The sequence below is a fragment of the Micromonospora sp. ABR4_055 genome, assembly GCF_056160425.1.
Genome location: NZ_JBSWXD010000031.1, coordinates 1 through 46,290 on the forward strand (window position 1 = coordinate 1; position 46,290 = coordinate 46,290).

The 46,290-nt window shown below is 71.5% G+C and carries 41 protein-coding genes and 1 pseudogene; 21 read left to right on the top strand and 21 right to left on the bottom strand.

All coding sequences use genetic code 11. The annotated features are described in order from the left end of the window. From ACXAHD_RS10285 to ACXAHD_RS10300, 4 genes and pseudogenes are all read left to right on the top strand, one after another. Positions 1–188 (top strand): annotated as a pseudogene (locus ACXAHD_RS10285) (4-oxalocrotonate decarboxylase); the annotation flags it as partial. Further along, a complete protein-coding gene (locus ACXAHD_RS10290) occupies positions 185–616 on the top strand; it encodes a RidA family protein (RefSeq protein ID WP_475050021.1) in 432 nt (143 codons plus the stop codon). The pseudogene ACXAHD_RS10285 and the gene ACXAHD_RS10290, both read left to right, overlap by 4 nt. Before the next feature lie 5 nt (positions 617–621). Then, complete coding sequence (locus tag ACXAHD_RS10295) at positions 622–1,146, top strand: 3-hydroxyanthranilate 3,4-dioxygenase (protein WP_421362622.1); 525 nt, start codon at positions 622–624, stop codon at positions 1,144–1,146. Next, entirely contained in the window at positions 1,116–2,162 is a 1,047-nt protein-coding gene (locus ACXAHD_RS10300) for an amidohydrolase family protein (RefSeq protein WP_475050024.1), read from the top strand. The genes ACXAHD_RS10295 and ACXAHD_RS10300 overlap by 31 nt, the downstream gene beginning before the upstream one ends. On the opposite strand, the gene ACXAHD_RS10305 is transcribed toward ACXAHD_RS10300, so the two are convergent. Beyond that, positions 2,141–2,575 carry a MarR family winged helix-turn-helix transcriptional regulator gene (locus ACXAHD_RS10305; RefSeq protein ID WP_421357014.1) on the bottom strand — a complete coding sequence of 145 codons (435 nt, stop codon included), beginning with the start codon at positions 2,573–2,575 and terminating at the stop codon, positions 2,141–2,143. The genes ACXAHD_RS10300 and ACXAHD_RS10305 overlap by 22 nt on opposite strands. A 96-nt stretch (positions 2,576–2,671) precedes the next feature. On the opposite strand from ACXAHD_RS10305, the gene ACXAHD_RS10310 reads away from it, so the two are divergent. Both ACXAHD_RS10310 and ACXAHD_RS10315 read left to right on the top strand, forming a co-directional pair. Continuing rightward, positions 2,672–3,091, top strand: a complete 420-nt coding sequence (locus ACXAHD_RS10310) for a beta/alpha barrel domain-containing protein (RefSeq protein WP_475050027.1) — start codon at positions 2,672–2,674, stop codon at positions 3,089–3,091. After that, positions 3,088–3,930, top strand: a complete 843-nt coding sequence (locus ACXAHD_RS10315; protein WP_475050030.1) for an oxidoreductase — start codon at positions 3,088–3,090, stop codon at positions 3,928–3,930. Before ACXAHD_RS10310 ends, ACXAHD_RS10315 begins: the two co-directional genes overlap by 4 nt. Here ACXAHD_RS10315 and ACXAHD_RS10320 read toward each other — a convergent pair. From ACXAHD_RS10320 to ACXAHD_RS10335, 4 genes are all read right to left on the bottom strand, one after another. Beyond that, positions 3,899–4,099 (bottom strand): DUF397 domain-containing protein, encoded by a 201-nt coding sequence (locus ACXAHD_RS10320; protein ID WP_416598015.1) that lies wholly within the window; start codon positions 4,097–4,099, stop codon positions 3,899–3,901. The two genes, ACXAHD_RS10315 and ACXAHD_RS10320, sit on opposite strands and share 32 nt — an antisense overlap. Beyond that, on the bottom strand, positions 4,090–4,911 hold the full coding sequence (locus tag ACXAHD_RS10325) for a helix-turn-helix domain-containing protein (protein WP_475050033.1): 822 nt from the start codon (positions 4,909–4,911) through the stop codon (positions 4,090–4,092). Before ACXAHD_RS10325 ends, ACXAHD_RS10320 begins: the two co-directional genes overlap by 10 nt. 115 nt (positions 4,912–5,026) lie before the next feature. Then, positions 5,027–5,419, bottom strand: a complete 393-nt coding sequence (locus ACXAHD_RS10330; protein ID WP_289206736.1) for an MmcQ/YjbR family DNA-binding protein — start codon at positions 5,417–5,419, stop codon at positions 5,027–5,029. 40 nt (positions 5,420–5,459) lie between these two features. Beyond that, positions 5,460–6,212: a MerR family transcriptional regulator gene (locus ACXAHD_RS10335; RefSeq protein WP_289206735.1), complete on the bottom strand. Its 753-nt coding sequence runs from the start codon at positions 6,210–6,212 to the stop codon at positions 5,460–5,462. Between the two features lie 63 nt (positions 6,213–6,275). Between ACXAHD_RS10335 and ACXAHD_RS10340 the strand changes: the two genes are divergently transcribed. Continuing rightward, positions 6,276–6,971: a hypothetical protein gene (locus tag ACXAHD_RS10340; RefSeq protein WP_289212659.1), complete on the top strand. Its 696-nt coding sequence runs from the start codon at positions 6,276–6,278 to the stop codon at positions 6,969–6,971. Between the two features lie 20 nt (positions 6,972–6,991). After that, entirely contained in the window at positions 6,992–7,507 is a 516-nt protein-coding gene (locus ACXAHD_RS10345) for an RNA 2'-phosphotransferase (protein WP_475050070.1), read from the top strand. On the opposite strand, the gene ACXAHD_RS10350 is transcribed toward ACXAHD_RS10345, so the two are convergent. Then, positions 7,492–8,460 (bottom strand): aldo/keto reductase, encoded by a 969-nt coding sequence (locus tag ACXAHD_RS10350; RefSeq protein ID WP_475050036.1) that lies wholly within the window; start codon positions 8,458–8,460, stop codon positions 7,492–7,494. The two genes, ACXAHD_RS10345 and ACXAHD_RS10350, sit on opposite strands and share 16 nt — an antisense overlap. Before the next feature lie 254 nt (positions 8,461–8,714). On the opposite strand from ACXAHD_RS10350, the gene ACXAHD_RS10355 reads away from it, so the two are divergent. From ACXAHD_RS10355 to ACXAHD_RS10375, 5 genes are all read left to right on the top strand, one after another. Beyond that, complete coding sequence (locus ACXAHD_RS10355) at positions 8,715–9,281, top strand: hypothetical protein (protein WP_475050039.1); 567 nt, start codon at positions 8,715–8,717, stop codon at positions 9,279–9,281. 193 nt (positions 9,282–9,474) lie between these two features. After that, complete coding sequence (locus tag ACXAHD_RS10360; protein WP_475050042.1) at positions 9,475–10,272, top strand: phosphotransferase; 798 nt, start codon at positions 9,475–9,477, stop codon at positions 10,270–10,272. 49 nt (positions 10,273–10,321) lie between these two features. Beyond that, positions 10,322–10,597 carry a type II toxin-antitoxin system Phd/YefM family antitoxin gene (locus tag ACXAHD_RS10365; protein WP_289212662.1) on the top strand — a complete coding sequence of 92 codons (276 nt, stop codon included), beginning with the start codon at positions 10,322–10,324 and terminating at the stop codon, positions 10,595–10,597. Continuing rightward, positions 10,594–10,848 (top strand): Txe/YoeB family addiction module toxin, encoded by a 255-nt coding sequence (locus ACXAHD_RS10370; RefSeq protein WP_475050045.1) that lies wholly within the window; start codon positions 10,594–10,596, stop codon positions 10,846–10,848. The genes ACXAHD_RS10365 and ACXAHD_RS10370 overlap by 4 nt, the downstream gene beginning before the upstream one ends. A 125-nt stretch (positions 10,849–10,973) precedes the next feature. After that, positions 10,974–12,002, top strand: a complete 1,029-nt coding sequence (locus tag ACXAHD_RS10375) for a hypothetical protein (RefSeq protein WP_475050048.1) — start codon at positions 10,974–10,976, stop codon at positions 12,000–12,002. Positions 12,003–12,110: 108 nt separating this feature from the next. Here the strand turns inward: ACXAHD_RS10375 and ACXAHD_RS10380 are convergent, their stop codons facing one another. Continuing rightward, on the bottom strand, positions 12,111–16,721 hold the full coding sequence (locus ACXAHD_RS10380; RefSeq protein ID WP_281554378.1) for a S8 family serine peptidase: 4,611 nt from the start codon (positions 16,719–16,721) through the stop codon (positions 12,111–12,113). A gap of 336 nt (positions 16,722–17,057) precedes the next feature. After that, entirely contained in the window at positions 17,058–20,015 is a 2,958-nt protein-coding gene (locus tag ACXAHD_RS10385; protein WP_289212665.1) for a helix-turn-helix transcriptional regulator, read from the bottom strand. 137 nt (positions 20,016–20,152) lie between these two features. Here ACXAHD_RS10385 and ACXAHD_RS10390 point away from each other — a divergent pair, with 137 nt between their 5' ends. Beyond that, complete coding sequence (locus ACXAHD_RS10390; RefSeq protein ID WP_281554380.1) at positions 20,153–20,818, top strand: hypothetical protein; 666 nt, start codon at positions 20,153–20,155, stop codon at positions 20,816–20,818. A gap of 161 nt (positions 20,819–20,979) precedes the next feature. On the opposite strand, the gene ACXAHD_RS10395 is transcribed toward ACXAHD_RS10390, so the two are convergent. From ACXAHD_RS10395 to ACXAHD_RS10405, 3 genes are all read right to left on the bottom strand, one after another. After that, positions 20,980–21,531 (bottom strand): hypothetical protein, encoded by a 552-nt coding sequence (locus ACXAHD_RS10395; protein WP_289212666.1) that lies wholly within the window; start codon positions 21,529–21,531, stop codon positions 20,980–20,982. 89 nt (positions 21,532–21,620) lie between these two features. Further along, entirely contained in the window at positions 21,621–23,057 is a 1,437-nt protein-coding gene (locus ACXAHD_RS10400; protein ID WP_289212667.1) for a sensor histidine kinase, read from the bottom strand. Beyond that, positions 23,050–23,745 carry a response regulator transcription factor gene (locus ACXAHD_RS10405; protein WP_281554383.1) on the bottom strand — a complete coding sequence of 232 codons (696 nt, stop codon included), beginning with the start codon at positions 23,743–23,745 and terminating at the stop codon, positions 23,050–23,052. The genes ACXAHD_RS10400 and ACXAHD_RS10405 overlap by 8 nt, the downstream gene beginning before the upstream one ends. A gap of 201 nt (positions 23,746–23,946) precedes the next feature. On the opposite strand from ACXAHD_RS10405, the gene ACXAHD_RS10410 reads away from it, so the two are divergent. Beyond that, the gene (locus tag ACXAHD_RS10410; protein ID WP_289212668.1) at positions 23,947–25,065 is read left to right on the top strand and encodes a hypothetical protein; all 1,119 of its coding nucleotides are present in this window, start codon (positions 23,947–23,949) and stop codon (positions 25,063–25,065) included. Between the two features lie 55 nt (positions 25,066–25,120). Here the strand turns inward: ACXAHD_RS10410 and ACXAHD_RS10415 are convergent, their stop codons facing one another. Beyond that, entirely contained in the window at positions 25,121–27,517 is a 2,397-nt protein-coding gene (locus ACXAHD_RS10415) for a Tex family protein (RefSeq protein WP_281554385.1), read from the bottom strand. A 183-nt stretch (positions 27,518–27,700) separates the two neighbouring features. Continuing rightward, positions 27,701–28,387 carry a GOLPH3/VPS74 family protein gene (locus ACXAHD_RS10420; RefSeq protein ID WP_281554386.1) on the bottom strand — a complete coding sequence of 229 codons (687 nt, stop codon included), beginning with the start codon at positions 28,385–28,387 and terminating at the stop codon, positions 27,701–27,703. A 216-nt stretch (positions 28,388–28,603) separates the two neighbouring features. Between ACXAHD_RS10420 and ACXAHD_RS10425 the strand changes: the two genes are divergently transcribed. Further along, positions 28,604–30,184, top strand: coding sequence for a deoxyguanosinetriphosphate triphosphohydrolase family protein (locus ACXAHD_RS10425; RefSeq protein ID WP_289212669.1), 1,581 nt, complete (start codon positions 28,604–28,606; stop codon positions 30,182–30,184). A gap of 58 nt (positions 30,185–30,242) precedes the next feature. Here ACXAHD_RS10425 and ACXAHD_RS10430 read toward each other — a convergent pair whose 3' ends face one another. From ACXAHD_RS10430 to ACXAHD_RS10440, 3 genes are all read right to left on the bottom strand, one after another. Then, positions 30,243–30,575: a recombinase zinc ribbon domain-containing protein gene (locus ACXAHD_RS10430; RefSeq protein WP_281554388.1), complete on the bottom strand. Its 333-nt coding sequence runs from the start codon at positions 30,573–30,575 to the stop codon at positions 30,243–30,245. 106 nt (positions 30,576–30,681) lie between these two features. Continuing rightward, positions 30,682–31,080, bottom strand: a complete 399-nt coding sequence (locus ACXAHD_RS10435) for a PaaI family thioesterase (RefSeq protein ID WP_281554389.1) — start codon at positions 31,078–31,080, stop codon at positions 30,682–30,684. A gap of 45 nt (positions 31,081–31,125) precedes the next feature. Beyond that, a complete protein-coding gene (locus tag ACXAHD_RS10440; RefSeq protein ID WP_281554390.1) occupies positions 31,126–32,283 on the bottom strand; it encodes an acyltransferase family protein in 1,158 nt (385 codons plus the stop codon). Positions 32,284–32,507: 224 nt separating this feature from the next. On the opposite strand from ACXAHD_RS10440, the gene ACXAHD_RS10445 reads away from it, so the two are divergent. Continuing rightward, a complete protein-coding gene (locus tag ACXAHD_RS10445) occupies positions 32,508–34,868 on the top strand; it encodes a putative bifunctional diguanylate cyclase/phosphodiesterase (RefSeq protein ID WP_475050052.1) in 2,361 nt (786 codons plus the stop codon). Here the strand turns inward: ACXAHD_RS10445 and ACXAHD_RS10450 are convergent. After that, entirely contained in the window at positions 34,844–35,359 is a 516-nt protein-coding gene (locus ACXAHD_RS10450) for a GNAT family N-acetyltransferase (protein WP_281554392.1), read from the bottom strand. The two genes, ACXAHD_RS10445 and ACXAHD_RS10450, sit on opposite strands and share 25 nt — an antisense overlap. Before the next feature lie 241 nt (positions 35,360–35,600). Between ACXAHD_RS10450 and ACXAHD_RS10455 the strand changes: the two genes are divergently transcribed. Continuing rightward, positions 35,601–36,704, top strand: a complete 1,104-nt coding sequence (locus tag ACXAHD_RS10455; RefSeq protein ID WP_475050055.1) for a hypothetical protein — start codon at positions 35,601–35,603, stop codon at positions 36,702–36,704. 54 nt (positions 36,705–36,758) lie between these two features. On the opposite strand, the gene hrpA is transcribed toward ACXAHD_RS10455, so the two are convergent. Together hrpA and ACXAHD_RS10465 are read right to left on the bottom strand one after the other, a co-directional pair. Then, positions 36,759–40,733 (bottom strand): ATP-dependent RNA helicase HrpA, encoded by a 3,975-nt coding sequence (gene hrpA / locus ACXAHD_RS10460; RefSeq protein ID WP_475050058.1) that lies wholly within the window; start codon positions 40,731–40,733, stop codon positions 36,759–36,761. A gap of 66 nt (positions 40,734–40,799) precedes the next feature. Then, on the bottom strand, positions 40,800–41,966 hold the full coding sequence (locus ACXAHD_RS10465) for a phosphotransferase (RefSeq protein ID WP_281567373.1): 1,167 nt from the start codon (positions 41,964–41,966) through the stop codon (positions 40,800–40,802). Between the two features lie 1,114 nt (positions 41,967–43,080). Here ACXAHD_RS10465 and ACXAHD_RS10470 point away from each other — a divergent pair. From ACXAHD_RS10470 to ACXAHD_RS10480, 3 genes are read left to right on the top strand one after another with little or no spacing between them, the layout of a single operon-like run. After that, entirely contained in the window at positions 43,081–43,899 is an 819-nt protein-coding gene (locus tag ACXAHD_RS10470) for a helix-turn-helix domain-containing protein (protein ID WP_475050062.1), read from the top strand. After that, the gene (locus ACXAHD_RS10475; protein WP_281554398.1) at positions 43,859–44,050 is read left to right on the top strand and encodes a DUF397 domain-containing protein; all 192 of its coding nucleotides are present in this window, start codon (positions 43,859–43,861) and stop codon (positions 44,048–44,050) included. The genes ACXAHD_RS10470 and ACXAHD_RS10475 overlap by 41 nt, the downstream gene beginning before the upstream one ends. A gap of 18 nt (positions 44,051–44,068) precedes the next feature. Continuing rightward, a complete protein-coding gene (locus ACXAHD_RS10480) occupies positions 44,069–44,284 on the top strand; it encodes a hypothetical protein (RefSeq protein WP_281554399.1) in 216 nt (71 codons plus the stop codon). Positions 44,285–44,410: 126 nt separating this feature from the next. On the opposite strand, the gene ACXAHD_RS10485 is transcribed toward ACXAHD_RS10480, so the two are convergent. Both ACXAHD_RS10485 and ACXAHD_RS10490 read right to left on the bottom strand, forming a co-directional pair. Next, a complete protein-coding gene (locus tag ACXAHD_RS10485) occupies positions 44,411–45,271 on the bottom strand; it encodes an RluA family pseudouridine synthase (RefSeq protein ID WP_475050064.1) in 861 nt (286 codons plus the stop codon). Positions 45,272–45,353: 82 nt separating this feature from the next. Next, positions 45,354–46,037 carry a hypothetical protein gene (locus tag ACXAHD_RS10490; RefSeq protein ID WP_475050067.1) on the bottom strand — a complete coding sequence of 228 codons (684 nt, stop codon included), beginning with the start codon at positions 46,035–46,037 and terminating at the stop codon, positions 45,354–45,356. Positions 46,038–46,290: the final 253 nt, after the last annotated feature.

Genomic DNA, 46,290 nt, shown 5'->3' on the forward strand with positions numbered 1-46,290 from the left:
GCCGGGCCCTCGCCGCCGGCGTCGCCCTGGCCGACCGGCACGGCCCGGACCTGCGGGCCGGGTGGATCTTCCTGGCCGGCGCGGCCACCGCTGCGGTGCCGCTCGCCCCCGGCGCGCACGTGCGGGCCACCGTCCAGGGGCTCGGCACCGCCGCCTTCAGCACCACCGCAGGAGGTGACCGATCATGACCGCGCACCTGGTCGCCGGCAAAGCCACCCCACGCGGGGCGTTCCCGCACATCAAGGTAGCCGGCGGATTCATCTTCGTCTCCGGAACGTCGAGCCGCCGCCCCGACAACACCATCGCCGGTGCCACGGTGGACGAGTTCGGCACCACGCAACTCGACATCCGGGAGCAGACCCGCGCGGTGATCGCCAACATCGCCGACCTGCTCGCCGCCGCCGGTGCCGGCCTGACCGATCTGGTCTCGGTCACCACGTACCTGGTCAACATGAACGACTTCGGCGGCTACAACCAGGTCTGGGCGCAACACTTCGACCACACCGGACCCACCCGGACCACCGTCGCCGTCCACCAACTACCCCACCCACATTTGCTCATCGAGATCCAGGCCATCGCCGTAGCACCGGCTGACGCCCCCACCCGGAAGGAGTGACACCCGTGAGCGACATCGCCGAACCGGTCAACTTCCCCCACTGGGTCAGTGAGAACGAGCACCTGCTCAAGCCGCCGGTCAACAACAAGCAGCTGTTCCCCACCGGCGACGATTTCATCGTGCAGGTCGTCGGCGGGCCCAACCAGCGCACCGATTTCCACGTCGACCCGTACGAGGAATTCTTCTACCAGGTCAAAGGCAACATGCACGTCAACCTGATGACCGACGACGGGCCGCAGACCGTACACATCCGCGAAGGCCAGATGTGGGTGCTGCCCGGATTCGTACCGCACTCGCCGCAACGCCCGGAGGCCGGCTCGATCGGTGTCGTCATCGAACGGGTCCGCGAGGAGGGCACCCTGGAGAAGTTCCAGTGGTACTGCCTCGACTGCGGAAACCTGGTGCACGAGGTGGAGTTGCAGGTCCGCGACATCGTCGCCGACCTGCCGCCGGTCTTCACCGCCTTCTACGGTGACGAGTCCGCGCGTACCTGCGACAAGTGCGGCGCGCTGCACCCGGGCAAGGGCTGAGCCTCACCGTGACCGACGCCGGGCAGACCATCGACGTCCACACCCACCTGGTGCCCAAGGGCTGGCCGGATCTCGCCGCCGCCTGTGGCGGGACCGGCTGGCCGTGGCTGCGGGTCGACTCCGAACGCGCCGCCATGATCATGGTGGGTCAGACGGAGTTCCGGCCGGTCGGCCCGCAGACCTGGGACCCGGCCACCCGGATGTCCGACATGGATGTCGACGGGGTCGACATGCAGGTGGTCTCCCCGACGCCGGTGTTCTTCGCCTACGACCGGCCGGCAGACCAGGCGGTGAAGGTGGCCCGGATCTTCAACGACCTGACCCTGGAGGTCACCGCCGCCGGTGGCGGTCGGCTGATCCCGTTCTGCCAGGTGCCGTTGCAGGACCCGGACGCCGCCTGCGCCGAGCTGGACCGCTGCCTGGCCGCCGGCCACGCCGGGGTGGAGATCGGCAACCACGTCGGCGACCGTGACCTCGACGACGCCGGCATCGTCGCCTTCCTGCGACACTGCGCCGAAGCCGGCGCGCCGGTGTTCGTCCACCCGTGGGACATGCCGGACGGGCCACGACTGGACCGGTGGATGGCCCGCTGGCTGTCCGGCATGCCCGCCGAGACCCACCTGTCGATCCTGGCGCTGATCCTCGGCGGCGGCTTCGACCAGCTGCCCCGTACGCTGCGGATCTGCTTCGCCCACGGCGGCGGCAGCTTCCCGTTCTGGCTGGGCCGCGCCGACAACGCCTGGCACCGCCGGGGCGCCGTGGTACGCGGCCGGTCGGCGCACCCGCCGAGCCACTACCTGGACCGGTTCTACGTCGATTCGGTGGTGTTCGACCCGGCGGCGCTGCGGCTGCTGGTCGACACGATGGGTGCCGACCGAGTGCTGCTGGGCAGCGACTACCCGTACCCGCTGGGGGAACGGCCGGTCGGCGCGGTGATCGACAAGGCGGACTTCCTCACCGCTGACCAGCGGGCTGCCCTGAGCGGCGGCAACGCCTACCGGTTCCTTACCGGCTGACCGGCGGCGACCTGCCGGAGCAGGGTGGCGAGTTCGTGCAGCAGTTGCGGCGGGCAGTCGGCGAACGGGCTCGCCTCCAGCGTCGCCGCGATGATCTCCTGGCGTACCTGTCGGCCCTTGTCGGTGAGGGCGAGCACCCGGCCGCGTCGGTCGGTGGGGTCGACGCTGCGCTCGACCAGTCCGCGCTCGATCAGCTGGTTGGCGATGAAGCTGAGGTTGGGGGCGTTGCAGTACAGGCGCTCGGCGAGCGCCTTCATTGACAGGGCCGGTCCGGTCGGGTCGATCGCCCACAGCGCCTGCGCGGTCGCGTTGGTCAGCCCGTGGGCGGTCAGGGCGGGTTCGAGCCGGTCGCTGGTCGTCATGAAGATCTCGTGGTTGGCGCGGATGGCGTCAACGAGGTCCCGGTGGTCCACCGGCCGACGGTACCACTTGCGCTTCGAGTCTCGAACTATTACGGTCTGAAACGCTTCGAGTATCGAAGTATGTCGTCAAAGCTGAGGAGCCGCACCATGACCCAACTGGCCGAACCGCTCGAACTGCCCAGCGGGCAGGTCCTGCCGAACCGGATCGCCAAGGCCGCCATGGAGGAGTTCCTGGCAGTCGACGGTCAGCTGCCCGGCACCGAGCTCGCCACGCTCTACCAGCGCTGGGGTGCCGGCGGAGCGGGGCTGCTGATCACCGGGCACGTCATGGTCGACGAGCGTGCCCTCGCCGACCCCTCCGACGTCGTGCTCGCGGACCGTACCCCGCTGGAACCGTTCCGGCGCTGGGCGGCGGCGGCGACCGCTGGCGGTGCCCGCGCCTGGATGCAGATCAACCACCCCGGTCGGGTCGTCTACGCGGACATGCCGGGGCTGGCCTGGTCGGCGTCGGACATACCGGTCAGCATCGGGCGGCTGTCCCGCTTCTTCGCCCAACCACCGCGATGACGCCGGAACAGATCGACGAGGTCGTCGACCGGTTCGGTCGCACGGCACAACGAGCGGTCGAGGCCGGATTCGACGGGGTGGAGATCCACGCTGCCCACGGCTACCTGATCAGTCAGTTCCTCTCCCCGCTTACCAACCGGCGGACCGACCGCTGGGGAGGTGAACTGCGCAACCGGGCCCGGCTGCTGATCGACGTGGTCACCGAGGTCCGGCGTCGACTGCCCGACGGCGCGGCGGTCGCGGTCAAGCTCAACACCGCCGACTTCCAGCGCGGCGGCTTTGACCCGGACGACGCCAGGCAGGTGGTCGGCATGCTCGCCGACACCGGCGTCGACCTGGTCGAACTCTCCGGAGGGTCGGTGGAGAGCCTGGCCACCAACGGCTACCCGGCGGACGGACACACCCTCGCCCGGGAGGCGTACTCCCTCGACGCCGCCGCGACGATCATCCCGCAGGCCCCGGTGCCGGTGATGCTCACCGGCGGCGTCCGCCGCCGCGCCGTCGCCGAGCGGGTACGCACCCAGGGCGCGGCTGTCGTCGGAGTGGCGACGGCACTCGCCGTGGACCCGGAGCTACCGCGGCGCTGGCTGCGCGGCGAGGAAGCAGCGGCCACGGCCCCGGGCCCGCGCTGGAAGAACAAGCACCTGGCCTCGGCGGCCACCCAGGCCGTCGTGCACTGCCGGCTCCGCCAGGTCGGGCGAGGAGCCGCCGACCCCGGCCGGGCAGACCCGGTCGTCTCCCTCATGCAGGAGCAGCTCCAGCGACGCCGGTCGCTGCGGCGCTACCGCCGCTGGTTGGCGGAGCCGGTCAGCGTACGGACGTGGTCCTGGCCAGGGTGACGAACGCGGACCAGGCGGCGGGGGCGAAGGTCAGGGTGCCGCCGTCGCGGTCCTTGGTGTCGCGGACGTGGACCCGGCCGGGCACGTTGTCGGCGACCTCGACGCAGTCACCGCCAGCGGGGTTGCTGCGGGTCGACTTGCGCCAGCGAGGGGTGGTGCTCAGCTCCATGTCTGCACCGCTTTCAGGATCATGTCGTGGGACTCCTCGACAGGCAGAGCATAGCTGCGGACACCTTCCCAGGACCGCTCCAATGTCTGCACGTCGGCCGGGTTGCTGATCACGTCACCGCCGAAATGGGAATCGACGTAGCCGAACACGTGATCGTCCACGGTCGCCATCGCGAACGAGCCGTTGAGCCCGTGGTAGGCGTCGGCGCTGCCCGGCACCACGTGCACCCAGATGTTGGGGCGTGCCGCCGCCTCGGCGAGACTGCGCAGCTGCTCGGCCATCTGCTCCGGCGTGCCGACCTGGCGGTGCAGCACGCCGCGGTCGATGACGGCGATGAACTCGGCCGGGTCGTCGGCGCGGGTGAGCACCTGCTGGCGGGTGAGCCGGTTCGCCAGCCGGGTCGGCACGTCGTCGACCGGGCCGACGCGCAACAGTCGTTCGGCGTACTCCCGGGTCTGCAACAGACCCGGGACGACCGCGAGCTGGAACGACCGCAGCAGGGTGGCCCGCTCCTCCATTTCGGCCCACGGGCGCAGGAAACCGGCGAAGGACATTCCGCGCGCCTCGGCGGAGGCGCGCTGCACGCGGTCGCCGCTGCCCAGCACATCGTCGAGGATCTTCGCGTTCTGCTGCACCGGGACCAGACGGCCGTTCTCGTAACTGCCGATCGACGACGCGCTGAGCTGGATCAACGCGCCGAGCTGCTGCTGGGAAAGCCCGCGCTCGGTGCGCAGGGTGCGAATGATGCGGTGCACCTCGTGCATTGTCGGATCCCCGATCTGCTGATGGTGGGGCGGTGCGTCGAATGCCATCCCTACCTCTATCAGTGCGACGGATCGGAGTCCATGATGGAGATCGGATAAATTCCGGATAGTTTGTGTGATCGATATCGGGTTCTGTCGGATGGGGTTCTGTCGACCCGTCGACCTATCGGGCGTCGAGCCGGGCCACCCGACGGGGCCCGGCGGTCCGCCGGTAGCTGGCGTCGAGCAGCTCGCCGATCTCCGCCCAGTCGGTGTCGTCGGCCAGGTCCACCCCGACCCAGCCCGAACTGGCCAGGTACGCCGGGGCGTAACAGCGTGGCTCGGCCAGCAGCGCCGCCCGCTCGTCCGGGTCCACCAGCACCAGTACGGAGTGATCATGCTGCTGGTAGACGCCGTCGACCTTCACCGAGCCGCCGTAGTAGGCGAACACCTTCGTGGTGTAGAAGGCTGGATGGCCGTGTGAGATCTTCTCGGCGGCGTCGGGGAAGGCCAGCGCGAGCCGGCGTACCTCGGCGAGCAGCGGGTCGGCGTCGTCGAACATGATCGGGTGCGGCATGACGGTAGGTAATCACACCCGGCTGACACTTCGGTCCCGTTCACCGAGCCGGCCGGGCGCGCTGATGCAGGCGGGTCGGTCGGTCCGGGCGGGCCGCGACCGGGATCTCCAGGACGGTGACGGCTTCCCCGTCGCCGTCGACCAGGTGATCCTCCGCCGTGGGACCGGCGACTGTCAGATCTTGGCGGGGCAGCCAGGCGAACAGCTCGAGCCCGGCGCGGACCACGCCGGTCGCCGGTGCGACAACGGCCCGGACCACGGTACGGGCGGGCAGGTCGAGCCGCTCGCCGGGCCCCTCGGTCGCCACCGCCGCCCGGAACACCGCCTCCGGCCAGCCGCGGAGCCAGGTCAGCAGCACCGTCGGCGGCCGCAGACACAGCGTTGCCAGCTCGGCGGGATCGGCGACCGTCAGATGGCGTACCCGCAGCCGGCGGGCACCGACCTGCGCGACCTGCGGCAGCACCGACGCAGTACCGGCGAGGTGGTCCTCGGCGTCGGCGACCGTCGCCGTACGGGCGGCGATGTCGTCGCGCAGCACCGCCACGGTCTCGGCCAGGGCCTGCCGCAGCTCGGCGTCGGGGGCGTCCAGCAGGTCGGCGATCCGGCGCAGCGACAGTCCGAGGCGTTGCAGGCCACGGATGCGTTCCAGCCGGGTCAGTTCGGCCGCGCCGTACCAGCGGTAGCCGGTGAGCTGGTCGGTCGCTGCCGGCGGCAGCAGCCCGACCTTGTCGTAGTGCCTCAGGGTCCGCTCGGAGACCCCGACCATGCGCGCCACCTCACCGATCCGCCACACGCCGGTGTCCTCCTGCCCCGCAGTGTTGACTCTGCCCCTGCGGCAGGGTTTTAGCGTGCCGCCATGGATGCCGTTGAACGCGATTCCGCCGCCCGGCTGACAGGCGTACTGCTGCTGGGGTCGTTGCTTGCCATGCTCGCCGGTGTCGGCGTTGTCGTGCCATCCGGGTTGACCCTGAACCCGGCCGACCCGGCCGCCGTGCTGACGGCGGTGCACGCCCGGGTCGAGCTGCACCTGATCGAGTTGGCCCTCGACGTGATCGGCTGGCTCGCCCTGCTCGCCGCCGGTCTGGTGCTGGCCGCGCGTCCCGACCGTCCCCGCGCACACCTGTCCGTGCTGGCCGGCGGACTGCTGACCGGCGCCGGCCTGGCCGGGCTGCTGCACGACGCCGGAAACCTGGCGGTCACCCAGCTCGCCGCCGACCCCAACCAACCGGCTGCCGTGGCGGTGGCGGAAGGGCTGCTGCTCACCGCGAAGTGGACGGTCAACCTGGCCGGGCTGCTCTGGGTGGCTGCGACCGTGGCGGCCGCGTCCGGCATCGCGTTGCCGACCGGGCTGCGCTGTGCCGGGGTGGCCGTCGCAGTGTCCGGTGCCGCCGGCGTGGTCCTGCCCTGGACCACCGGGACCGACGGCCCGTCGGCAGCTGCGGAACAGCTCGGCTATGCCCTGCATCTACCGGTGATGCTCTGGTGGGGCGTGCTCGGCTGGCGGCAATGTCGATGCGGGCGGGTGCGCCGTACGGCGACAATGCCGGTGTGAACGACAAGGTATTGGTCAGAATGAGCAAACGGATGTCACTGGCGCTGCGCCACGCGCCCGACCGGTTCGCGCTCGAACTGGACCCGGCCGGCTGGATTCCGGTGACGGACCTGCTCGACGCGCTGCGGATCACCCGGCTGGAGCTGGACACCGTCGTCAAGCGGGACAGCAAGCAACGGTTCGCGCTGCGCCGCGACCCCGACGGCACCGAGCAGATTCGGGCGAACCAGGGGCATTCGGTCCCGATCGACCTGGGGCTGGTCGCGCTGCCTCCGCCGGAGCGGCTCTACCACGGCACCACCGCCGCCGCGCTCGACTCGATTCGGGCCACCGGGCTGCACCGGGCCCGGCGGCACCACGTGCACCTGTCGGCGGACACCGACACGGCCCGCCGGGTCGGTGCCCGGCGGGCCGGTGGCGTCGTGTTCCTCACCGTCGACGCGGCGGCGATGGCCCGAGACGGTCACCTCTTCTATCGCAGCGCCAACGGGGTGTGGCTGACCGACGCGGTGCCGCCCCGCTACTTGGATATCTGATTAGCGACGCGTGCCTCGATGGTCGCCATCAGGTCGGCCGGAAGCAGACCGGCGGACGCCGCCGCGAGACATTCGCGCAGCTCGGTGCGGTTCTTCACCCCGAGCACAACGGTGTCGACGCCGGGCATCGACAGCGTGTACCGGTGGGCCAGCGAGGCGGCCGACTCGCCCAGTTCGCCGGCCAGCTCGCGCAGCGGCGCGGCCCGCCGGAAGTCGACCATGGTCGGATGCTCCGGCGGCAGGTCCCGGTCGACGGCGTCGGTGAACGCGCCGGCCGCGACCGCCCGGATGCCCATCACTCCGACGCCGTGCCGGCCGGCGGCCGTCAGGATGTCGCGTGGCCGGGAGCCCCCGCTGCCGGGCATCAGCAGATCGCCGGGGGAGTCCAGCAGGTTCGTCACACACTGGGCGACCGCCGGGGACGGCTGATCGCCGAGCACCCGGATGATCACGTCCGGCTCCTCGACGGCGGTGATCCCCCAGGCGCCGATCCGGCCGCGCCGGACCAGATCCTCGAACGCCGGCCGGACGGCTTCGGTGAACAGGTCGGCGGAGGTCGCCCCGGTGGTGCCCGGCGCGGCCTGTGCCACGATCGGGTTGTGCAGCAGTAGCGCGTCGACGAACGACAGTCGCATCCGCTGCAGGCTGTCGTCGAGGGACTTCTCCAGCAGGGCCGCGACGTCACCGGCGGCCGGGTTGCCCAGCCCGCATTTGGTGACGACCCGTACGCCGGCCGGCAGGTTGCCGTCGAACGCCGCGCCGACCACCCGCTCCGCCTCGCCGTCGCCGTAGCCGGGCGCGACGTCGAGCAGGTCGATACCGGCGTCGACCGCCTCCCGTACGGTCGCCACCGCCTCGTCCCGGTCGGTGACGCCCCAGACCTGGCCCAGCCCGCCCCCACCGAGGGTGAGGACGCTGACCGGTCCGACGCTGCCGAGAGGTCGCTGTTCCATCGTCATGTGCTCCTTCCGATGATCCTGTTGCGACTCAGGATTGCACCTGGAGCGCGCTCGAGGTCAACCGTGGACCGGCTCGGTCACCTACGAGGTGATCGGTGTGCCAGCCGTCGGCCAGGTTGCCGGGAGGGTTGGCCGAGACGAGTCATCTCCGTCTGTTCGAGATTTCCCAGACATTGACTAGTATCACAGAGATGGCGTCGTAGACATCGAAACAAAGCAATGATTAACGGTCAGAAAGGGGCAAACGCATGAATGGATTCGACAGGCGAATGGGTGGACCGATCAGCCGGTCGCTCCGTCGGCTGACGGTTGTCGCTCTGGCTGTCACCGTGGGGCTCTTCGTGCTCCCGGCGACAGCAGCGCAGGCTGCCACGTGGCGGTCGGCGACATCCACCGGATGGGGGCCGAGCCCGGCCGCCGGCCAGCAGAACGCGGCGAACAACGCCCGCGCGGCGCTCACCTCGCTCGCCGCAAACCTCGGCGAGACCTGCAGCAATGTCACGGTCTCTACGCCGCGACACCTCTACACCGCGCCCGACGGCTCGGCGTACGTGTACGAGGCGACAGTCACCGGCTACTGCGTACCGGCCCCGCCGCCACCGTCGTACACCGTTGCCCGCTCGGCTACCCGGCAGGGCAGCGGTGCCACCTCGACCAGCGCGATCCAGAACGGGGCCCAGGCTGCCCGCGCCGACATTCTCGCCGTCGGCGTGGCCTGCGCGAACTGGGCGACGAATGCCAGCAATGTGTTCACCGCGCCGGACGGATCCTGGCACGTCTACAACGTCACGGTCAGCGCTCTCTGCACGAACTGACAAGCCTCGGCATTCGGCAGGCTCGGGTGCGACATACGCGCAACGCACTTGGACAGTCGTCAGCCCATCGCCGTCGACGTGGCCGCCTGTCCGTAGATCAGCGCGCCCGCCCGTAGGATCCGGGGCTGTCGACCCGGCGCTCGGCACACTCACCGGGCAGCAGCGGTCGTTGTTGGACCGCTGGCTGCCCGGCGTGAGCGTCGAGCGGGACCACAGCTGGGGCCTGGTGGCGACCACCGTCCTGGAGGTGACGCATGCCGGGTCGCGGTTCATCGTCAAGGCCGGCGGCGACCGTGACCATCACCTCGCCCGCGAACTGCACGCCCACCGGCACTGGCTGCGCCCGTGGACCAGGATCGGCCGCGCTCCGGCGTTGGCGTACGGCAGTGCCGAGGCGAAGCTGCTGGTCACCCGGTTCCTGCCGGGTGAGCTGGCGCTCGGCAGCGGGCACGCCGACGACCCGGACGTCCACCGGCAGGCCGGCGAACTGCTGGCGATGCTGCACGCCCAGATTGCCGTCACCGACGATGACCACGAGCGGCGGGAGAACGACAAGTCGCTGTCCTGGCTTGCCGGCCCGCACCGGATCGACGACGACACGGTACGGCGGTTGCGCGCCGAGATCGCCAGCTGGCCGACGCCGTCGGCGACCCTGGTGCCCACCCACGGCGACTGGCATCCGCGCAACTGGCTCGTCGACGGTGGCGTGGTCAGTGTGATCGACTTCGGCCGCGCGGCGCTGCGTCCCGCGTACACCGACCTCGCCCGGCTGGCCGTCAACGACTTCCGCCGTACGCCGGGCCTCGAAGCGGCGTTCCTCGACGGCTACGGCCCCGATCCGCGTACGGCCGACGCATGGCACCGCACCCAGGTCCGGGAGGCGATCGGCACCGCCGCGTGGGCCTACCGGGTGGGCGACGAGCGGTTCGAAGCCCAGGGCCACCGCATGATCGCCGACGCGACGGGCGACCGACCCGACCGTCGGGCATGAGCAGAACGCCGCTTCAGGTACAATTTTCTGTACCTGTGCGGAGGTGATCATGCGGACGGTGAACTTCACCCAGCTGAGGCAGAATCTGGCTGCCGAGCTCGACAGCGTCGTCAACGACGCCGAGGAGGTCGTGGTGACCCGGTCGGGTCATGAGCCGGTCGTCATCGTGCCGCTCGCCGAGTACGAGTCGATGAAGGAGACCGAGTACCTGCTCCGTAACCCGAGCAACGCCGCAGCCCTGCGGCGATCGATCGCAGAGCTGGAAAACGGCGACGCGCAGGAGCAGCAGCTCGTCGATCCAACCGCCGGACGGGACGTTGCGTGAGACTGGTTTTCACCGCGACAGCATGGGCCCAGTACCTCAGCCATACGGATCGAAAGTTGATCAAACGCATCAACGACCTCATCGCCGACGTGATGCGTAACGGTTGCGAGGGCATCGGCAAGTCGGAGCCCCTTCGTGGCGAGCTGTCCGGATTCTGGTCCCGCCGGATCGATCGCGAACACCGACTCGTGTACCGGATCACCAAGGAGGACGTCGAGATCGTCGCCTGCCGGTACCACTACGAGCGTTGACCTCCTCCAGTCCCGGCGTCAGCCGGGGAGGTGGTCGGCCCAGGTAGGCACGGATGGCGGCGTCGACATCGCCGCGGCTGTGCGATCGGTCACCGTTGTCCAGGAGGTCGCGGATCCGTTTGCCATTGTCCATCGCCCAGTCCTCTCCAGCCGGTGCGCGACCCGAGGCGCTGGCCGAGGCCCGGTGGGCGTTGACCAGACTGGAGTCACCCGCCGGCCGGGCGCCGTTTCCCGCCGATCTCACCCCGGCGTACGGCGTGTTCTACCAGGGCTGGACGAACTGGCTGCGCGGCGGCGTACTCAGCCTGCAACCGCCGGGCGGTCGGGACCGGGGCGAGCTGGCCCGGTTCACCGAGGCCGCGGCGGACCTCGGCGCGGCCTTCGACACCACCCTGGACACGACCGGGTCGCCGTACCTGCCGGCGTACCACGGGCAGGCCTGGCCGGTGGACTCCACGGTGGCGGTGGCGTCGCTGCGGCTGCACGACAGTCTGCTGCCGGGCCGCTTCGACGGTACGGTGGCGCGGTGGCTGGCCGGCGTACGGCAGCGTCTCGACCCGGCCACCGGCCTGCTGCCGCACCGCGTCGACCCGGTGACCGGGGCACCGGCCGAGGTGGCCCGCGGCACCTCACAGAGCCTGATCCACCGGTTCCGGCCGGAGATCGACCCGGCGTTCGCCCGCGAGCAGTACCTGACCTTCCGGGACGGGTTCGTGGCCGCGCCGCTGCGGCTCGGCCCGGCGGTGCTGGAGTACCGGGCCGGCACCAGCGGCCCGGCCGACGTCGACTCGGGGCCGCTGCCGCTGGGGGTGAGCCTGTCGGCCACCGTGGTCACCCTCGGCGCGGCCCAGGTGCACGGCGACGCGGCGTTGGCCGCCGCGCTGGCCAGCTACGGCGATTTCGCCGGCCTACCGGTCGACACCCCGAACACCCGGCGGTACGCGTTCGGGCTGATGCCGATCGGTGACGCGTTCCTCGCCTGGTCGAAGTCCGCGCGGCCGTGGGTCGCCGCCGCCGTTGATCCGCCGCCGGCCGGTGTCTCCTGGACGTGGCGGCTGCCGCTGCTGGCGCTGTTGTCCCTCGTGGCGGTGCTGCCGTGGCTGCCCGCACTGGTCCGCCGCCGGCCCGCGAGCAGGAAGCCGGTGAGCCGGTGAGCCGTTTAGTCGGCCGACAATGGCGTACGCCCCGAGGGGTCACCTCGGGGCGTACGCTCGGGGCGGCTCACCGTCGACGGGTCATCTACCGGCGAGCCGGGTCACGGGTCAGCTGGTCTCCAGCGCTCCCGCCGATCGGCCGCACACCTGGCGCAGTGCCCAGTCCTCGACCCGTACGTCACCGGCGGTGACCTGGGTCTGGCGGGTCTGCGGCATGTAGCCGTCCTTTGCCACGATCATCGTGACCGGGTTGTGCCGGTGGTCGAGCCAGTGGGCGTAGCCGCCGTCGGCGTCGGTGGTCAACGGCAGCTCCATCGTCCACGTGCTCAGCTGCACCGTCGCCCCGGTGATCGGGGTCAGGTCGCCGTCACAGCCCACGGCGGAGACCGTACCGGTGATCTTGCCCCAGGTGTCCGGCGGGGTGACGGTCATCGTCACCGGCACCGTGTCCACCGCGTACGGCGTGTCCTCGAAGACGGTGACGCCGGTGGTGTAGGTGCCCGGCTGGGCCACCTCGGCGGTCAGGGTCAGCGTCACCGTGAGGCTTTCGCCGGGGGCGATCGTGGCGGTGCCCGGGTCCACCGTCAACCATTCGGTGTCCGTCATCGACCCGCACTGGTCGAAGCCGGGCAGCAGTTCCACTGTGCTGGTCGGTTGGAATCCGGAGATCGCCGATCCGCCGACCCGGTAGAGCCCGCAGGCGCTGCCCGGCCGGAAGCTGGGGCTGTTCGCCGTCGGCAGGGGCGACCACGCGTCGGTCGCCGGGTCGTAGGCGTACCCCTCGTTGGTGATCGCCTGGGTGCCGGTGCCGCCACCGGAGATCAGCAGCTGGTTGTCGGCGGTGTGGTACGCCGAACCCCACAGGTTCACCGGCAGGTCCGCCACCTGCGTCCAGGAGTCGCTGGCCGGGTCGTAGGAATAGCTGGCGGTCACCGGCTGGCTGTCGGACAGTCCACCGGCACAGACGATCCCGCCGCTGACCGCGCCGCAGGACTGCCAGGCGATCGGCACCGGGTAGCTCGCGACGGTGTCCCAGGCGTCGGCCCGGGGGTCGTAGCGGAACACCTGGTCGCTGTACGGGGCGCAGCTGGTCGTGGTGCAGCCGCCGACCACGTACAACTCGCCGTCGAGCACCGCCGATCCGGCGGCGGCCGACGCGGCCGGCACGTCGGCACCCGTGCTCCACCCGCCGGTGGCCGGGTCGAAGATCAGCGTGTCGGTGTTCAACGTGCTCCACCCGCTGACCAGGTAGACCTTGTCGCCGATGACGCCTTCGGCGGCCTGGCTGCGGGCACCGTGCGGCATGTCGTCGAGCCGGGACCAGGCCTGGGTGACCGGGTCGTAGACGTACACCTGCGCCAGCGACGACAATCCGCTGGACCCGCCGAACGAGTACAACTTGCCGTCGACGGTGACCGCGCTGTTGTCCATCACCGTCCGGGGCAGCCCCGGCAGGCTGAGCCACGGCTCAGCCGCAGGGGTCGCCGCCGGTGCGGCACCCGGTCCGAACACCGTCGCCGACGCGGCCCCGGCGAGCTGCTCGATCGGCGCGTCCAGCGGAATCCGGCGGGTCGGTGCCCCGGCGGCCGCCGCGATCTGGCGCGACGCCGCCCGCGAACCGTCGGCACGCTGGATCTCGAACTCACCGGCTCGTTCGCTCAGCTCCACCTCGGCGGGCGCGCCGCCGGTGTTGGTGACCGTGACCTCGGCGGTCGTCGCTCCGCCGAGCGGCACCGTCGCCTCGACCGGCGAGCCGGTCACCGTCAGTCGTCCGGCCGCCAGCTTGTAGTTGTGCCGGGTGACCCAGTCCTCGGTGACCTCTGCCCATCGGGCCAGCTCCGCGTACTGGTTCACCGAAGCGGTGATCCGGTGCCGGCCGGCGGGGGAGAACAGGGCGTAGAAGCCGTCGTCGAGGTCCGGGTCCTGCGGCGTCGCGACGGTACGGGTGCCGACGGAGCCGTCCACCGGCGTCACCTCGGCGTCGGCCAGCCCGGTGCCGGTGTTGGCGTCCCGGACGAAGCCGACGGCCAGCCCGCCTTCGACCTTCACACACTCGAACTCGGTCTCGGCGATCCAGTCCACCGCGTTGCTGAAGACCCGGGCGCTGTCGTCGTGCCAGGTCTGCGGCCCGGTGTTGTAGCTGGCCGCGTGCATCGACAGCAGCACGTGCCGGTTGTTCGTCCGCTGCTGCACCCCGATGCCGACTCCGACGGTACCGACCTCCGAGGTGACGGCGTTGGCGATCACCATCCGCCCCTCGCCGCCGTACGCGTCGAAGAAGCCGTAGTACTTGGAGTAGTTGTCCGTCTCGTCGAAGGCGATCCGCCCGCCGAGCGGGAACCCTTCCACCACCGGGTGTTCCTGCATCACCTGGTACGACAGGTCACCCTCGGTATCGTAGACGATGCCGCTGCTGCGGGCCCCCGGGTTACCGGTGTACTGGCTGAGCATGTAGATGCCGTTACCGCCCACGTTGGACCAGGTGTCCAGGAACAGCACACCCACGCCGGCCGCGTCGGTGTCGGCCAGGAACCGCAGGAACGTCTCCTCGCCGGGGTTGCTGGGCCGGTTGACGATGATCGCGTCGTAGCCGGACACGTCGGTGTCCCAGCCGACCTCGGTGGTCGGGACGCCCTGGTCGTCGAGGAAGGTGCCGATCTTTCCGGCTTCGTCGCCGAGGATCCCGATCCCGGCGGAGAAGGCGTAGCCGGGCGCGGACGCGCACCGCTGCACCGGCGCGGCCACGTCCATGGTTCGGTTGCCGCCGTGCACCTGCACCGGCTGCTCGACGGTGCCGTAGCCGTCGTACTGCGGCTCCACCACCAGGGTGTACGTCGCGTGGGTCGGCAGGACCAGCCGGTACCGGCCGTTGAACGGGTTGGTGAAGGTGCTGACCTCGGTGCCGGCCACGCTGACCTTGGCGTACAGCGGCCAGCCGTGCCCGGAACCGTCCCGGACCAGCCCGCTCAGTGCCATCGTCGGCAGCGCGGTCAGCGAGACGTCCTCGATCGTCGTCCCGCCCAGGGTGACGGTCACCTCGGTGCTCCGTTCGGCGTAGCCGAACGCGGTGACCGTCACCGGGTAGGTCCCGACGGTCAACCGGACCGAGTAGGAGCCGTCCGCCGCGGTGACCCGCTCCCGGACCGTCTCGCCGCCGATGGTCACCGTCGCGCCCTCGACCGGCGCGCCGGTCGCCGCGTCGGTGACCACACCGGACAGGGTCCCGGTGTCGCCGACCGGAGCCGCTTCCAGCAGCGCCAGCGCGTCGAGGCGGCCTTCGCCGTACACGTTGTTGTCCGCTCCGGTGCCGCCGCACTGCGGGTCGGCGGTGTCGATCGCGGTACGGTCGAACAGCTCCCGGGTCGCGTCGGTGTCACCGATCAGTGCTGGGGCTGCGGACCACAGCAGTGCCGCCGTGCCGGCGACGTGCGGGGCGGCCATCGAGGTCCCGTTCTCGCTGTAGTAGCTGTCGCCTGGTCCGGACGAGCGGACCGCGACCCCGGGTGCGGAGATGTTCGGCTTGAACTCGCCGTCCTGGCCCGGACCGCGGCCGGAGAAGTAGGCGATCTCGTTGTCGACGTCGTACGCGCCGACCGAGTAGTTCACGGAGCGGCTACCGGGCGACCCACTGGACTGGCAGCCCTGCGCGCCGCTGTTGCCGTTGGACCAGATGCCGAGGATGCCGGCGGCGTCCCAGGCCAGCGACACGTCCTCCATGAAGGGGTCCAGCGAGGGCTGCGTACTGCCCCACGAGTTGTTGATGATGTGTGGACGTTTGCCGGCGTCAGGGTTCTGCCCGTCGAGGTCGGTCGGTGCCAGCAGCCACTGGCCGGAGGCGACCAGCGCCGCGTCGGTCGGGCAGCAGCCGTTCGCCGCGATCCAGTTCGCATCGGGCGCGACGCCGATCCGGTTGCCGGTGCCGCCGTCGCCGACCATCGTGCCCATCGTGTGGGTGCCGTGCGAGCCCCGGTCGCACGGGGCCGCGCCGCACCTGCTGTCCGCGTCGAACCAGTTGTAGTTGTGGTCGTACGTGCCGTCGCCCAGGTTGCCCCGGTACTGGGCGACCAGCGCCGGGTGGTCGAACTGGACACCGGTGTCCAGATTGGCGACGGTGATGCCGGCGCCCCTGGTGCCGAACTGCTCCCACACGTCGTCGGCGTTGATGTTGGCGATGCCCCACTCGACGTCCTCGGCCTGGGTGCCACGCACGCCCGCACCGTCGGCGTCGTCGCGGACCGGCTCGTCCGGGGTCGGCTCGATCAGCTGGTACTCGACCGGCTGGTAGAGGCCTTCGACGTCGGGCCGGGCCGCCAGCTCCTGGGCCAGCATCGACGAGCCGTCCAGTACGTAGATCGCGTTGCTGGCCCAGAATGCCTGGTAGGTAACGCCCTCGGTGTCGAGCAGGTGTCGGACACTGGTCTGGCTGGTGGCGGCGGTGGTTCGCAGCGCCTCGGCGACCGCCTCGCCGCGCGCCGTCCAGTCGTCGATCTGCCGTGCCTGCGCCAGGTCGGCCCGTTCGGCGAACCGGATCCACAGGTCGGTGGCGCCGTCGGACTGCAGCGACCGCTCCAGCTCGGGCTGGATCTTGTCGGCGACGCCGCGCGCCGGGTCACCGCCCGGATCCGGGCCGGGCCGGGGTGCCGCCGCCGCCGGATTCGGTGCGGCCAACGCCACACCGGCCAGCAGCACCAGCGACAACGCTCGTGCGATGGGTCTCATTGGGGGTTCCTTCCGTGGGATCGGCCACGCGGGTGGGCACGCCGTGCCCTCACAGGGGTTGGTACGGGTCACGGCGTTCCGCGCTGCAGGTCGCGCAGGTACCGGTGCCACCGTCGGGTGCCGCGTCCGCGCCCGCCTCGGGTCCGCCGGGTACGGGTCGCTCGGATTCGGGGTCGGATTCGGGCGCGGGTTCATCCGTTGACCGCCCTGGTGGCTCGTGCATGCAAGTCATGCTGCTGAGCCGGCGGATCGTTAGCTATCCAGCAGATACGTCAAAGAATCGACCGGTCGCGGTCGATGTGCCCGATCCGGTTTCAACCGGGTTGCCGGGCCGTTTCAGTCGTCCGCCGTGAGGACGCCGGCCTCCACGGCGGCGACCGCCAGCGCGGTACGGCTGGACACCCGCAGCTTGCGCATCGCCGATCGCAGCTGCTGATCCACTGTGGCCGACGACTTGGCGAGGATCCGGCCGATCTCCCGGTTGGTGTGCCCGGCCACCACCAACCGGACCACGTCCAGCTCGCGCGGGGACAGCCGGTCGCCGTACCCTTTGCGGCCGCCCCGCCACCGGCGCGGCACCTCCCCGCCGTGTTCGCGCAGCCGTCGCGCCACCCGGTCGGCGGCACCGCGCGCGCCGAGGTCGGCCAGACCGTCGTACACCTCGACCAGCAGAGCCCGTCCCGGCTCGGCCCGCTCGGCGGCCAGCAACGCCAAAGCCTGCCGCTCCCGGGCGAGTAGGGCGTCGTACGGGCGCGGCAGCGCCGCCCACGCGCGGGCGGCCCGGTCGAAGCCGGCCGCCGCCCGGTCATGGTCACCGGCTGCGTCGGCCAGCGCGGCCCGGCACACCGCCAGCGCGGCCGCCGGGCCCGGCGCGGCCCTCCCGCGTAGCCCGCCGGCGAATCGACGCACGAGTTCGGCCGCCTCGTCCGGCCGGCCGGCGGCGAGCAGCGCCGCCACCCGCGCCGGGGCGATGTCGGTGGCCCACACCCATACCCGCTTGGCGGCGACCGCCCCGATCGGACCATCGGTGACCCGTACCGCCCGATCGGCCTGCCCGTCGTCGAGCCACAGCCGGGCCAGCATGGCGGCCGGCTCCACCGTGTCGTCGACCGCGCCGCGCCGGGCCGCCTCGTCCAGCACCACCTGGAACTGCTGCTCGGCGTGGCGTAGCTGACCGGTGGCTGCGGCCAGCCGTCCGGCCAGCCGCAGACTCGCCAGATAGACGCCCGGCCGGTCGCGGTCCACCTCGGCCAGTTGGGCGGCCCGGTCGGCCAGGCCGTCCCACCGGCCGGTGAACCAGTCCAGGTTGGCCTGTTCCACCAGGACGTTGTAACGCAGCCGGACCAGATCCTCGGCGTCGGCGAGAGTCAGCGCCACCGACAGGTGCCGCCCGGCGTCGGCGTACCGGCCCCAGATCAGCGCCCCGGTGCCGACGTTGGCGTGGATCCGGGCGATGTCACGTCGTTCGGCCGGCGCCGCGCCATCGGTCGGCAGCCCGGCCACCACCTCCCAGGCCTGCGGCTCGCCGAGCATCAGCAGCGCCGCCGCCCGGTTGCCGGCCAGCGACATCCGGTCGGCGGCGGACGGGATCCGCGGGATCAGCTCGGCGGCCCGGTGCAGCCACCGCAGATGGGTGGCGGCCGGCCACGGGCCGGCGTACGCCCAGCCGAGGTAGGTCATCGCACGGGCCGCCTCCACCGGGTCGGCCAGGTGCTCCACCGCCCGGCCGAGTTCGGTGAGCGCGGCCTGTGCCTCACCGCCGATGATCAGCAGCCGGCCCAGCGGGTTGCGGATGTCGGCCTGCTGCCGTGCGGTCAGCTCGGTCGACTCCAGTACGGCCCGGAGGGTGGCGACCACCCGGTGGTAGATGTCGTCGACCGGTTCGCGGCGGCCGAGCGCGGCGACGGCGGCGGTACGGGCGATCCGGGCCCGGTCCGGTGCCGCCAGTTCCGCCACGGTCAGCAGCTCGTCGAGGGTGACTGCGGCGGTGGTGTGGTCGCCGGAGGCGATCATCCGATCGGCGGCGGCCTCTGCGTACCGGGCCCAGCGCGCCACGTCACCGGCCTCGCGGAAGTGTCGGGCCAGCTGGGCGACCGGCGGCGGATTCAGACCCTCGACCGCCTGTCCGGCCAGCAGATGCAGCGTACGCCGTTCGGGGTGCGCGATGGCCTCGTAGACGGCGGTGGCGGCGAGGACGTGCCGGAACCGCCACCGGCCGCCGCCGGGGTGGTCACGTTCGTCGCTGTCCAGCAGGCCGGCGGTGGCCGCCTCGGCCAGTCCGGCCCGGCAGGCCCGGGTCAGCAGGCCGGCGGTGGCCGCCAGGGTGGCCTCGTCGGCGGGTTCGCCGAGGACGGCGGCGGCGCGCAGCACCCGCTGTGCGGCCTGGGTCAGCCGCCCGACCCGTTCCCGGGTCGAGTCCCGTACCGACGCCGGCACCTGCAGCTCACTCAGGCTCAACCGCACCCAGCGTCCGTCCCGGAACACCACGTCGGCCCGGTCACACAGCAGGCGTACCGACTCCTCGACCATCAGCGGCACGCCGCTGGTGCGCTGGTGCAGGAAGGTGGCGAACTCAGTCGACATGGGATTGCCGTCCAGCATCGACGAGACCATCGCCGCCGTGTCGGCGACGTCCAGCGGCGCCAGGGTGATCCGCAGCCGGGCGCCGCCTCCGGACGCCGGCCGGGACAGCCGCAGCAGCAGCGAGTGGTCGTCGACCTCCTCGGGGCGGTAGGTGACCAGCAGGCTCGGCCCGCCAGGTGCCGCGCGGGCGGCGAGGAACACCAGGAACTCCTGGGTGACCTCGTCGGCCCAGTGCGCGTCCTCGACGACGAGCAGGTCGATGTCGAGCGCGCGGATCAGCTCGTCCAATGCCCGGAACAGCCGGTGCCGGGCGGCGGTTGCGTCGTCCACCGGGTCCAGTGGCGGCGGCAGCTCGGCCGACCATTCCGGCAGGAGTGGGCGCAGCGCCCCGGCCAACGCGCTCAGCCGTATCCCGGTCAGCCGTGGCCGGACATCGCGCAGCGCGTCCACGATGGGCGCGAGGGTGAGCGATTCGCGTAGCGGTGGGCAGACCGCCAGCAGAGTGCCGGGGCGTGGACCGGTCTCAGTGGTCGACGTCTCCCGGACCAGGCGGCTCTTGCCGATCCCCGCCTCACCCTCCAGCAGGACCACCGCCGGGGGACGGGTGAGCGCCGTGGCCACCGCCGCCACCTCACCGGACCGTCCCACCAGCCGTGGCGCCGCTATCGGCACCGCTGTGCCCGCCGCCGCAGCGTGCCCGCTCACCCGCATCGTCGGAGCGTATCCCGCAGTTCGGGGCAGTCGGCAGGCCGTCGCCGTCGCATCCACCGGTCCTCGCGTCCCCGCCTTGTCGTGATCCGGACCGTACTGAGTCTGGTGGCCACGGGTGTCGCCCGACTAGTGTCGAAATGGATTCGAAGTTCTCCCGGCATTCGGGCGACCGCTATTCGAGTCTGTCCGGTCTGTTTGCTCAGCGCGCCCTCTCCGACATGCGACGGGTGAGTGATCGCCGTGGGCTGACCGCAATCTCCACATCCGTCGAGACAGGAGTACGGCACATGATCAGCGATGCCATGCTGCAGCAGGCAAGCGCCATTTTGGCGCAGGTCGCCGACGGCGTGAACGTCGTCGTCGTTCCGCAGTCGATGTCCGTCGGCACGGCCGAGAACCCGGCCATCTGTCTGAAGTCGGCGATCCAGGTGAACTGGGTGAAGAAGCAGATGGCCGCACCGGAGGTCCGCAAGTACGTCGAGGACGATGTGGCCTGGGACGGGATCATCGGCACCGTCGCGCTCGACACGCTGGTGATCCAGGAAGCGGTCTTCGACGGTACCATGGCCTACCGTTCAGCGGTGATCTGGCACGAGCACGGGCATGTCCTGCACGGTAAGACCGAAAACGGAAACGTCTACCTGTACGAGGTCACGAGTCTGACCAATGGCGTAGATGTGCTGGACGACGAGGAAATTCGGAACGTTCTGGAAGCGAGGTCCGGAGCGTATCGGGCGGCGGTGGAACCGGGCGTCGCGGCGCTGCGTCAGTTCCTGCAGCAGAATTGGCAGATCACGCTGTAGGAGGGTCGGCGATCCGGGTGCCGGACCGGCGCGGCAAGGCACTCGACGCCCGGATCGACCGCGGCCCACGCGGCTGCCGTGGGACCGGAGTCCACCGCGTGGGCCGAGTGCCAGCAGGTGCGGGTCACTACGGGTCACTACAGGTCACTGCGACGTGCGGGTCAGTCCGATTCGGGTCGCAGCACGATCCGGGCGAGCAGTTCCTCGCCGTCACGGAGTCCGCGGACGCCGACCTCGGCATCGACGTCGAGACCGGACAGCTTGACCTCGTCGCCGTCGTCGATCACCCGGCACTCGTCGGCGCAGGTCCAGTCGAGGACGAAGCCGTCCACCGACTCGACGCTGATCGTGCTGCCGTCGATGGAGTCGACCGTGCCGCGCTGCACGACGAGCGTGCGCGGCCCGCCGTCGGTCTGTACGGTCATCTCGCCGTGCAGACCGGCACCGCCCGCCCCGAGGCCGCGTAGCCAGCCGACGCGTGGGCCGGGTCGCCCCCACGGGCCACGGCGGCCGTCCCACCAGCCGGGCCGGTCGTCGCTGGAGAGACCGAAGTCGCTGTAGTCGACGGTGTCGACCGCAGCGACCGGGAGTGGATCCGCAGCGGTGCGGGAGCCGTCGGACGAGCCGCCGGACCCGCAGCCGGTGAGGGCCAGGATCGCGACCGCCCCCGCCGCAGCACCGGTGAATGCCTTCGTACCAACTGAACTTCTCATGTGGTCAGCATCGGCCACCGACACGAAGCCACCGTCAGGTCGATGTTCGGATCAGGTAAGGCGCCGTCGGTCCGACGGAGGCAGCCGAGCTACCGGGCCGTCCTGCGCGGCAACCGTACCGTGAACACGGCACCGCCGCCGGGGGAGTGACCGGCACTGATCCGCCCGCCGAGACGGTGGGTCAGCCCGGCGGCCAAAGCCAGCCCGATCCCGGTGCCGACCGACCGTTCGCCCCGGTACCGGCGGTGCAGCGCACCGCGTTCGAAGATCACCGCGAGGTCGCCGTCGGTGAACCCCGGTCCGTCGTCGTGCACCTGCACCGCGACGAAGTCCGGTTGCCCGGCGGCGGATCCAGCCTGCCCGGTCGCCGGTTCCGGCGGTACGCCGAGCCGTACGGTGCCGCCGGCCGGCACCACCCGCAGCGCGTTGTCCAGCAGGATGTCGACGACCTGCCGGAGCCGCCCCGGGTCGGTGTGGACGGCCACCGGCGTCGCCGGTGGGGTCAGGTCGACCGTCACCCCGTTGCCGGTGAACCGGGGCCGCCAGGCGTCGACGGCGTCGGTGAGCAGCGCGCCGAGGTCGACGTCGACCAGTTCCAGGGCGAAGTCGGAGGCCTCCAGCCGGGCCAGCGCCAGCAGGTCGCCGACCAAGCGGTCCAGCCGCTGCGCCTCACCGAGCATGATCTGCCCGGTACGCACGGCTCCGTCGGGGTCCACCACCCCGTCAGCGATCGCCTCGGCGTACCCGCGCAGGATGGTCAGCGGGGTGCGCAGCTCGTGCGAGATGGACAGCAGGAAATCCCGTTGCCGGGCCTCGCTGACGGCGAGCGCGGCGGTGAGGTCGTTGAGCGCGCGGGCCAACTGCTCGGCCTCGACGGGCGGATCCAGCGGTACCCGGATGGTGCGGTCCCCAGCGCGCAGCCGCTGCGCCGCGTGTGCGGCGGCCCGGATCGGCCGGGACAGCCGGGCGGCGAGCAGCACCCCGGCGATCAGGCCGGCGGTGAGCCCGGCGGCCAACGCCAGCCACAGGTTGCTCCAGACCAGCCGGCCGACTCCTGGTCGTACCGGCTGGAGCAGCACCACCGCCGTGCCGTCGCCGGTGGGCCGTCCTTCGATCAGGGTCGGCTGGCCGTCGACGCGGGCCGGCCGGCGGCTGGTCACCGGCGCACCGGCGGCGAGCCGGCGGACCACCTGGCCGGGCAGCTGCCGAGGCACCGTCTCGCCTGGCCGGACGAGCAGCACTTCGATGCCCTGGTCGGTGAGTTCGCCGGTCAGCCGGCCGGCGAGAGCCGTCCGCGTGCCGGTCGGGGCGTCGGTGACGGCCGCCGCGACCAGGTCGGCCTTGGCAGCCAGCGAGGCGCGGACGCCGCGTTCCGTGCCCCGGACCCCGAGCGGGATGGCGACCGCCGCGGTGACCAGCACCGACAGCAGGGCGACCGCGCAGGCGACCCCGACGGTACGGGCGGTGATTGTGCCGGTGAGCTGGCGCCAGCCGGACCGCTGCCAGGTCTGTTCCGGCTCAACCATCGGCGGTGTAGCCGACGCCGCGTACCGTGCGGATCACGGTGGCGGCGGTGCCGAGCTTGGCCCGGACCTGGGCGACGTGCACGTCGACGGTGCGGGTGCCGGCTTGGGCGGCGTAACCCCAGACGGCGGAGAGCAGCTCCTCCCGGGTGTAGACCCGTCCGGGCCGTCGCATCAGGTGGTCCAGCAGGTCGAACTCGGTGGAGGTGAGGACGACCGGGTGGGAGTCGGCGGTGACGGTGCGCCGGGCCGGATCGAGGGTGACGCCACCGACGGTACGGACCGGTCGACCGCCGGGCGGGCCGAGGCTGCGGCGGCGGATGGCCCGCACCCGGGCGACCAGTTCGCGAGGGCTGAACGGTTTGGTGACGTAGTCGTCGGCGCCCAGCTCGAGGCCGACGACCCGGTCGATCTCGTCGTCGCGGGCGGTGAGGAAGATGACCGGGGTCCAGTCGTCGTCGGCGCGCAGCCGCTGGCAGATCTCGGTGCCGGTGATGCCGGGCAGCGCGATGTCCAGCACGGCCAGCACCGGGCGCAGCCGTCGGGCGGCGGCCAGCCCGCTGTCACCGTCGGCGCACACGTGTACGCCGAACCCGTCGCGGGTGAGGTAGAGCCGGATCAGGTCGGCGATCGGCTGTTCGTCCTCGACGACGAGCACCAGTCCCCGGTCTGGTTGCGGTGCTGCGGTCACCCGCCCATCTTGACGTGACCGGTAAACGACCGCATCAGTTTCCGGTACGGATCAGGTAAAAGTCGCTGCTGGCGGGTGATTCCCGGATTGTGAGCCGGACCGGATGCCGCATCAAATCAGATCACGGTCAATAACTGTACGGGCACGTGGTGTGTTCATTAGGCTGGCTAGATATCGCTCCTTGTGAATGGAGGTGGACCGGTGTCTGTCCGCACTGGATCCGACAACGGCCGCGGCTTGGTCCGCCGTGGCATCGCCCTGCTCGCCACCGGGCTACTGACCGCCACCGCCGCCGTGGTAGGAGCCGCCGCGCCGGCTCAGGCGGCCGTCGCTGACCGCTGGGGTTTCGCCTACCTGCACACGCCGACCCCGGCACCCGGCACCATCCTCGACACCACCCGGCAGTGGGGCAGCTGGAAGGCCACCGCACCCGCGCTCTGGGCGACCGTCGACCAGGTCGGTGTCGGGCGCTACCAGGTGCGGTTCCCGCTGGCTGCCTCACCCAACGGTGTCGTTCACGTCACCACGGTCGACAACGCACCACGATGGTGCCAGGTGGTCTCGAACGCCCCCGCCGGACCTGACCACATGGTGATCGTGCAGTGCTACCGGCCCGGTGGCGTACCGGACAACGCCCGGTTCGTCGTCGACTACACCTCCGCCTCCGGGATGCTGCCGCCGGGGTCGGACGCGTTCGGCTACGTCAGGGCGAACCCGGTCGGGGCGATGCTGTCGTCCTACAACTCGATGGGTGCCGGCAACACGGTCACCCAGCTCGGCACCGGCTTCTACGAGGTGAAGCTCAACGGACTCGGCACCGCCCTGCTGGACGGCAACCTGCAGGCCACCGCCGAGCACCCGTTCGGTCCTCGGCGGTGCAAGATCGCCCAGTGGTCCCCCAGCGGCGGCGCGATCCTGGCGTACGTGTTCTGCTTCGACCCAGCCGGGTCGTTCATCGACAGCTACTTCAACCTGACCTACCACCGGGAGCGGCCGATCTTCGGCTCGGTGCCGCCGACCCGGTTCGCCTACCTGCTGAGTTCGCCCTTCGGCGGGTCGACCAACTTCAACTCCGCCGGTGGGGCCAACAGCATCGCGGTCTCCGGCGTCGGGCAGTACCTGGTGACACTGCCGTCGGTGGGTGTCCCGGCGAGCACCGTGCAGGTCACCGCGCTCGGCACCAGCCCGGACTACTGCAACCTGCAGACACCGTGGGTGCTGTCCGCCAACACGGCGCTGGTTCGCAACGTGATCTGCTTCAACGCCGGAGGTTCGCAGGCACCGAACAACTTCTTCCTCACCTATTCGTCGAGCACCTGACCGGTGAGGGGTCGGGACGGCAACCGTCCCGACCCCTCGCGTACAGACCGACCGGTCAGGCTAGACCCGCCCGGCGCAGCGCGTCGGCGAGCGCACCCTCGGGCTGGCCCCCGCCGCGCTGCCCGCCCCGACCGTCCCTGCCGCCGCGGCCATCCCGGTCACCGCGGCCGCCCTTGCCGTCGCGACTCTGCTGCCGGGGCTGCCCGCCCCGGCCGGGGCCGCCCCGGCCACCGTCCGCACCGTTTCGTTGCCCCGGCGCTCGCCCGGCACCCGGCTCGTCGTCCAGCCGCAGCGTCAACGAGATACGTTTGCGGGCGACGTCCACGTCGAGCACCTTCACCCGGACGATGTCACCGGGCTTGGCCACGTCGCGGGGATCCTTGACGAAGGTCTTCGACATCGCCGACACGTGCACCAGACCGTCCTGATGCACCCCGACGTCCACGAACGCGCCGAACGCGGCCACATTGGTCACCGCGCCCTCCAGGACCATGCCGGGCCGCAGGTCGGCGAGGGTCTCCACGCCGTCGGCGAAGGTGGCGGTACGGAACGCCGGACGCGGGTCGCGGCCCGGCTTCTCCAACTCGGCGAGGATGTCGGTGACCGTCGGCAGACCGAACACGGCGTCAACGAACTTCTCCGGCCTGATCCGGCGCAACGACTTCGTGTCGCCGATCAACGTCCGCAGGTCGCTGCCGGTCTCGGTGAGGATCCGACGGACCACCGGGTAGGCTTCCGGGTGCACACTGGACGAATCGAGCGGGTCGTCGCCGTCGCGGATGCGCAGGAAGCCGGCACACTGTTCGAACGCCTTCGGCCCCAGCCGGGCCACGGTCCGCAGCGCCTCCCGGGACCGGAACGGCCCGTGCGCGTCGCGGTGCAGCACGATGTTCTCGGCCAGCCCGGCACCGATGCCGGAGACCCGGGTCAGCAGCGGTGCCGACGCGGTGTTCACGTCCACCCCGACCCCGTTGACGCAGTCCTCGACCACCGCGTCGAGTGACCGGGACAGCTTCGTCTCGGAGATGTCATGCTGGTACTGCCCGACGCCGATCGACCGAGGGTCGATCTTGACCAGCTCGGCGAGCGGGTCCTGCAGCCGGCGGGCGATGGAGACCGCGCCCCGCAACGACACGTCGAGGTCCGGCAGCTCCTGGGAGGCGTACGCCGAAGCCGAGTAGACCGACGCGCCGGCCTCGGAGACCATCACCTTGGTCAGCTGCAATTCGGGGTGCCGAGCCATCAGGTCGGCGACCAGCTTGTCGGTCTCCCGCGACGCGGTGCCGTTGCCGATCGCCACCAGGTCCACCCGGTGCGCGGCGGCCAACTTTGCCAGCGTGTCGATGGAGGCGTCCCACTGCCGGCGCGGCTCGTGCGGGTATACCGTCTCGGTGGCCACCACCTTGCCGGTGGCGTCGACGACGGCCACCTTCACCCCGGTGCGTACGCCCGGGTCCAGACCCATCGTGGCCCGGCTGCCGGCCGGCGCGGCCAGCAGCAGGTCCCGCAGGTTGGCCGCGAACACCCGGACCGCCTCGTCCTCGGCCGCCTGCCACAGCCGCATCCGCAGGTCAGCGCCGAGGTGGATCAGGATCCGGGTACGCCACGCCCAGCGGACCGTGTCGGCCAGCCACTTGTCCGCGGGCCGACCCTGGTCGCTGACGCCGAAGCGGCCGGCGATGATCGGCTCGTAGCTGCTCGGCCCGGCGACCGCGTCGGCCGGCACCTCCTCCGGCTCCATGGTCAGGTCGAGGACCTGCTCCTTCTCACCCCGGAACATGGCCAGCACCCGGTGCGACGGCAGCTTGGTGAACGGTTCGGCGAAGTCGAAGTAGTCGGCGAACTTGGCCCCCTCGGTCTGGCGTCCCTCGCGTACCCGGGCGGTGAGCCGGCCCCGCGACCACATCCGCTCCCGCAGCCCACCAATCAGGTCGGCGTCCTCGGCGAAGCGTTCCACGAGGATCGCCCGCGCGCCGTCGAGCGCCGCCGCCGCGTCGGCCACACCCTTGTCGGCGTCGACGTAGCCGGCGGCCGCGGTCCGCGGGTCCTGACCCGGATCGCCGAGCAGCAGATCCGCGAGCGGCTCCAGGCCTGCCTCGCGGGCAATCTGCGCCTTGGTCCGCCGTTTCGGCTTGTACGGCAGGTAGATGTCCTCCAGCCGGGCCTTCGAGTCGGCCGCCATGATCTGCGCGGTCAGCGCCTCGTCGAGCTTGCCCTGGCTGCGGATCGACTCCAGGATCGCGTCGCGGCGCTCGTCCAGCTCGCGCAGGTAGCGCAGCCGCTCCTCGAGGGTACGCAGCTGGGCGTCGTCGAGCATCCCGGTGGCTTCCTTGCGGTACCGGGCGATGAACGGCACCGTCGCGCCGCCATCGAGCAGTTCGACGGCGGACGCCACCTGCCCGGCCCGTACTCCCAGTTCTTCGGCGATCCGCTGATCAATCCCTGTGGTCACGTCGCGTGCCCCGCTCCAACTCCCCGGCTGCCGGGCGGGGGTGCTCCCGTCCGGCCCGATGCCTGTGGCCCGGCACCCGTCGTGCGGCCGGTGCCGGGGACCACGGTGGGTGGTCCGGGAAGCATTCTGCCGGCTATCGACCGTCGGTGTCGCGCCACCACGCGACCCGGTCCGCGGCGCAGGTCACCAGGCGATCGACGTGTCCCGCTGCGGCCACAGCCGTACCGCCAGCCGGGACCGTGGCACCGGGTGGTTGATCGCGTCGACCACCGCCGTCAGCTGCGGATCGAGCCGGCTCGCGATAGCCGTCAGTTGTCGACGCACCGTCGCCCCGTACATAGTCACGAACCAGCCTTCGGTGCCGGTGGCACGGACGATCTGGGCCAGCGCGGCGGTCCGGGCGTCCACCGCGACGACCCGGCCGAGGGCGTGGCCGAGCCGGACCCGGGGGCCGACCGCGCGGACCGGATCCATCGCCGGGAACCGGGTCGTCATGCGGCGGGTCACCGGATGGCGGACCTGTTCGGTGCGCAGCACGCCGAGGGTCTCCAGATCCTCGGCGACCACCCCGGGCAGCCCTGGTCGCATCAGGGCGATCCAGTCCGGCACCGGTTGGCGCTGTTCCAGCCGCAGTTCGGCCAGCAGCGGGTCGGCGACCGGGTCACCGAGCGGCTGCCCGTCGACCGGCACCAGCAGGCCGTCGCGGACCTCGGCACGACCGGCGAGGATCAGCGTGGCGATCGCGGTGCCGGCGAGCCCGGCACCGAGCAGATCCCGGCCGACCATCGGCCGGCCGGTGCTGTCGTCGAGCGCAACCAGGAAGAACTCCTCGGTCAGCGTCAACTCCGTCGGAGTTCGAGCACGGCGCATCGAGTCGTCCCCTGCGGCGGTTTCTGGTGCGCGAGCCGAGCAGGGCCGCGGGCGCGGCCCGGCAAGGATGGTTGACCTTGCTGAAGCGGAACCTTACGACGCCGGACCAATCAGCTCAAGCCATTCCTTTGTTGGAGACCGGTGAATGGTCCTTCGACAGCGCCGAAATGCCACCCCGGACCAGGTACGGCACCGGCACCGGGTTAGCGTCTGCTGGTGGACCCGGCACCAGCAGTCCGGTCGGCCACCGAGCCGGCCGGGGACCTCCGCGCCCGCCGCCTGTTCGGCCGACGGGCCGCCGCCGCCAGCGATCTGGCGGCGAGTCCGTTCCGGGCCGACCGCGACCGGATCGTCTCCTCACCGTTCTTTGCCCGGCTGGGCGGCGTGACCCAGGTGATCAGCCCGGGCGGCTCCGGCCTGCTGGTGCACAACCGGCTCACCCACAGCCTCAAGGTGGCCCAGGTGGGCCGGGCCGTCGCCGAGCGACTGGCCGCCGACGAGCGGTACCGGACCCTGCTCGACGAGCTCGGCGGCTGCGACCCGGACGTGGTCGAGGCGGCAGCGCTCGCCCACGACCTGGGCCACCCGCCGTTCGGGCACCTTGGTGAACGGGTGTTGGACCGGGTGACCCGGCACCGGCTCGGTCTGCCGGACGGTTTCGAGGGAAACGCGCAGTCCTACCGGATCGTGACCAGCACCGAGATCCGGGGCGAGGCGGCCGTCGGTCTGGACCTGACCGCAGCGGTGCGGGCCGCCATGCTCAAGTACCCGTGGACCCGGCGCACCTATCCGCAGCCGCATCCGAGCCTGCTGCGCCCGGCGCCCCGTGGCGCCGCGGTCGCGCCCGACGATCCGGCGGTCGGGTCGGTCAAGTTCGGCGCCTACACCACCGAGGCGGCCGACCTGCGGCAGGCCCGGGCGCCGTTCGCCGGGGTGCTCGATCCGTGGCAACAGACCGTCGAAGCCTCGATAATGGACACCGCCGACGACATCGCGTACGCCATCCACGACGTGGAGGACTTCCACCGGGTCGGCGTACTGCAGCAGGGCCCGGTCGCCGGTGAACTCGTCACCTGGCAGCGCTCCGCCGCCGAGCTGCGGGAGCTCACCGACGCGGAGATCGCCGCCAGCGCGCACCGCCCCGGCCGGTCCATCGAGCGGCTCCGCCGCCAGCTGCACCGCAAGGACAGTTGGATCGCCTCCGACGAGGCGTTCGCCGCCGCCGTCGAACACGTCCGTCAGGAGCTGGTGGACGGCCTGCTGATGGTGCCGTTCGACGGGTCGATCGAAGCGGAGGGAAGCATCAGCACGTTCTCCGCGCGGTGGACCCGGCGACTGGTCGGCGCGATCGGCGTCACTGCCAACCCGCCGGTACGCTCCGGCCACGTGCTGCTGGCGACCGCCCAGTGGCACGAGGTGCAGGTGCTCAAGTTCGTGCACCACCGGTTCGTCCTCGCCCGGCCGGACCTGGCGCTGCATCAGCGCGGTCAGGCCGATCTGCTGGCCACCCTGGTCGACGCGCTGCACGCCTGGGTGACCGACCCGGACGAGCAGGGGCGGCTGCCCCGCCGACTGCACGACCTGGTCGAGCTGGCCGAGGCGGAGCTGGCGGCGACCACCGGCACCGGTGCCGTCCCCGGGGTGAGCGGCGCCCCGGGCGGCAGCCTGGTCGCCGCCGCTCAGGGTCGGGCGATCGTCGACTACGTTGCCTCACTCACCGACGGCCAGGCGGTCGCGTTGCTGGGCGCGTTGACCGGCCGGTCCGGGCAGCTGTGGACCGACGCGTTCGTGCTGTGAGCAAGCGTTCGTGCGGTGACCGGCCCGTTCGGGTGGTGAGTGCCGGTCCTGGCGGCGGTCAGTCCCGCCAGCCGTAGTCCAGCCCCACCAGGCTGGTGCCGACGGTGACCCGGGCCAGTACGCCGACCAGCGCCGCCCGCCGCTGGTCGCGACTGACCACGTCGGCGGCGTCGGCGTTCAGCTGTACGTACCGCTGCCACACTTGCTGTTCGATCTCCTCGGCGTTGATCAGGGAACGGTCACATTCCGTGTCGGGGCAGGCATAGTGGCGGGTGCCGTCGTCGGTGCTGGCCGGAATCAACAGGCGGTCACCGCACCACAGCAGACCGCGCAGGATGTAGAGGTCGGAACCGGTCGTATCACGGCGTGCAGGGTTGACCATGATGCCCATGTCTCATCGCCTCCTGCCAGTGTGTACGGACCGGAGAGCTGTCCGGTTCGCCGGATCGCCGCAGCAATGGGCGGGCTGTCGCGCATCGGGCGGGCCACCGACGGCGTCAGGAGCGGCGGCCGCCTCCCGGCCGGAGGTTCTGCAGCCGCACCTGACCCCGGGCGACCAGTTGTCCGTCACCGTCGGTGATATGAACCTGCCACAGCTGTTGGCTGTAGCCGCGGTGGACCGCAGTACCGACGGCGATCAGTTCCCCGCCGGAGACTGCCTTCAGGAAGTCGGTCTGATTGGCCACCCCCACCACCCGGCCCTCGTCACCGAGCCAGGTCGCCGCGCCGATGCTCGCCGCGCTCTCCACCAGCGCGCAGTACGCCCCGCCGTGCACGATCCCGAACGGTTGGTGCAGCGCCGGGGTCACCGGCAGCCGCAGCTCCACCCGCTCCGCGGAGATCTCTTCGGCCCGTACGCCGAGCTGTGCGTCGAACCCACCAACTCGCCTGTCCATGGTGCCTCCCGTCGGAGGGCGGTGCCGCCCCGTCGGCGAGCGTAGTCAACCGGTGAGAGCGTCCCGCCGGGGATCCGGCCCGGTCTGCCGCCGGTCCCGCGTCGGCGGTTCGGGTGGTCCGGGCGGAGTTGCCGGCGGAGTCGGCCTGAGTCGACGCATCGCCGGCAGCTCGACCCACCGGTGTAGCGGCACCGCCAACAGGTAGGACCCGACCAGGAACGCCAGCGTCAACCCGACCGCCTGCCCGGTGGCCCACTCCCGGTCCCGGCCGACGAGGTGCATCACGGTCACGATCACCACGAGATGAAGCAGGAAGAACGCGTATGACACCTCGCCCAGGTGGACCGCGACCCGGTGGCGCCACCAGGACCGCCGGCCGTGCAGGTCGGCCAGTGCCGCCGCCGGGACCAGCAGACCGATCGTCACGATCGTCGCTGCGGTGTCGCGGGCCTGCGCCGGCAGCCACTCGACGGCGAGATAGTTCACCACCCACAGAGCGGTGGCCACCCGCAGTCCCGGACCCCGCCAGGCGCCCCGCCGCACCAGCAGCGCCAGCACGATGCCGAGCAGGAACTCCAACATCCGTACCGGCGGGAAGATGTAGACGAACCAGCGGCGGTGTTCCGCCGCGATCAGCAGGTCGGCCACCACCGGCATCAGCCAGACGGCGGCCGGCAGGGCGACGGCGGCGACCCGCAGCGCCGTCGTGCCGAGCCGGCGCAGTCCCGCGTACAACAGGGGGAACGCCAGGTAGAACGCCATTTCGCAGGACAGCGACCAGGTGACCGGGTTGATCCCCAGGTAGTACACGTCCGACGGATGCCAGGCCTGGACCAGCGGTGCTGAGAAGGCCAGCAGCCGCGGCCAGATGTCCGGCAGTCGTGCTGTCAGCATCAGGCCGACGACGGCCGGCACCAGGGCGACCAGATGCGCCGGGTAGACCCGCGCCAGGCGTCCCCACCAGAACCGACCCGGCCGGTAGCCGGGGCGGACCGACCAGGTGAGGACGAAACCGGACAGCACAAAGAAGAACGAAACGCCCAGGTCACCGCCGTTGAACAGGATGCCGGCGACCCGGTCGGCCGGCGGGTCAGCCAACGGGATGAACGAGTAGGCGTGCACGCCGAAGACCAGTAGCGCAGCGGCGAACCGCAGCCCGGTCAGCGACGGCAGCCGGCCCGGCGAGGGAGGGGTGGCAGGCACCGGGTCAACATATCCACCGACTTCGCACGTCAAACCGGCGATATCCGACCGAGCCATACGCCAAACGGACGATTGGTCGGCGGTGCGGCAGCGACCATCAGCCGCGACCGATCGGCCCCACCGTGGCGGGCCCGGCCTGACCAGGCTGACCGCCCCGTCACCTTGGTATGGTGTCGGCCTGTTCGACGAATCAGCCGGTGAATGACATGTGCGCAGGGGCCATCGTGACGCGACCCGCGGCGCCGGGGACGGGACGGGCCTTGTCGTCGTCGTTGCCGGCACTGGTGTTCCTGGCCTTCGGTGTTGTCGCCGCCGTGCTCTACGCGGCGTTCGACACGCCGATGATCGCCGGACCGGCCTTCACCGTCGCCGGGGTCGGTGGCGCGCTCGCCGTGACCCTGGGCCCCCGTTGGCACCGGGCCCAGCCCCGCTGGGCCTGGTGGCTGCTCGCTGTCGCCTGCGTGTGCTTCCTCACCGGGGCGCTGGCCCGGCCGTGGGCGGTCGAGCAGGACGGGCCGTACGCATTGGCCGCCGACGCCGCCACCGTGCCGGGTTACCTGTTCATGCTGCTCGGCCTGGCCGGGCTGCTGCGCACCCGGGGCCGGCTGCCGTCACACGCGGTGATCGACGGTCTGATCGTCTTCATCGGTGCGGCGCTGTGCTCCGTACTGCTGCTGGCGGTGCCGGCGGGCAGCATCGCCGACCGGCCGGCCCTGGTCTCCGCCCTCGCCGCGCTGTATCCGATCTTCGACGTGATCCTGATCCTGCTGCTGGTCAGCCTGGCCTTCACCACCGCCGTTCGGCGGCCGAGCTACCTGCTGCTGGTCGCCTCCATGAGTCTGCTGGTGGTCGGCGACGTGCTGTACGCCATCATCGGGGTCTCCGGTCAGCTCACCGGTTCCCGGCTGCTGGATCTGCCCTTCATGCTCGGCTTCCTGCTGATCGGCGCCGCCGCCCTGCACCCCTCCGTGGTCGACCTCGGCCAGGCGGCCCGGCTGCCGGTGCAGGCCTGGTCGTGGCAGCGGCTGCTGCTGATCGGCCCGGCGCTGGCCGCGCCGTTCGTGCTCACCGTCTTCGTCTCCGGGCGATCGACGGCCGACCGGCTGGTGCTCGGCGTGGGCGGTGCTGCCATGGTGGTGCTGCTGATGATGCGGGCGGTCTCCGCCGTCCAGGGGTACGCTGCCGCGCAACGCCGCTACGAGCACCGCGCCACCCACGACCCACTGACCGGCCTGCCGAACCGGTTGATGCTCGCCGCCGAGGTGCGCCGGTTGCTCACCGCCGGTCGGCGGCCAGCGGACGCCGGGGTCTGGGTGTTCTTCCTCGACCTCGACGGGTTCAAACTGGTCAACGACTCGTGGGGGCACCACGCGGGTGATCAGCTGATCGCCCAGGTGGCGGCCCGACTGCGGGCGGCGCTGCCGGCTGCGGCGACGGTCGCCCGGGTCGGTGGGGACGAGTTCGTCGTGGTCCAGCTGGGAAGCCGCGCGCAGGCCGTGGCGCTGGCCGACCGGATCATCGACTGTGTGCACGAACCGCTGCGGATCAGGCAGGTCGAGGCGGTGATCACCGCCTCGGTCGGGATCGCCGGGACCCAGCTCGACGACGGTGGCGCGGGCAACGATCCGCCGGTGACCGCCGACGCGTTGCTGCGCGACGCCGACACGGCCATGTACCAGGCGAAGGCCGACGGTCGCGGCCGCTGGGTGGTGTTCGACGCGTCGATGCACGAGCGGGTCCGCGAGCGGGTGGAGATCGAACAGGCCCTGCGGATCGCCCTCAGCGAGGACGATCTGCGGATCGCCTACCAACCGATCGTCGACCTGGAAAGCGGCAGCCTGATCGGTGCCGAGGCGTTGCTGCGCTGGGAGCATCCGGGCCGGGGCAGCATCTCACCGGCGGTGTTCATCCCGATCGCCGAGGACACCGGGCTGATCGGTCCGATCGGACGCTGGGTGCTCGACCGGTCGTTGCGGCAGCTGGCGCAGTGGCGGGCGGACGGCACGGTGACGGCAGACTTCTGGATGTCGGTCAACGTGTCGCCCCGCCAGTTGCGTGACCCGGGTCTGATCCGGGCGTTGGACGATGCGCTCGACCGGCACCGGGTGCCGGCCTCCGCCGTCGTCCTGGAGATCACCGAGTCGGTGATGATCGACCCGACCAGCGTCACCGGCCAGGTGCTGGCTGACCTGCGGCAGCGGGGGATCCGGATCGTCGTCGACGACTTCGGCACCGGGTTCTCCGCGTTGGGCTATCTACGCAAGCATCCGGTCACCGGGGTCAAGGTGGACCGGGCGTTCGTCGCCGGCCTCGGCCAGAGCGCCAAGGACGAGGAGATCGTCCGGGCGGTGGTGGCGATGAGCAGCGCCCTGCACCTGACCGTGGTCGCCGAGGGGGTGGAGACCCCGCTGCAGCAGGGCGTGCTGGCCGTCCTCGGCGTGCTGTTCGGGCAGGGCAGGCTCTGGGGAGAGCCGGTCGGCCCGGCTGAGTTCGCCCGACGGTGGGCAGGCCGACCCGCCGACCCGGTGGACGGGCCGGTGGTGCCGGCTGCCGGACAGGTTCAGGGGCGCGGCGGCAACTCGTAGAGCCAGTACGTCTGCTCGTCCAGCCGGGTCGCCCGCGCTCCCTCGGTCAACGTCCCCAGGGTCTGATGGATGGCCCGGCCGAGCCCGATCTGGTCGTTGCGGCGGCAGATGTCCAACGCCGCGACACCGTCGCTGTCCTGCACGCGTTGCCACATGTCGGCGATCACCGATTCGAAGATGCCGCTGCCGCGGTACTGCGGATGGACGGCGAAGAAGCCGATGTACCAGATCCGGCGTTGCGCGTACAGGTCCGGCCAGCGGTGGGCGAAGTAGTCCGGGGAGATCAGCGGCATCGAATCCAGCTCGTTGGTGAAGGTGGCGAGCGCGGTAAGCAGATCGGGGGACCGGTCGTCGCGCCCCAGATACTTCAGCACCCGGGCGTCGCTCAGCACCTGGTCGAACTCGACCCGGTCCATCACGTGCCGTTGGACCGCGGTGACCCGGAGTTCGTCGAACGCGGTGGTGTACAACTGCCAGGTCGGTTCGGACAATTCGGGTGGTATGCTCGTTTCGACCTGAATGCGCATCACTGTCCTCCGGGGCTCGCGGCGGGTAGGCGGGGGTGGACGCGAGCCCTGACACCGAGTATGAGTGACCGCTGAGCCCAAGGTCAGGCTGCGGCCGGCATCCGAAACTTTCCGGCAGCGGCATCGATCCGCCGAACGTCCGGCTGCGTACTGCTGTACGGGCACAACGGTGCGCCGTGCCCGCGAACGCCGAGGAGGGGCAGCCATGCAGCGACCGGCACAGGGGGGCGAACCAGCCGCGATCGAACTCGGCGAGGTGCAGGCTCCGGCACCTGCGCGGGAAACCAGTCCGGTGCGGCGATCCGGTCCTGCCTGGCATGGTCCCACGGCCGGGTATCCACCTGAACCGGCTCACCACCCGCAGCGCCTCGACGACGAGCCGGTGACCGTGTCGCCACGTCTGTTGCCGCCGCCGCCGCCGTGGCTGGCCCGGGAACTGGACCGACCGGAACCGGTCACCCCGGCGGTGCCGTTCTTCGACCCGGAACCCGACATGACCGGGCCGGCCGACGGCCGACCACGCCGACTCGCGATGGTCGTCACCGGGCTGGTGGCGCTGTTCCTGGTCGCCGCGCTGGTCGGGGCCGGCGTCGTTGACGCGCTGCGGACCACATCGGACACCACGGTCGCCGACTCCCCGCCGCCGGCCGACGGTCCCGGTGTGGTCGACCCGGCCGCCGTCGATTCGGAACCCGCCACCGAACGCCTGGTGACCGGCCCGCTCGGCGAACTACAGCAGGCTGAATTCGACCTGGTCAGTGGTACCACGACGGTCAACATCGTCGCCGCCGATCTCGGCGGCGACCTGTACCGGGTCCGGACCCCGATCGACGCCGACGTGCAACCACGGGTGATCGCCGACGGCAACCGGATCAAGCTGCACCTGGTGCCCAACGACCAGTCCGGACCCGGTGTCGTCGACATCGAGCTGCACTCGTCGGTGCGCTGGCAGTTGCGGCTCACCGGCGGCGTCGCGGAACACTCGATCGACCTGACCGGTGCCGAGCTGAGCGGAGTGGACATCGTCGGCGGGGCGGCCCGCATCGAGCTGTCCCTGCCCGCGCCGGACGGCACCCTGCCGGTGCGGATGACCGGCGGCGCCAACCAGTTCCTGATCAACGCCCCGGATGGGCCCCCGGCCCAGGTCCGGTTCGGGTCCGGGGCGGCCAGTGCCACCATCGACACCCGCAGCCACGACGGCATCGCCCCCGGTGCGGTCTTCACCGGCCAGGGCTGGGCGGGCGCGACCGACCGGTACGACATCGACGCCGTCGCCGGACTGTCCGTGCTCACCCTGCAACGGAACTGACCGGCACCGCTCAGACCGACCGGACCGACCCGGTCGGCGGCGGGACCGACCGGCTCACTCGGCCTGCTCGGCCTCGTCCATCGCCCGGTAGATCCGCTGCTCCGACACCGGGTACGGGGTACCCAGCGCCTGGGCGAACACGTTCACCCGCAGCTCCTCGATCATCCAGCGGATCCGCCGGGCGGCTTCGGTGTTGTGCCGGGCCGGCGGCAACCCGTCGAGCATCTGCTGGTACTCCCGGCGTACCGTGTCGATCCTGGCCTGTTGGTCGCGGTCCCGGCGCGGATTCTGCGGCAGCTTCTCCAACCGGCGTTCGATCGCGGTCAGATAGCGCGGCAGGTCCGCCAGCCGGGCGTACCCGGTGGCGGTCACGAACCCCGGGTAGACCAGGGCGGCGAGCTGCTCGCGGACGTCGCTGAGCGCCGCCACCAGCGCGAGATCGGTGGTACGGCCGAGCCGCTGCTGCACCGCGTACGCCGCCGCCAGCACCTGGCGTACCCGGGAAACGATCTCGACCGTGACGTCGACCAGCCCGGCGCGGACCTGCTCGCGCAGCGCGGTGAAGCCGTCGGCGTCCCAGGCCGGACCGCCCGCCTGCGTCATCAGCAGGTCCACCGCCGCCCCGGCGCAGTCGTCCAGCAGCTCGACGACGTTGCGGTACGGGTTGCGGCTCAACGCCAGCTTGTCCTGGTTGGACAACCGGCCGGAGACGAACTTCGCCGGGGACGGCAGGGTGAGCAGCAGCAGCCGCCGGGTGCCGGCCCACATCGACCGGTCCCGCACGGCAGCGCTGTCGAACACCCGGACCGCGACGCTCGCCCCCTCGTCGACCAGACCCGGGTACGCGGTGACCCGGTATCCGACCCGGTCCTGCTCGACGCTGCGCGGCAGCGCGCCGATGCTCCAGTCGCGCAACCCGCGGCGTTCCACGTCCGGCGCGGCGGCCGCCACCACCTTGCGTACCTCAGTGGTCAGCTCGCGGCGCAGCGCGGCCAGGTCCTTCCCCTCGGCCAGCGGCTTGTCGTTCTCGTCGACCACCCGGAAGGTGACCCGTAGATGCTGGGGCACCTTGGTCAGGTCCCAGGCGTCGTGCGGCACCATCACCCCGGTCAGCCGACGCAGCTCCCGACCCAGCGCGTCCAGCAGCGGTTCGGAGCCGGGGGTGATCGCGGCCAGCACCGCGCGGGCGAAGTCCGGCACCGGCACGAAGTTGCGGCGCAGTTGCTTCGGTAGCGACCGGATCAGGGCCACGACCAGCTCCTCGCGCAGCCCGGGCACGTGCCAGCCGAAGCTGTCGTCGGACACCTGGTTGAGCATCGCCAACGGCACGTCGACGGTCACCCCGTCGGTTCCGGTGCCGGGCTCGAACCGGTACGTCAGCGGCAGGGCCATCCCGTCGGAGTGCCACTCGTCGGGGAAGTCCGCCGGGTCGATGCGGCCCTTGCCCTGGTTGACCAGCATGTCCCGGTCGAAGGTGAGCAGGTCGGGCCGGTCCCGGCGGGTCTTCTTCCACCAGGAGTCGAAGTGCCGGCCGGAGACCACCTCGGCGGGCAGCCGCTGGTCGTAGAACTCGAACAGGGTCTCGTCGTCGACCACGATGTCCCGGCGGCGGACCCGTTCCTCCAGCTCGCCGACCTCATCGAGCAGCGCCCGGTTGTCATGGAAGAACCGGTGCGGGGTGTGCCAGTCGCCCTCGACCAGGGCGTGCCGGATGAACAGCTCCCGGCTCAGCACCGGATCGACCCGGCCGAAGGTCACCTTGCGGCCGGCAACCAGCGGTACGCCGTACAGGGTGACCTTCTCGTAGGCCATCACCGCCGCCTGCTTCTTCTCCCAGTGCGGCTCGCTGTACGAGCGTTTCACCAGGTGGCCGGCGAGCGCCTCGACCCACTCCGGTTCGATCCTGGCGACCGTGCGGGCCCACAGCCGGGACGTCTCGACCAGCTCGGCGGCCATCACCCAGCGCGGCGGTCTGCGGGCCAGCGCCGAGCCGGGGAAGACCGCGAACTTGGCCCCCCGGGCGCCCAGGTACTCCGGCTTGGCCGGGTCCTTCACCCCGACGTGCGACAGCAGGCCGGCCAGCAACGACTGGTGTACGGCGGTCGGCGCGGCCGGCTCACCGCCCCGGTCGACCGGTACGTTCATCGACCGCAGCACCTGCCGGATCTGGCTGTTGATGTCCTGCCACTCGCGGACCCGCAGGTAGTTGAGGAACTCGGCCCGGCACATCCGCCGGAACGCGCTGCCGGACCGTTCCCGCTGCTGCTCCCGCAGGTAGCGCCACAGGTTGAGCAGCGCGACGAAGTCGGACTCGGGATCGGCGAACCGGGCGTGCGCCTGGTCGGCCTGGGGTTTGTGCTCCGCCGGCCGCTCCCGGGGGTCCTGGATGGACAGCGCGGCGGCGATCACCGCGACCTCGTCGACGCAGCCGTTGCCCTCGGCCGCGAGCACCATCCGGCCCAGCCGGGGATCCACCGGCAGCTGCGCCAGCCGCCGACCTACCTGGGTCAACCGGGGCGGCAGGCCCGGCGACGGCGGCTCGATCGCGCCCAGCTCGTGCAGCAGCGCGACGCCGTCGGTGATCTGCCGGCGGTCCGGCGGCTCGACGAACGGGAACGCGGCGATGTCGCCCAGCCCGATCGACGTCATCTGCAGGATCACCGAGGCCAGGTTGGTCCGCAGGATCTCCGGATCGGTGAACTCCGGTCTCGACTCGAAGTCGGCCTCGTCGTACAACCGGATGCAGATGCCGTCCGAGGTGCGCCCGCAGCGGCCCTTACGCTGGTTGGCCGACGCCTGCGACACCGGCTCGATCGGCAGCCGCTGCACCTTGAGCCGGTTGCTGTAGCGGGAGATCCGCGCCGTACCCGGGTCGATGACGTACTTGATGCCCGGCACGGTCAACGACGTCTCGGCGACGTTGGTGGCCAGCACCACCCGCCGGCCCGGGTGCGGCTGGAAGATCCGGTGCTGCTCGGCGGCGGACAGCCGGGCGTACAGCGGCAGGATCTCCGTGTCGCGCAGCCGGGGCCGGTTGGCGACCAGCTTGCCCAACGCGTCGGCGGCGTCGCGGATCTCCCGTTCGCCGCTGAGGAAGACCAGGATGTCGCCGGGGCCTTCGCCGGCCAGCTCCTCGACCGCCGCGCCGATCCCGTCGACCTGGTCGAGGGTGACGGTGCCCGGCGTGGCGTCGGGGTCGTCCGGGTCGACGGTCTCCCGCAGCAGCGGCCGGTAGCGCACCTCCACCGGATAGGTCCGCCCGGACACCTCGACCACCGGTGCCGGTGGCCGGCCCGGCTCGCTGAAATGGTCGGCGAAGCGCTGCGGGTCGATCGTCGCCGACGTGATGACCACTTTCAGGTCGGGGCGGCGGGGCAGCAGCTGTTTGAGGTAGCCGAGGATGAAGTCGATATTGAGACTGCGTTCGTGCGCCTCGTCGATGATCAACGTGTCGTACTGGCGCAGCATCTTGTCGTGCTGCAACTCGGCCAGCAGGATCCCGTCGGTCATCAGCTTCACCAGGGTCTGGCCGCCGACCTGATCGGTGAATCGGACCTTGTAGCCGACCACGTCGCCCAGGGTGGTGCCGAGCTCGTCGGCGATCCGGTCGGCGACGGTACGGGCGGCCAGCCGACGCGGCTGGGTGTGCCCGATCAGCCCGCGCACCCCACGACCCAGCTCCAGGCAGATCTTCGGGATCTGGGTGGTCTTACCCGAGCCGGTCTCGCCGGCCACGATCACCACCTGGTGGTCGCGGATCGCCGCCGCGATGTCGCCGGCGCGTTCGCTGACCGGCAGCCCGTCCGGGTAGCGGATCTGCGGCACCGCGTCCCGCCGCCGCTGCACCGCCTGCTGCGCCGACGCGACCGCGGTGGCGATCTCGTCGAGCGCCGCCTGCCGGGCCTGCGGATCCCGGACCTTGCGTACCCCGTCGAGGCGTCGGTGCAGCCGCCGTTCGTCACGAAGAGTCAGCTCGGGGAGGAGTTTCAGCAGTTCAGAGGCGGAGCGCGCGGCGGAGGGCGGGTTCATGGCGCTGACCACGATACCCGCCGCCCCTCGCCCGGTCGCCCGGGTTTCCGGCCACCTGTCCCTGGTTCAGGCCACCGCGTTCAGCAGCCTCTCCAACGTCGTACGCGTCGGAAGCCGGGACAGCACGTGTCGCACACTGCGCTCGGCGTACCGCCGATCCTCGGTCGTCCGCGCAGCCAACGCTGCCTCGACCTGCTCGGACACGTAGTTGACCAGACCGGTCGCCGCGCCCCGGAAATCGGCCAGGCACCGTGTCGGCACGCCACCGGCCCGCCGACGGTAGCCGTCGACCAGCGCCCGCGCACCGACGGCGTCGACCCGACCGTGCGGTGCGACTGCCCAGTCCAGCAGGGCGTTCGCCAACTCCCAGGCCGGCGGCTGTCCACCGGCGTGCTCCCAGCCGACGACGACGAGGCGACCGTCGGGAGCGAGCCGGGTCTGCGCCGGCCCGAGCGTGTTGTGGGTCAGCACCGGATCCGGCACCGGCACGTCGCGGCCGACCGCCGCCAGGTCCTCCAGGGCCGGCACCGCCGCCGCCAGTTGCCCGGCCCAGGGCGCCTGCCGAGCGGTTGCGGTGGCCGCCAGCCCGGCCCAACTGGCCGGACCGATCCGTCTGGCGTGCCACGGGCTGACCCGACCGACCGGCAACGCCAGGCCGTGCAGCGTGGCGAGCACGTCGCCGACCGCACCGGCGACCGCCGCGCTCACCGGGGCCGCGAGCGGCGGTCCGGCCGGCAGATGCTGGTACGCCCGCCACCGGTGCCCACCGACGGACTCGACGACCTCGCTGTCGCGGCTGCGTACCGGGGTCGGCAGCAGCACACCGGCCGCTGCGGCGGCCAGCTGCAGGGCGACGTCAGTGTCGGCGTCGACGGTCGGCAGCCAGGTGTCCACCGTACGGACGGTGAAACGCCCTCGGTCGGTGTCGATCGACCAGCGGCGGCCGATGTCGTCCGGGCGGGCCAGTGAACGCATCGGGCCGGCGACGCTGCCCAGGTCGAAGCGGTCCGCGATCGCCTGGGCAAGCGACGGGTCGGCGGTGTCGGCCCGCCCGTGCATCCGGTCGACCTCGGCCTTGAGCTCCGGCCAGGTGCGGAAGCCGTACTGACCGGCCAGCGCCGCCTGCGCGTCGGCCAGGGTCGTGGTCGGAACGACGTCACGCAGCCCGGCCAGCAGCTCCTTGGCCTGTTGCCGCAGGTGGTCCAGGTGCGGATTGTCGGGGAGCGTCTTCACGGGAAACCTCGCTCTGCGCCCGGACTCGCACGGGCGGATTCAGAGCTCCGGCGTCCGTCGCTCGAACCTCGGACCTGGGGTGGCTTCGAGCCTTCCGGCGAGTCTCGGCGCGATCCCCGACGCGCTGCCGGTGAGCTTAACCGGCCACGGCGCTGCCGTCGACTGCCCCGCGCGCTGTCCGTCGCTTTCTGCCCGCCGCTCCCCGCTTCCCGCCCCCCGCCGCTTCCCCGCCCGGCCGCTCCGCGATGTGAGGCTGAGATACGTTATCTGGCGCGGAATAGGTATCTCAGCCTCACATCGATGCGTCAGGACCCGTGTGGACGTCGGGAATGGCCCGGAGTGCTCCGTCGCCCGCCCATTCGGTGGTGCCTCCCGGGCAGGGAATGCGGCCGGTCGGCCGCGCTGGACCGGCCGTCGTGGCGGACCCTCCCGGACGGGGGCTGGGGAGAGGACCGCCATGGGACCGGTCGCGGCGAGCGGGGGAGCGGAGCACCCCGGGTGTCTACGGGGGCTGGTCACTCGTCGTTGACGTCGTCACCCTGGTCGTTGCCTGCGTTGTCGTGCGGATAGCCGGCCGGCATCAGACCGGACAGTTGCAACACCGCTCGGACCCGTCGCGCCGAGCTCGGGTCCCACCGGTCCAGGATGGCGAGGGCGGCGCAGCGACGGCCGGCACGGCGCGACCACCCCGCCGCACCGGTGGCACTCGCCGGTGGTCCGATTCGGAATATGCGTACGAGCCGTCTCGTTCGCCTGCCGGATCGCCGCCTCCAGCGCGGCGGAGCGTGGCTGAGCGCCCTTGAGCTGGAATGGCCAGTCGCGGTCCGGGTCGACCTGCCCAGGGGTTCGCTTCGGCAGCGGAGGCCGGTTCGGTGTCAAGTCGACATCGCGTGGCGTACTGATCGAGGTGTACCGGGCGAGCCGGGGCGTCCCGCCGATTCCGTCGTTCCTGGGCACTGTTCCCCCTACGTGGAGAGTGCGATTCGGGTGCCCCGGAGGGAACGCTTGCCGGTCATTCCCTCCGGGTCTGACTTCCACCCTGGACTATCCGTCGCCCGGCCGGGAAGATGTGTGGCGGTAATAGGATCACTACCTCATCAGCGTGGGGGAACAGATGGCGAACGTGAATGAGTTTCGGCATATCCTGCGGTTGCGGCGGACCGAGAAAGGACTGTCGCAGGACGCGCTCGGCTCACAGGTGCACGTGACCGGATCGCAGATCGGCCACTACGAGACGGGGCGCTCACTGCCGCCCGACGACCTGGCGGTCAGCCTGGACCGGGTGCTCGGCACCGGCGACGAGCTGCGCCGGTTGGCCGAGCAGGCGCGCGGCGAGGCGGTCGCCCCATGGATGCGCCCGTGGAAGCTGAACGAGTCCCGGGCGGTGCAGCTGCGCTGGTTCGAGCACTCGCTCATCTCGGGGCTGCTGCAGACCGAGGCGTACGCCCGGGAGGTCATCTCCGCCGGCACGCACACCGAGGTGCAGATCGAGGAGATGACCCGGGAGCGCATGGAGCGGCAGACGGCGGCGCTGGAGCGGGTGAATCCGTACCCGGTGCCGTTGACCGCCATCATCGGCGAGGCCGCGCTGCGGGTCGGGCCGTCGGCGCTGATGAAGGACCAGCTGGAGCATCTGGTCGACATCGGCCACCGGCAGACCGTGCACGTGCGCGTCCTGCCGTTCTCCGCCGGGCTGCACCCGGGGCTGGCCGGTGCGTTCGTGTTGGCGACCCTGCCGGACGGCGGAACGGCGGCGTACATTGACGACCAGATGGCAGGGCGGGTCTGCGAGACCGCCGACAAGCTCCGCCACCTGGTGCTCGCGTGGGAGATGGTCTGCGCGCGGGCACTGCCCTGTGACCAGTCCCGTGATCTGATCCTGAGAGTGATCGATGAGCATGAGCGAGCCGGTGTGGCGCACGTCCACCCGTAGCAGCAGCAACGGCGGCGCCTGTGTCGAGGTCGCCGACAACCTTCCCGGCCGGGTCCTGGTCCGGGACAGCAAGGACCGTGCCGGCGGGACGTTGACCTTCGCCCCGTCGGCCTGGTCCCGCTTCGTCACCTCGACCAGGCGCCCCACGTAGCTGATCTTGGCGGTGGTCGTGGCAGCGCGAGTTTGCGTCGAGTGGCCACGGTCGAGGGCACCCGCCGGCGCCGGATCCGGCATCGGCCGGGCGGTGGCGCTGCGGCTGGCCGCCGAGGGAGCGGCGATGGTCGGCTGCGACGTCGACACCGATGGGCTGGACGGCACCGGCAAGCTGCTTGCCGCCGCCGGACACGCCGCCGTCATCACCTCGGACGGCGGCTGGACCAGCTGACCCGCCGTTGGAGGCAGCGCCGCCGGACGGCTTGCCGCAGCCGACGGCCGCGCTGCCGGGCCAGCGGGGCGCGGATATCCGCCAGGTCAGCCGGACCCGTGCAACCGCTGGTACGCCCGGCCCAGATCATCCGGCAGGGGAGCGTCGCCGGGAACCAGGTTCCCGAAGGCAGGGTCCAGGGGCGCCGTCACCCCCCCCCCCCCCCCCCCCCCCCCCCCCCCCCCCCCCCCCCCCCCCCGCCGTCACGTCGACCCGCCTGCCGCCGGCCGTGTCGAAGCCGAGCCGCCAGGCGTGCAGATAGGTGCGTACCCCGCTGGCGGCGGCGGTGCGGTCGAACAGTGGGTCACCGACGATCGGGTGCCCGATCCAGGCCAGGTGCACCCGGATCTGATGCCGGCGGCCGGTGAGCGGCGCGACAGCGAGCAGCCGGTGCGTGGCGTCGGCTACTGGCGTACCGGATCCGGTGGTGACCCCGTCGGACCCGGCGGTGACGGCGGTGATCCGGCTCTGCGACGGATAGCTCTTGACGTGGTCGAACTCGGTTCCGGCGGCGAGCGACCAGCGCGCGGTGGCGGCGTCGAAGCCGATGTCGGCTCGGTTACCGGCGACCCGGACCCGGTTCTTGCGGCCCACGCTCAGCGGCAGGTCGACGACGCCGACGTCGGGCAGCGGCGCGCGAGCGGCATCGGCATCGGTTGCGGCGGCCGACACCACGGCCAGATAGACCTTTTCCACGGTACGGCGGTTGAACTGCCGGGTCAGGTCGCCGTGGTGGCGCAGCTGTTTGGCGAACAGGATCGCCCCGGAGGTGTTCTTGTCGATGCGGTGCACCGGGAAGACCGGCTCACCGGCCTCTTCGGCGAGGCGGGCCAGGTCGGTGCCGTGCCGTTCGCCCATCACCGACACACCGGGAGGTTTGTTCAGCACCAGGGCGGTGTCGTCCTCGAACAGGACGGCACCGGCGCGAAGTTCGGTCCACAGGTTCACCGGTGGCCGAGGATACGCCGCACGTGGCGGCGTACCCCCGGCGCACCCTGTGCTCGCATCAAGAGGCGATGCGCCGGACGGCTCAGCCGGCGGCGGACCAGATGGCGGTGAACGCGGCGGCCTCACCGGCCAGCCAGCGCTCCACCTGGTCGGGGCGGGACGTGACGTCCGGGCGGCGGAAGGTGACGCCGCGCCGCAGGTCGACCAGGACCGGCTCGGCGTGCGGCAGCACCTGGTCCATGTGCCGGGCCATCAGGTGCAGGGTCGCGGTGTACGCGTCGGGGCTGGGTGGCTGGTCGTCGAAGTGGATCCGGACCGCTTCGGCGTGCCCGTCGGGGTACCGCAGGCCGAAGTGTGGGTTGATCTTGACGGGGAGGTTGCCGACCATGCCGAGCGCGTCGTGGGTCTGCGCCAGCTCCACCTGGGTCAGATCCCCCAGCGACTCCAGGTAGCGCTGCGCGCCTGGGGTGAGGGTCGCGTACAGCGGCTGCCAGCGCTGGGCGACCTGCCCGACCACGGCCGCCAGGTGGCTGCCGCCGGTGCGGAACCGGATGTCGGCCTTGAGCGCCTTGACCAGCTGCCCGTGCGGGTTGAACCCGGAGCGGCTGACCCGCTGCCGGCGCAGCCCGCCGACGAAGGTTGCCTTGGCCGGCCCGGACTGCCCGACATAGCGGGTGAAACCGAGCAGGGTCGCGTACGGGACCGGGGCGGGGCTGGTCGGTGCTGCAGTGGGGGTCGAGGCGGTGGCAGGAGGGGGTGCGATCACGGCGTTCCTTCCCAGGTCAGGAGCCGGATTAGTACACCCATTCTAATCGAGAAGTGACGCTGCGCCCAGTGTTTGATCACGCTCCGACGCACTGTCTGGCCTGTCAAGAGACGGCCGGTCCGATCGCAGTTGGTCAACGGTGTGGCCCGTCTCCGTCTCCACGGCGGCCAGCGATACCGTGCGTACGCTCGCGAGGGGGGGGGGGGGGGGGGGGGGGGGGGGGGGGGAGGGGGGCGGGGGGGGAGAGGCAAGG

Bases quoted from the DNA above. Each gene is read 5' to 3' on its own strand.
- ACXAHD_RS10290 (WP_475050021.1), top strand. From the start codon at position 185: ATGACCGCGCACCTGGTCGCCGGCAAAGCCACCCCACGCGGGGCGTTC.
- ACXAHD_RS10310 (WP_475050027.1), top strand. From the start codon at position 2,672: ATGACCCAACTGGCCGAACCGCTCGAACTGCCCAGCGGGCAGGTCCTG.
- ACXAHD_RS10315 (WP_475050030.1), top strand. From the start codon at position 3,088: ATGACGCCGGAACAGATCGACGAGGTCGTCGACCGGTTCGGTCGCACG.
- ACXAHD_RS10320 (WP_416598015.1), bottom strand. From the start codon at position 4,099: ATGGAGCTGAGCACCACCCCTCGCTGGCGCAAGTCGACCCGCAGCAAC.
- ACXAHD_RS10325 (WP_475050033.1), bottom strand. From the start codon at position 4,911: ATGGCATTCGACGCACCGCCCCACCATCAGCAGATCGGGGATCCGACA.
- ACXAHD_RS10330 (WP_289206736.1), bottom strand. From the start codon at position 5,419: ATGCCGCACCCGATCATGTTCGACGACGCCGACCCGCTGCTCGCCGAG.
- ACXAHD_RS10340 (WP_289212659.1), top strand. From the start codon at position 6,276: ATGGATGCCGTTGAACGCGATTCCGCCGCCCGGCTGACAGGCGTACTG.
- ACXAHD_RS10345 (WP_475050070.1), top strand. From the start codon at position 6,992: ATGAGCAAACGGATGTCACTGGCGCTGCGCCACGCGCCCGACCGGTTC.
- ACXAHD_RS10350 (WP_475050036.1), bottom strand. From the start codon at position 8,460: ATGGAACAGCGACCTCTCGGCAGCGTCGGACCGGTCAGCGTCCTCACC.
- ACXAHD_RS10355 (WP_475050039.1), top strand. From the start codon at position 8,715: ATGAATGGATTCGACAGGCGAATGGGTGGACCGATCAGCCGGTCGCTC.
- ACXAHD_RS10365 (WP_289212662.1), top strand. From the start codon at position 10,322: ATGCGGACGGTGAACTTCACCCAGCTGAGGCAGAATCTGGCTGCCGAG.
- ACXAHD_RS10380 (WP_281554378.1), bottom strand. From the start codon at position 16,721: ATGAGACCCATCGCACGAGCGTTGTCGCTGGTGCTGCTGGCCGGTGTG.
- ACXAHD_RS10385 (WP_289212665.1), bottom strand. From the start codon at position 20,015: ATGCGGGTGAGCGGGCACGCTGCGGCGGCGGGCACAGCGGTGCCGATA.
- ACXAHD_RS10390 (WP_281554380.1), top strand. From the start codon at position 20,153: ATGGATTCGAAGTTCTCCCGGCATTCGGGCGACCGCTATTCGAGTCTG.
- ACXAHD_RS10395 (WP_289212666.1), bottom strand. From the start codon at position 21,531: ATGAGAAGTTCAGTTGGTACGAAGGCATTCACCGGTGCTGCGGCGGGG.
- ACXAHD_RS10400 (WP_289212667.1), bottom strand. From the start codon at position 23,057: ATGGTTGAGCCGGAACAGACCTGGCAGCGGTCCGGCTGGCGCCAGCTC.
- ACXAHD_RS10420 (WP_281554386.1), bottom strand. From the start codon at position 28,387: ATGCGCCGTGCTCGAACTCCGACGGAGTTGACGCTGACCGAGGAGTTC.
- ACXAHD_RS10430 (WP_281554388.1), bottom strand. From the start codon at position 30,575: ATGGGCATCATGGTCAACCCTGCACGCCGTGATACGACCGGTTCCGAC.
- ACXAHD_RS10435 (WP_281554389.1), bottom strand. From the start codon at position 31,080: ATGGACAGGCGAGTTGGTGGGTTCGACGCACAGCTCGGCGTACGGGCC.
- ACXAHD_RS10455 (WP_475050055.1), top strand. From the start codon at position 35,601: ATGCAGCGACCGGCACAGGGGGGCGAACCAGCCGCGATCGAACTCGGC.
- hrpA (WP_475050058.1), bottom strand. From the start codon at position 40,733: ATGAACCCGCCCTCCGCCGCGCGCTCCGCCTCTGAACTGCTGAAACTC.
- ACXAHD_RS10470 (WP_475050062.1), top strand. From the start codon at position 43,081: ATGGCGAACGTGAATGAGTTTCGGCATATCCTGCGGTTGCGGCGGACC.
- ACXAHD_RS10475 (WP_281554398.1), top strand. From the start codon at position 43,859: ATGAGCATGAGCGAGCCGGTGTGGCGCACGTCCACCCGTAGCAGCAGC.